Source organism: Pseudomonas sp. HMSC066A08 (assembly GCF_001813025.1).
Classification (GTDB): domain Bacteria; phylum Pseudomonadota; class Gammaproteobacteria; order Pseudomonadales; family Pseudomonadaceae; genus Pseudomonas; species Pseudomonas aeruginosa.
On record NZ_KV811261.1, the window covers coordinates 1 to 55529 of the forward strand.

Below are 55529 nucleotides of genomic sequence, written 5' to 3' on the forward strand. Positions count from 1 at the left end.
GGTAGCTGGCCAACCCGATGGTGATCGCCGGGAAGATGATGTGGAAGGACACGGTGAACGCGAACTGGATGCGGGCAAGGTCGATAGCCTCCAATCCGAACATGGCAACTCCTCTTCAGGTTCTCGGCCCTTCCGGCTTACGTGCGGATTCGGCCGTGCTTCCTCACGCGCAACGCTACGCAAGGTTTTGGAACACATCCTTCAGCTATCGTTCTTGTCATTGGAAAGCGACCGCAGCCCTGGATGGCAGGAATGCGGGAAGGGTCGCAAGCAGATTCCCGGACCACCCGCCTTGATGCAGAGCAATTCGGTACGAAAATCTTACCCGTTAGCCTAGACCGTCCTGCTGTGGTCGGTTGTCGCGAGACAAATTGCCTCAGCCCCTTATATTCTTTTATAGAATATAAAAATAAACAAATAATATTTTTATGGAATAACAAGAGTCGCTACTCTCCCCTTCAAGCCGCCCCTCGCGTGTTGGCGCCCCTCCTTCACCGCCCTGAACGCAGCGGCGGACATCGCCCTACAAGGATCGAAGAATGAAAAAACTGCTCCTGCTGACTGCCCTGGCCTCCGTCATCAGCGTTTCCGCCAGCGCCGCGGAAAAGCTCATCGTCGCCGCCACGCCGATCCCCCACGCGGAAATCCTCGAGCTGATCAAGCCGACCCTGGCGAAGGAAGGCGTCGACCTGCAGATCAAGGTGTTCACCGACTACGTACAGCCCAACGTGCAGGTCGCCGAGAAGCGCCTGGACGCCAACTACTTCCAGACCCTGCCGTACCTGGAGAACTTCAACAAAGGCAAGGGCACCAACCTGGTCACCGTGGTCGGCGTACACGTCGAGCCCTTCGGTGGCTATTCAAGGAAATACAAGTCGCTGGCCGAACTGCCCGACGGCGCCACCGTCGCCATCCCCAACGAAGGCAGCAACAGCGGGCGCGCCCTGCTGTTGTTGCAGAAGGCCGGCCTGCTCAAGTTGAAGGACCCGAACAACGCCCTGGCCACGCCCAAGGACATCGCCGAGAACCCGAAGAACCTGAAATTCAAGGAACTCGAATCGGCCCTGTTGCCGCGCGTGCTGGACCAGGTCGACCTGGACCTGATCAATACCAACTATGCGCTGGAGGCCAAGCTCAACCCGGCCAAGGACGCGCTGGTCCTGGAAGACCGCGACTCGCCCTATGTGAACTACCTGGTGGCGCGTCCGGACAACAAGGACAGCGACGCCCTGAAGAAGCTTTCCGCCGCGCTGACCAGCCCGGAAGTGAAAGCCTTCATCGAGAAGAAATATGCCGGCGCGGTGGTCCCGGCCTTCTGACCCCAGCCCGTCCCGACTCCCACGCTGGGCGCCGTTGCAGCGCCCCTTGTTCACGCCGGTGTCGCATGGCTTGCACCGGCGTTTCTTTTTCCGCAACGGCCCCGCCCGCAGCCGTCCCGGTCCGTCGTCGCGGCGCAGGCGCTGGAGGCGCCCCGTGCCGTCAAGGAGTTACCCATGAGCGAGAAACCACACCCCGCGCCGCTGACCTTTCCCGACGCCGACCGCAGTCCGCTGAGCATCCGCGCCAAGGCCCTGGTGTTCTTCGACCCACGCTCGCATCGGGTCCGCGAAGAACTCGAGCGCCTCGCGCCGCAGGGCCAGCCGGTGCTGATCGAAGGCGAGACCGGTACCGGCAAGGAGCTGCTCGCCCGGCAGATCCACCGCCACAGCGAACGCGCCGGTCTGTTCGTCGCGGTCAGTTGCAGCGCCCTCAGTCGCAACCACGCCGAAGCCGAGCTGTTCGGCTACGCCCCCGGCGCCCACAACGGCCCGGTCGGCAGCCGCGCCGGCTGGTTCGGTTCGGCCAATGGCGGCACCCTGTACCTGGACGAGATCGCCGACCTGCCGCTGACGCTGCAGGCCAGGCTGCTACAGACGCTGGAGGAACGCGAGGTACTGCGGGTCGGCGCGCAGCAGCCGATTCCCCATGACGTGCGCCTGGTCACCGCCACCAGCGTCGACCTGGACCAGGCGGTGCGCGCCGGCAAGTTCCTGGCCGGCCTGCAGCAGTACCTGCACGATGGCCGCCTGAGCCTGCCGCCATTGCGCGAACGTCCGGGAGACATCCTGCCGCTGGCGGAATACTTCGTCGGCGTCTATGCCCAGCGCCTGGACCTGCCAGTGCCGGCCATCGGCGTGGAAACCCAGCGGGTCCTCGAGAGCTATCCCTGGCCAGGCAACATCCGCGAGCTGGAAAACGTCGTCCACTTCGCCCTGCTGGTCAGCGACAAGGAAGAAATCCTGCCGCAGCATCTGAATTTTGGCGGGGCAACGCCAGACCCATCGCTGGCCGGTCTGCGGCGCCTGCTCGGCCAACCCGGAGCGCCGTCGCTGGAGCAGGTACAGGCCCTGCTCCTGCAACTGGCCACCGAGCAGGCAGGCGGCGACGAGGTGGCGGGAAGGCGGCGCCTGGGACTGGCGGCGAACTGAAGGAATCCTTCGGCGAACGTGCGGGAAAAGCGCGGCGCCGAAGGCTTCCATACGTCCGAAGGATTGGCTCCCGAGCCCTTGATCGTGTTTATATTGAACGCTTGATCAAATTAAGGACGAGGAGACCAGCCTGTTTTGACTGACGCACAATCGCCCTCCGCCACCCCCTCCACCCCCACGCCCATCCGCATGAATCCCCCGGTGTTCTACGGTGCGGCGATCCTGATCCTGCTGTTCGCCGCAGTGGTCATCGGCTTCCCCCAGCGCGCCGGCGAATGGCTGCTGGCCGCGCAGACCTGGGCCTCGCAGACCGTCGGCTGGTACTACCTGCTGGCGATGACGCTGTACCTGATCTTCGTGGTGGTCACCGCGCTTTCCGGCTACGGCAAGATCAAGCTCGGTGCCGACCACGACGAACCGGAATTCAGCTACCTGTCCTGGGCCGGCATGCTGTTCGCCGCCGGCATCAGCATCACCCTGTTCTTCTTCTGCGTATCCGAGCCGCTGACCCACTTCCTCCAGCCGCCGCAAGGCGAGGCCGGTACCCAGGAAGCCGCGCGACAGGCCATGGAACTGCTGTTCCTGCACTGGGGCCTGCACGGCTGGGGCGTATTCGCCCTGGTGGCGATGGCCCTGGCCTACTTCGCCTACCGCCACAACCTGCCGCTGGCCCTGCGCTCGGCGCTCTACCCGTTGATCGGCAAGCGCATCAACGGGCCGATCGGCTACACGGTGGACTGCTTCGGCATCATCGCCACGGTGTTCGGCCTCGGCGCCGACATGGGCTTCGGCGTGCTCCAGCTCAACTCCGGGCTGGACTACCTGTACGCCATCCCGCATACCCACCCGGTGCAGATGGCGCTCATCGTGCTGATGATGGGCGCGGCCATCTCGGTGGCGGTCTCCGGGGTCGACAAGGGCATCCGCATCCTCTCCGACATCAACATGCTGCTGGCTTGCAGCCTGTTGCTGTTCGTGCTGTTCGCCGGTCCGACCCAGCACCTGCTCAATACCCTGGTGCAAAACGTCGGCGACTACCTCGGCCACCTGCCGGGCAAGAGCTTCGACCTCTACGCCTACGGCGGCCCCAGCGACTGGCTGGGCTCGTGGACGGTGTTCTACTGGGCCTGGTGGATCGCCTGGGCACCCTTCGTCGGCCTGTTCATCGCGCGCATCTCGCGCGGCCGGACGATCCGCGAATTCGTCTTCGGCGTGCTGTTCATCCCGCTCGGCTTCACCCTGGCGTGGATGTCGATCTTCGGCAACAGCGCCCTGGAGCAGGCCCTCGGCGGCGCCAGCGAACTCGGCCGGGTGGCCATCGAGCAGCCGTCGATGGCCCTCTACCAGATGCTCCAGAACTACCCCTGGAGCCGCGCGGTGATCACCGTCACTGTGCTGGTCAGCTTCGTCTTCTTCGTCACCTCGGCAGACTCCGGCACCGTGGTCCTCTCCACCCTCTCCGCCCATGGCGGCAGCGCCGACGACGACGGGCCGAAGTGGCTGCGGGTGTTCTGGGGCTCGGTCACCGCGCTGGTCACCGGAGGGCTGCTGTTCGCCGGCAGCATCGACGCGCTGAAGTCGGCGGTGGTGCTGACCTCCCTGCCCTTCTCGCTGATCCTGCTATTGATGATGTGGGGCCTGCACAAGGCCTTCTACATGGAGTCGCAGCGCCAGAGGGCGCGGAGCCACTCCCTGGCGCCGCTGATGAGCGGCAACGGCAAGCGCTCCGGCGGCTGGAAGCGGCGCCTGTCGCAGGCCGTGCACTTCCCCTCGCGGGACGAGGTGTACCGCTTCATGAACGACGTGGTGCGCCCGGCGATCAGCGAGGTCTCCGAGGTGTTCCGCGAGAAGGGCCTGGCGGTGGACGCCCAGCTCGACCCGGGCAACGCCTCGCTGAGCCTGGAGATCGGTCATGGCGAGCAGCATCGGTTCCTCTACCAGGTGCTGATGCGCGGCTACTTCACGCCGTCCTTCGCGCGTGCCGGCATGGGCGGCCTGCACCTGAAGAACCGCCGCTACTTCCGTGCCGAGGTGCATCTCGCCGAAGGTAGCCAGGACTACGACCTGATGGGCTACACCAAGGAGCAGATCATCAACGACATGCTCGACCAGTACGAGCGGCACCTGCAGTTCCTGCACCTGGTGCGTTGAGCGCAGGAAAAGGGGGCGCGCAAGGCGCCCCTTCCCTCGTCCCCCTTCCCTGAACGCGGGGAGTGACGCTAGCGGCAACATCCCCTCCCCGTGCAGCCGCGAATCCCTCAGCGCGCCAGCACTCGCCGGTAGAACAGCACGCAGATCGCGACGAATACCACCAGTCCCAGCCACTGGGCGATGCCCGCGAAGCCGGCGCCGGCCAGCGCCAGCGGCGCGTCCTCGCCGGTGGCGCCGATCACCCCGGCGAGCAGGATGCCCATCAGGCTCTCGCCGACGATCAGCCCCGAAGCCAGCAGCACGCCGCGTCGCTTCGGCTCTTCGGCATAAGCCTCTTCGTCGCCCCCGGCCGCCGCCGCACGCTTCTTCAGGGCATTTTCCAGCAGCCAGGAAATCAGCGCACCGACCACCAGGGTCATGCCGATGGTCGGCGGCAGGTAGATCCCCAGGCCCACCGCCAGCACCGGCAGGCAGGCCTTGCCGGTACGGCGCAGGAGCAGGTCGACGAGGATCAGGGCGATGCCCAGGGCGACGCCGATGAGGATCATGTTCCAGTTCAGCGCGTCGTGGAAAATCCCGCTGGCGATCGCCGTCATCAGGGTCGCCTGCGGCGCGGCCAGGGCCTGGCCGGGGTCCATTCCCTCGCGCGGCAGGGCCCCGGTGAAGCCGTAGGCGCTGTAGAGCAGTTCCAGCACCGGCGGGATCACCAGCGCGCCGACGATGCAGCCGACGATCAGCGCGACCTGCTGGCGCCAGGGCGTGGCGCCGACCAGGTAGCCGGTCTTGAGGTCCTGCAGGTTGTCGTTGGAGATCGCCGCGATAGCCAGCACCACCGAAGTGGTGAACAGCGCCAGGGCGATCGCCAGCTTGCCGTTCTGGCGGTCCAGCAGGCCGCCCTCGATGCTGCCGAAGCCGAGTATCAGCAACGACACCAGGATGACCGCGATGATTCCGATCCCCGAGATCGGACTGCTCGACGAACCGACCAGGCCGGCCATGTAGCCACAGGCGGCGGCGATCAGGAAGCCGAAGAAGAAGGCGAACACCACGCATACCGCCACCAGGCTCCAGAACTGCGGGCCGGCCATGTCCGGCGCGGCGGCACCGAGGAAGTGGCTGAAGACCACGAACAGCGAGACCAGCAGTATCCCGGCGATCAGCAGGATCCACCTGGCCGGCATGTCCAGCTCGGTGCGCAGGCTGCTCGCCTGGCTGTTGCCGCGCACTGCCCCGAGGGAGGCCCAGACGCCCTGCACCATCGGCTTGAACAGGGTCGCCAGGGTCCACAGCGCGGCCACGCCGATGGTGCCGGCGCCGAGGAAGCGCACCTGCGAACTCCACAGTTGGGTGGCCAGGTCCGACAGGCTCTGGCCGTCGACCGGCACGCTGTTGACGGTCAGCAGCGGCACCGCGACGCCCCAGGAGATCACCACGCCGATGAGGATCGCGATGCCGGCGGTGATGCCCATCAGGTAGCCGGCACCGACCAGCGCCAGGGAAAAACCGGTGGACAGGCGGAACGCCGCCTGCCCGGCGCTGAGCCAGACGCTGAAGCCTTCGGCGAGAACCTTGAAGCCGCTGCTCCAGAGGCTGAACAGCGCCGCCACCAGGCCGCCGCCGAGGATGTCGTACAGGCCCGGCGCGTTACCGGCGGCACGCGGCGCGCGGGCATCCTCCTCGCCGTCGGCGCTGTCGCTGCCGACCCGGAGGATTTCCGCCGCCGCCACCCCTTCCGGATACGGCAGTTCGCTCTGCACCACCATCACCCGGCGCAGCGGAATGGTATAGAGCACCCCGAGAATGCCGCCGATGGAGCAGATCGCCGCGGTCTGCCAGAACGGGAAGCCAGCCCAGTAGCCGATCATCAGCAGGCCGGGAAGGATGAAGATGATCGAGGACAGAGTGCCGGCCGCCGAGGCCTGGGTCTGCACCATGTTGTTCTCGAGGATGTTGGCGCCGGAGAAGTAGCGCAGGACGGCCATCGAGATCACCGCCGCCGGGATCGACGAGGCGAAGGTCAGGCCGACCTTCAGACCGAGGTAGACGTTGGAGGCGGTGAAGACCACGGTGATCAGCGCACCGAGGATCAGGCCACGCAGGGTGAGCTCTGGCAGGGTCAGCTCATCCGGGATGCGTTCTTGCATGGATGAAAACTCTCGAAACAATTGGACCCGCCAAGCTTAGGCGAGAGCGGCACGCCGGGACACGACAGCGAATGTCGCAGAGGCGACCTTTTCGAGAGCAAAAGCTGGCGGAACGGACAGTTGCCGGCGCGGGCCGCAGGAGGAAGCCCGCGCGCGGCGTCGTCAGAAGGGCTTGTCGCCGAGGATGGTGGCGCGATGCATGACCCGCCGCTGTGGCCGGTAATCGTCCACCGCGTAGTGCTGCGTCACGCGGTTGTCCCAGAACGCCACGTCGTTTTCCTGCCAGCGCCAGCGCACGGTGAATTCGGGTCGCGTGGCATGGGCGAAGAGGAACTTCAGCAGCGCATCGCTCTCGGCCGGCTCCAGTTCGTTGATGCGGGTGGTGAAGCCGTCGCTGACGAACAGGCCCTTGCGCCCGGTGACCGGATGGGTGCGCACCACCGGATGCGAGCGCGGCGGATTCTTCAGGCGGGCCTCCTCCAGGCGCGCCAGGTCGGCCTCGGTGACGCCGAAGCGCTCGCGGGGGAAGGATTTGCCGATGTCGTGGGTCGCCGTGAGGCCGTCCAGCAGACGCCGCAGCGGCGCCGACAGCGCCTCGTAGGCCGCCGTGCTGCTCGCCCAGAGGGTGTCGCCGCCGAACGGCGGCAATTGCTTGGCGACGAGCACGGCCCCCAGCGCCGGGGTCTCGAGGAAGGTCACGTCAGTGTGCCAGATGGCATTGTCGCGCACATCGGTGACCGCGGTGTCGAGGACGATGACCTCCGGCTGCTCCGGCACGCTGGGGTAGATCGGATGGATGTGCAGGTCGCCGAAGCGGGCGGCGAAGCGCGCCTGGCTCCTGGGTTCCAGCGACTGGTCGCGGAAGAACAGCACCTGGTGTTCGAGCAGGGCCTGCTCGATGGCTCTCTGGCCGGTGTCGTCCAGCGGCGCGCCGAGGTCGATGCCGGAAACGATGGCGCCCAGGGCCGGGCTGATGGGTTGGATGGTCAGGCTCATGTCGTGCTACTCGTCGGGCAGGTTGCGGGCGCGCCCTGCGCGCCCTCGCTCCGGCCTTCGCCGCGAGGGTGAAGGCCGGTTCGGGAATGACTCGGGACTCTCGCGCTCAACCCCAGGCGGCGAAGCGCCGCTGGACCCAGCGCAGCCCCAGTTCGAAGGCCAGGGCGATGGCGGCGATCAGCAGGATGCCGACCACCACCACGTCGGTGGCGAGGAATTGCGCGGCGGACTGGACCATGAAGCCGAGGCCGCGGTTGGCCGCGATCAGCTCGGCGGCGACCAGGGTCGACCAGCCGACGCCGAGGGCGATGCGCAGGCCGGTGATGACCTCCGGCAAGGCGCTCGGCAGGATCACGTAGCGCACCACCTGCCAGCGGCTGGCCCCCAGGCAGCGCACCGCCTGCACCCGCGATCGGTCGACGCGACGCACGCCGGCAGCGGTAGCGATCAGCAGCGGCGCGAACAGCGCCAGGTAGATCAGCAGCACCTTGCTCAGCTCGCCGATGCCGAACCAGATGACGATCAGCGGCAGGTAGGCCAACGGCGGGATCGGCCGGTAGAACTCCACCAGCGGATCGAGGGCCGCTCCGGCCAGGGGGTTGAGGCCCATCAGCACGCCCAGCGGGATCGCCGTCAGCACCGCCGCGCCGAGCGCCAGGAGCACCCGCAGCAGGCTGGTGCCGACGTGTTGCAGCAGGCTGGCATCGAGGTAACCCTCCTGCCATAGCCGTTGCAGGGCTTCGAAGAGCTGTTCGGGCGCCGGCAGGAACAGCACGTCGACCCAGCCGAAACGGGTCGCCGCCCACCACAGCAGGGCCAGGGCCAGCACGCTGGCACCGGCCGCCCAGCGCCGGCGGTCGCCGGGCAGGCGCCGCTTGCGCGGGACAGGCTTGGCGACGGCGAGTCCGAGGGTATCAGTGGGCATGTTCGGCCTCCGCGACATCGAGGAATTCGTCCAGCAACGCCTGGCGCAAACGACCGAACTCGGGATCGGACTTGATCGAACGCACCGTTTCGCCGGCGGCGTAACGCCGCGCGAAGTCCACCGGCAGGCGCTTGACGATGCGCGCCGGCGGGCCGTCCATCACCACCAGGTCGGTAGCCAGGAACAGGGCTTCGTCGACGCTGTGGGTGATCAGGAAGAGGCCCTTGCCGGTCTGCTTCCACAGGTCCAGCAGGAGCACCTGCATGCGCTCGCGGGTCAGCGCGTCAAGCGCGCCGAACGGCTCGTCGAGCAGCAGGAAGTCCGGTTCGACCGCCAGCGCGCGTGCCAGCCCGAGGCGCTGGCGTTGGCCGCCGGAGAGCTGGGCGACGGACTGCTCGGCGTACTCCTGGAGGCCCACCAGTTGCAGGACCCGGCGCGCCCGCGCGGTGCGCTCGGCCTTGCCCAGGCCACGGATGCGAAGGCCCAGGGCGACGTTGTCGAGGGCGTTGAGCCAGGGCATCAGGGCGTCGTCCTGGAACACCACGCCGCGCTCGCCGCCGGGCCCTTCGAGTGTCCGGCCGTCGATCTGCACGCGTCCCTGGTCCGGCTTCTGGAAACCGGCGAGGATGTTCAGCAGTGTCGACTTGCCGCAGCCCGACGGGCCCAGCACCACCAGCGACTCGCCCTTGGCCAGGCCCAGGCTGAGATCGCGGAGGATGGCGCGGCGCTGGCCGCGCTGTTCGAATGAGAGGCTGATCGCCTCGGCCGTCAGACGGCTCATGTGTTCTGCCCTCCGTAGGGTAAGAAAGCCTCCGCTCCGACAGGCCGGGGCGGAGTCGCGGAATTCAGCGCTGGCCGACCTGGACCTGCTCCGCCTGGCGCACGAAGTCGGCGCTGACGTAGGGCGAGTAGTCGCCAAGGACGGCCGGTACGCGCTTCTGTTCCTTGAGGAATTCGGCAGTGCCGGCGATAGCCTTGGCGGTGCCGCCGCCGAGCAGGTCTGCGGACAGTTGCGCCTGGCTTTCCGGGAAGGTGGAGCCGGCCAGCAGTTCGGGGACATCCCTGGGATCGGCGCCGGTCAGCCGGGCGATCTTCTTCACCGGCTCGGAGTCGGCGGTCCATTCGGCCTTGTGCGCGTTGTAGTCGGCGAAGGAATCGAGGCTGACGCGGGCGAAGCGGGCGACGATTTCAGGATGCTTCTCGGCGAAGTCCTTGCGCGCCACCCACACCTCGAAGGTCGGCGCACCCCACTGGCCGACTTCGGCGGCGTCGGTGAGGACCTTGCCGCTTTTCTTGATCTCGCCCAGCGCCGGCGACCAGACGAAGGCCCCGTCGATGTCGCCGCGACGCCAGGCGGCGGCGATCTCGGCCGGGTTGAGGTTGACGATCTTCACCTTGGACGGATCGATCTGCCAGTGCTTGAGGGCGCCGAGCAGGCTGTAGTGGGAGGTTGAAACGAACGGGGTGGCGATGGTCTTGCCGGCCAGGTCCTCGGGTTTCTCGATCCCGCTTCCATTGCGCACCACCAGCGCCTCGGCGGCGTTGATCTGCGCGGAAACGATGAAGGCGACGATCGGCAGCTTGCGCGAGGTCGCCGCTGCCAGCGGGCTGGACCCGATGTTGCCGAGTTGCAGGTCGCCGGAGGCGAGCGCGGCGATCACTTCCGGACCGCTGTTGAAGCGGCGCCAGTCGATCTTCTCGCCGATGGCTTTCTCGTACAGGCCATCGGCCTGGGGCACCTTGGTCGGGTCGATGCCGGTCTGGTAGCCGACCGTGATGTCGGCGGCCTGGGTGGCGACGGAAAGGCTGGCAAGGGCCAGGGCTGCCACCAGGCGGCGCAGGGAATTCGGGCGTTTCATCGGGCGAACCTCGGAGGCAACGGTGCCGCGCTCCGGAGGAGAACGGACCAGGGACGGGCAATGGGTGGCGACAGCGAGTCCGGTGGTCCGGTGAGATGCAGATTACAGATATAAAAAAATCGATATAAATAATATTTTGGAATTAGTTTATGAGCGCGAATGCGCACCCGGCTGCCCTTCCGCCCTTGCTCCATGCGACCCCGTCCCTACAGGGCAGCGCCCAGCAGACGGGCCTCCAGGGCCTGTCGGCGCAGGCAGGCGAGCAGCCCGGCGCGGGCCACCGCCTCCGCCTCGCTCGCCAGCAGCGACGCCGCCGCGCTTTCGCGGAATGCCAGCGCGCCGCCGCGGGCGAATGCCGCCTGGAAGGACTCCGCCGCCAGTTCGACAAGACGCAGCGCGAGGGCGAGGAGACGCGGCGCCTCTCCCTGCCCCGCCACGTCGCCCGGCACCCGCGCAGCCTGGCCCAGGTCGAGGTTGGCCTGGGCCAATCGGGTCAAGCCTTCGCGCAGTTGCCCGTGGGGGGTCGGCGGCAGGCCGGGCGGCACCAGGATGTCCTCGGGATGCAGCCGCAGCCGCTGGCAATGCAGCCGCTGCCCGGCGGGCAGGAACAGCCCCGAGCCATCGGCGAGGCCGGAGATGTCGATGCCTGCCCGCTCCGTTTCGGCGACAGCGATCAGGTGAGCGCGGGAGGGCGCGTGCCAGGCTGAGATCAGCAAGCGATCCACGTCTTCCACGGCGAAGCAATCGCTACCCCGTCCACCCACCAGGAAACCGCCCCGCCAGTGCTCCTGCGCTTCGGGCTGGGCACGCCGCAGATCGACCGCCTCGCTCCACAGCCAGCGTCGCTCGACGCTGGCCGGCAACAGGCGGCGCTGCTGTTCAGGACTACCCAGCAGGCGAATGGAAGCGATCTGCAGATGATGCAGGACCAGGCGCCGTGCCAGTTCGAGTTCCTGCTCGGCCAGGTGGCGGACGCCAGCGAAGATTTCCCCCCAGTCCCGCTCCATGCCGGCGAACACGCGCGGCACTGCCTGCGCCAGCAGTCCGCTGTCGCGCAGGCTTGCCGCCCAACCGACCATGGGTCGCGGTGTCCTGGAGTCGGGCGAGTGGAACCGGGCTTCGCTCATGCGGCACCTCGAACGAGGAGCGAGGGCCAGGCGTTGGCGCGAGGAAAGCAGGCTCCGGTGATGGAAAGGGACGGGATGTCCTGCTTATAACCTTAATAGATGAAACCCTAACCCATAAATAACCAATATTCCTTAACTAAGAACCGGAGGCATGCGCCCCTGGCAGAACCATGAGGGTGCGTCGGACAACCGACGCCGGCATCATTCCCGACAGCCGCGAAAACCTCTGTAACGGCCCTGTCATGCGCGTCGTGCGAGGAAACAAATAAGCGGAGAAAAGGGAACCTTATTCGCGCCAAGCTGTTTAAAATCACGCCCGTTTCTGTGCGAGGCCCCTCGCGCAGTCTTTTACCAAGGAGCTACACCACCATGGCACTGACCAAAGACCAACTTATCCAGGACATCGCCGAAGCCATCGACGCGCAGAAGACCACCGTTCGCAGCGCGCTCGACCAACTCGCCGAGATCGTCAAGGACGCCCTGGAGAACGATGGCGAAATCACCCTGCCGGGTATCGGCAAGCTGAAGGTCTCCGAGCGTCCCGCGCGCACCGGCCGCAACCCGCAGACCGGCAAGGCGATCGAGATCGCTGCCAAGCGTGTAGCCAAGTTCGTTCCGGCCAAGGCGCTGACCGACGCGATCAACGGCTGATAACAGCCGCCGCATCCCGCACGGATGCGCAGGGAAAAAGCGCAGGAGCCTGGCCTCCTGCGCTTTTTTCGTTTTCGGGGAGCCGCTGGCGCTGCCGCCCTCGAGGTTTTCCGCCGGATACTCCTACAGCGTTTGCAATTGCTCGAGCAACGCATGGCAATCGGCAGCGTGCCAATCGGCCAGCTCCGGCCAGGGGTTTTCCGGCAGGTTGACCAGCACCGTGCGACTACCCGCGGCGCGTCCGCAGTCGAGGTCGAAACGGTAGTCGCCGACCATCACCAGCTCCGCCGGCGTCACGTTCCAGCGTCGGGCGATGCGCAGCAGGCCGTCAGGGTCCGGCTTGGGCCGCGCCTCGCCGCGCCCGAGGATGTGCTCGGTGGGGAAGCAGCCGCCCAGGCCGATCGCTTCGAGGGTGATCAGCGCCAACTGGTGGTCGTTGCGGGTCAGGATGCCCAGGCGCACGCCGCGCCGCTGCAACTCGCGCACCAGCTCCAGTGCGCCCGGCGCCGGCCGCGCGGCCTCGGCCAGGGCGCGCTCGTGTTCGAGCAGCCAGGCGTGCTTGGCCGCCGCCTCGGCCTCGGGCAGGGCGGCGAGGTGCAGCAGGATGTCGTCCTGCTCGGGGATGTCCAGCGCTCGGCGGATCGCCGGGAAGTCGTGCACGGCCCGGGTCAGGGTGCCGTCCATGTCGAACACCCAGTGGCGGATGTCGGCCAGCCTCACGCCCAGTCCTCACGCTTGCGGATCAGGCCTTCCTGGCTCGACGAGGCGACCAGCTGGCCGCTCTGGTTGAAGATACTGCCGCGCACGAAACCGCGTGCGTTGCCGGCCCAGGGGCTGTCGATGGCGTAGAGCAGCCACTCGTCCGCGCGCAGGTCGCGGTGGAACCACAGGGCGTGGTCGAGGCTGGCGACCTGCATGGTCTTCTGCCACACCGAAACGGCATGGGGCTGCATCGAGGTGGTAAGGAAACCGAAGTCCGAGGCGTAGGCCAACAGGTACTTGTGCAGCGCCGGGACGTCCGGCAGCTTGCCGTCGGCACGGAACCAGAGGTACTTCACCGGTTCGTCGGGCTGCGGGTCGTAGGGGTCGTGCTGGGTGACCGGACGAATCTCGATGGGCTTCGGATACAGCAGCTTGTCGCGGATGCGCTCGGGAATCCGCTCGGCGCGCTGGCGGGTCAGCTCCAGTTCCGAAGGCAGATTATCCGGGCCGACCACCTCGGGCATCTCGATCTGGTGGTGGAAGCCTTCCTCGTCGTACTGGAAGGAGCTGCTCAGGGTGAAGATCGGCTGGCCTTTCTGGATCGCGGTGACCCGGCGGGTGCTGAAGCTGCCGCCGTCGCGCACCCGGTCCACCTGGTACACCACCGGCATGCTGGCGTCGCCGGGACGCAGGAAGTAGCCGTGCATGGAGTGTACGTGGCGATCGTCTTCCACCGTCTGGCTGGCCGCCGACAGCGCCTGCCCCAGGACCTGGCCGCCATAGAGCTGGCGGAAGCCGAGATCCTGGCTCATGCCCCGGAACAGGTTCTCCTCGATGGGTTCCAGGCTCAGCAAAGCCACCAGGTTGTCCAGTATCTGGGTCATGGGGTGTTTCCTCGAATTCGGGCTGTCGACGGGCTAGTCGCGGCGCAAGGCCGGGTACGCGGGCATGTTGCAAAGACGAGTGTCCCACACCGCGCGGCCGAGGGTGAAATGGTAGAGACTGGCCATGGACTCATCCGTTAGTCCAAGCAGCTCATGCACCAGGGGATCGTAGTAGCAGCCGATACCCGTCCCAGACAGCCCGGCGGCCTCCGCCTCGAGGTAGAGCAACTGGCCGACCTGCCCGCATTCCCAGTACAGCCGCGGATAGCACCAGGGGCCTTCTTCGAGCGCCGCGCCGAGATGGGCGAGCATGGCGAGCGCGACGCAGCCGTCGCCGGCGATGTCCTGCTGGCAGGAGAGATACGCCGACAGCGCGCGCGCATCGCCTTCCTGCAACAGGTACAGCGGCAACTCCGGATCGACGCGCTGCCAGAGGAAATCCTCGCGCATCGGCGGCCACCGCAGGCCGCTGCGGTCCAGCCAGTACAACCCCGGCACCAGACCCTGTACACGATGGACGAACAGCAGCAGATCGACCCGCGCAGCCTCGCCGGTGACCGCGAAAGGCACCGGCGAGCGCTCCGGCAGCAGCCTGCGCAGCCAGGCTCGCAGCAGCTCGACATCGATGCCGGCGCGTCCGTCCATGCGCTGCGCGCTACGCCGCCGATGCAACAGCGGTCGCAGCGGCAGGCCGGGATTGTCGTTGCCGGGCTCGCCCGGCGCGACCCTCCACGGGCGTACCGGCAGGCGCGGCGCCCGGCATAGCCCATGTATCCGCTGCAACTCCGGCCAGTCCCGGTACTCCCGCGACAGCCGGTTCGGTGCGCCGGCCAACGGCAGGGCCGCCAGTCCTTCGCACAGGCGCGGCGAAAGGGAAGGCTCCTGCGTGAGCGCCGGCCCGATCCAGAACAGTGCGTCGACGCTCTCGCGCTCGGCGAAGCCGTCCCGGTCAAGGCCGAACAGGCCGTCCAGTGCGCTTTCGGCGATGCCGCGCATCAGGCGCATCTCCCAGCCCTGGATCGCCGCGGCGATCGAGAGGCAGGCCAGCGCGTGGCCGAGGTCATGCTGGCAGTAGCGATAGGCTCGCTCACCGTATTTCCAGGCCTCGCGCCAGGGCACGCTGGTCAATGCCAGGAGGCAGCCGCCGGGCGGCAAACAGTCATCCAGCAGCGAGGCCAGCGTTGCCGGCAGTTCGCCGCGCACCTCAAGGGCATGCTTGTCGGGCCGGTAGTGGGCGAGCAGCGGCGCCGGCTCCAGGGTACCGCCGGGAAGCAGCAGGTAGGCTTCGCTGGGATGCAGGTTACCGCTCGACGGATTGACCCGCAGCGCCCAGCGAGTGCCGCCGGCCTCCTTCCAGGCCGACAGCGCCAATCCGTCATAGAGCATCTGCGAGAGGCTGCGGCGATCGAGCCGGGAGGGCGCGGCCGCCGGCCCGGAAAACACCCCGTCGTAGGGTGGAGACTCCTCCAGCGGCCGATGCAGCAGTTCGATTTGCCGGCAGCCCCGGTACTGGCGGAACGGCGCCGGCTGGGTCGCCCAGTCCAGTCCGCCGGGACCGGGTGCGTAGCGCTCCGGGCGATGCATGCTGAGGCGATGGTAGGAGAGCACCTCGCCGCCGCCGTCGCCCATGTTCACCGCTCCGCCCAGCGGGCCGCGTCGACGCGATAGAGGATATGCCGGCGCATCGGGTGATCCGCTGCCAGGAGTGGGTGGTCGAAATCCTCGGCCGGATCGCGACGCATGCCCAGGCGCTCCATCAAGCCCCAGGAGCGACGGTTGGGCGGCGTGGTGAAGGCCACCACCTCGGGCAGGCGCAGCCGCTCGAAGGCGAAATCCAAGGCGGTTTCCGCCGCTTCGCGGGCGAGTCCACGGCCCCAGTAGGCGGGCGCCAGACGCCAGCCGATTTCCACGGTCGGGGCGAAGTGCACGTCCATGGTCACGTCGAACAGACCGGTGAATCCGATGAACGCCGCCTCGCCCGGTAGCTCCAGGGCCCAGGGCCCGTAGCCACGCTCGGCAAAATGCGCCTGGACGCGATCGACCAAGGCGTCGCTCTGCGCGCGGTCGAGCACACCGGGGAAGAATTCCATTACCTGCGGATCGGCGCACATCTCGGCGAACGCCTCGCGGTCGCTGTCGCGCCAGGCGCGCAGCAGCAGGCGCGGGCCATGCAGTTCGGAAATGGCGGAAGGAGGAAGGTTCGCGTCCATGGGAGGCCTTTTCGGAAACGGCCGACTCATCTGCGAAGCCAGTCCTCGCGCGTCAACCGATACAGCACATGATGCCGCAAGCGGTGGCCGGGAGGCAGGTCGGGATGCTCGAAGTCGTCGGTGGGATCGCGATGCATCCCCAGGCGCTCCATCAGCCCCAGGGAGTTCTCGTTGGCCGGTACGGTGAAAGCCACCACCTGGTCCAGGCCAAGGGTATCGAAGGCGTAGCTCAGCGCCGCCTCGGCCGCCTCGTGGGCGAAGCCCTCCGCCCAATACTCGGCGGCGAGACGCCAGCCGATGGCCACCGCGGGTACGAAGGGCGCATCGAAGTCCACGACCTCCAGCCCCACGTAGCCGATGAAAGGATCGCCGCCCTTGACCTGCAGCGCCCACCAGCCAAAACCGTGCTCGGCGAAGTGCGCGTCGATGCGGCGCAGCAACGCGTCGCTCTGGGCACGATCCAGGCAGGACGGAAAGAACTCCATCACCCGCGGGTCGGCATTCAGTTCGGCGAACCTGGCCCGGTCCTGCACCAGCCAGGGCCGCAGGATCAGACGGTGGGTATACAGCCGTGGCGAGCGCAAATGCTCGATGCTCAGGCTGGTCAGGTCGGCCATCGCTTGGTTCCTTTCGTTCAACGCACTCCAGAAGGACTATCTGACCGCAGGAATCGGCTTGGGTGCCCGCGAGGGCGGTATTCCGATCTTTGGTCAGGCTCCGCGGAAAAGGCCCCCAACCGGAGTGTAGTCTTTTCCGCGCCTGGATATGCCCGATCCTCGGGCAAAGCGATGACGATTGGTTTACCGCGCCGGCGGTTGCGGCACCCAGGCGACCGGCATGCAGGAAAAAGAGCCGCGGGTCATTCGGCCAGTTCCCTGAGCAGGCCCTCGTCCAAGGCGAGGAGCGCCAGCTTCACGCCGACGGCGCACTCCTCCACCCGGGAGAACGCGGCGTGGGGGTTGAGGCAGACCTCTTCCAGGCGCCGGCAGCTGTCCACCAGTTGCTCGCCGCGCACCACCCGCGCCGCGCCCTTGATCCGGTGCGCCAGTTCGGCCAATTCGCCGGTCTCCTGGCGTTGCACCAGAATTTCGAGGGCTTCCAGATCCTTGCGGTTGCTGGTGAGCAACTCGTCGAGCAGGCGACGAAGCATGCTCGGCTCGCCGCCCGTCAGCGCATGCAGCGACTCCAGGTCGTACAGAAGCGGCACCGGCGGCGCCGCGACGGGCTCGGCATCGAGGGACACCGGCGAGGTCTCCTCCTGCTCCTCGGCGAAGCCGAGGGCCAGCAGACGCTCCTCCAGCACGTCGAGACCGATCGGCTTGATCAGGCACTCGTTCATCCCGGCCTGGATGCACCGTTCGATCTCTTCCGGCTGGGCATCCGCGGTGAGGCCGAGGATGACCACCGGCTCCTCGTTGTTCTCGCGCTCCTCCTGGCGAATCGAGCGGGCCAGGTCGGAACCGTTCATCAACGGCATGTGGCAGTCGGTGATTACCATGTCGAACGGCTGCTCGTGCCACAGGTTGAGGGCAGCCAGGCCGTTTTCCGCCTCCTGCACGTCATGGCCGAGGAAGCTCAGTTGCTGGTGGAGGATCTGCCGGTTGACCGCATGGTCGTCCACCACCAGCACCTGCAGGCGCCGCGCCTGGCGGTTGCCGACCTGGACCGGGCGCTCGCTGACGCTGACCGGTTCGAGCACTTGCAGGCGCAGCTCGACGTCGACCCGCGTACCCTGTCCGAGCGCGCTGCTCATGACCAGGCGCCCGCCCATCATCTCGCACAGCGAACGGCAGATCACCAGGCCCAGTCCGGTTCCTTCGGTGTTCTGCACATTGCGCTCGACCTGGGCGAACGGGCGGAACAGTTGCTGCTGGTCGCCCAGGGAAATGCCGATGCCGGTATCCTCCACGCAGAGGTTGACCTGCAGCAGCGAGGGCTCCACCAGGTGGCCGTCGATGCGGATGCTGATCGAGCCTTCGTCGGTGAACTTGATCGCGTTGCTGACCAGGTTGGACAGGATCTGCTTGAAACGCATGGCGTCGAGCAGCACGTCGCCATTGATGCTCGCGTCGATGTCGAGGATCAGGCTCAGGCGCTTCTGCCGGGCCAGCCCTTCGAACACCCGCGCCACCGATTCCACCAGTTCGCGCAGGTTGGCCCGCTTCGGCGACAGGCCAAGACGTCCGGACTCGATGCGGGCGATGTCGAGGATATCGCCGATCAGTTCCAGCAGGCTCTTCGCCGAGGCATAGGCGATCTCGATGCTGGAGCGGTCCACCCGGCCGGTATCGGCGCGCTTGAGCGCCAACTCGAGAATGCCGATCACCGCGTTCATCGGCGTGCGGATCTCGTGGCTCATGGTCGCCAGGAAGGTGGTCTTGGCCCGGCTCGCCTCGTCCGCCAGGTTCTTCGCTTCCTTGAGTTCAGCGACCAGCTTGCGGTGTTCGGAAATGTCCAGCCAGCCGCAAATGACGCCCCGCACGGTACCGTTGGCGTCGCGGAACGGCTGGATCCAGTGGTCGATCCAGCATTTCCTGCCGCCCAGGATCACCTCATGCACCGATTCGATGGTCCGGCCGTCCCGCATGGCCTCGAGGTAATTGCGATGGAACTCGGGGCCGGTCTCGAAGTTTTCCGTGGGCAGTTCGAGCACCGTCCGGTTCAGGACCTGCTCGGCAGCGAGGCCAACGCTGCTCAGGTAGCTGCGGTTGCAGGAGAGCATCCGCCCATTGGCGTCACGCACATAGAGCGGGGGCGGCATGGAATCGGTGAGGGCCTCGACGAACTGCAACTGGTCGTTGAGCGCCTGCTCGACGCGCAGCCGGTCGCGAATCTGCCGGCGCTGGTAGGTGACCCAGCCCAGGCTCAGCAGCAGCAGGCCCGCCGCCGCCGCGACGATTTCCGCGATCAGCCGGGTATAATCGACCCAGGTCTGCCCACTCATGCCTGGCGGCGAGCGCCAGCGGTTGACGACATCGCTCAGGTCGCCGGGGGAAATACTCAACAAAGCCTTGTCGAGGATGGTCTGCAACTCCGTGTCGCCACGGCGCACGGCAAAGTTGGCGGTCGCCGGACCGATGGCAACCTGGTCGGCCACCGCCAGTCTCTCGTGGAACAGGCGGACGATGTAGTAGCGGGCGGAAACCAGCGGCACCACCGCCGCCTCGGCACGCCCTTCGTAGACCAGGTTCATCGCGTCGAGGCTGGTCTCGACCTCGACGACGGCAGCCTGCGGATACCGATCGCGCACTCCCTGGATTCCCACGTGACCCGAGGGAATCGCCAGGCGCTTGCCATCCAGGTTCCCTACCCTTTCCGCCCGGCCCTTCTCGTCGGCCCGGGCGATCAGCACGAAGGAGGTCGACAGGAAGGAGCGGGTGAAGCGCAGCGTCTCCTCGCGCCGGCGGCTGCGGCTCATGATCGCCAGGTCGGCCTGGCCTTTCTGCAATGCGGCGATCTGTTCCGGAAAGCCGCCACTGCGAGAGGAAACCTGGAAATGCAGGCCGGTGCGCCGGGAAATCATTTCCAGCAGGTCGGAGGTGACCCCGGAAAACACGTCGTTGGAGTTGAAGAAGGCCAGCGGCGCCAGGTCGTCGTTTATCACCAGGCGTACCACCGGATGCCGGGCGATCCAGCGTTGCTCCTCGGGTGTCAGCGCGATACGCTCGCCGGTCGGCAGGGAGCCGCCGCCGACCCAGCGCCGGGCGATGTACTCCAGGCGATCCTGGTCGATGGCGCCGATGGCGGCGTTGACCACCCGCAGCAGGCGCGTCTCGTCGCTGCGCAGGAGGTAGCCGTACCCCCCGTCGCTGCGGGTATCGGCGAAGCGCTCGAACTTCACGTAGCCGTAGAAGGAACGATTGATCCGCTGGTAGGCGCTGAGCACGTCGTCGATATAAAGGTCGGTGTGGCCGAAGGCTACCGCCGCGATCGCTTCGTCGTGATTGTCGAACACCACGAAGCGGGCCCGCGGGAAGCGCTGGCGCAGTTCCTCGTCGTGCTCCCTGGCCACGGCCACGCGCAGACCGGCGAGGTCCGCCGATGAATTGCGCGGCTCGCCGACCCGCTTGAATACCGCCAGCCGATCCCGGGCGTAGGGACGGCTGGAAACCAGCCCGGGTTGCTCCAGCGCGCTGTAGTGACTGCCCAGCAGGTCGATCTGCCCGGCGCCGAGCGCCTCGATCGCCGCCGCATGGGTGGCGTACGCCACCAGCTTGATGCGCATGCCCAGCAATTGCCCGACCAGCGCGGTGACATCGGCGGTGATGCCTTCGTAGTTCTCGTCGTCGAGGTGCACGTTGAACGGCGCCGTTTCGTCGAGGGCCACGCCGACCCGCAGGGTCCCCTTGTGGCGCACCCAGGCCCAGTCGTCCTCGCCGATCACCATGTCCTCGTGCTCGACGTGCATCTGGCTGAACAGGGTCATGGAGGCACCCGCCTGGGCGGCGACCAACGGTACCGCCGGCAGCAACAGGCAAATGAACAGCAGGAGTAGTTTCGATCGCATGGGAGTCGGGTCGTGAAGTGGAAGGCCGGCGTCTGAACGAGGCCAGGCGCGGCCAGGGAAAAGGGCTGACGCGATGCGTCGGGCGTTCGGCCGGCAGTCCGGTGCGAGGCGACCCGCTGCCGACGCCACGGCCTCAGGAACCGGAGCAGTAGTCGAGGAAATGCTGTTCCGGCATCGGTCGGGCGAACAGGTAGCCCTGGGCTATCGAGCAACCGAGCTCGATCAGGCGCACCCGCTGCTCGTCGCTCTCCACCCCCTCGACCACCAGGGAAATCCCCAGCGCCTGCGCCAGAGCCACCACGCTGCTGATGACGGCACAGCTTCTCGGCTGGCTTTTCATCTTGTGCACGAAGGTCCGGTCGAGCTTGATCTGGCTGAACGGAAACTCGCATAGCCGGTCGAGGGAGGAGTAGCCGGCGCCGAAGTCGTCCATCGCCAGGCCACAGCCCATGATCCGCAGGCGCACCAGGTTCTCCAGGCTGCTCGCCGGCGCGCTGATGAGGCCGGTTTCGGTGATCTCGAACATCACGGAACTGGGCGGAAGGTGGAACTCGGTCAGCAACGCCGAGATGTTTTCGGCCAGTGCCCGGGCCCCCAGTTGCGAAGGATGGATGTTGAACGCTAGATTGATCGGCTGCCCGAGTTGAGCCAGCTTCCTGCGCATCGACAGCCCCTGGCTGAACAGTTGCCAGAACAGTTTGTCGATCAGGTTGTAGCTCTCCATCACATACAGGAAATGCGAGGGCGGCAGCACGCCCAGGTGCGGATGGTTCCAGCGCGCCAGGACCTCCGCGCCGATCAGCCCGCCGCCGTCGAGGGCCACCTTCGGCTGGTAGTAGGCTTCGAATTCGCCGTTGTCCAGGCCGCGCACGACGTCCGCCACCGAGGGCAGCTCGGCCACCTCGACCTGCCGCGGCTGGTCCTGGCGATGGGCGTTATAGCGGGTCAGCAGGGCGGTGATACGCTCCAGGCTGAACGGTTTGCCGAGGTCGCCGAGAAAGTTCAGGCCCAGGCATTCGATCATGGAAATGGTGGCCTGGCGCAGGATAGGATCGACCTCGCTGCTGAGGATCACCGAATGGACCTTGCCGCTCAGGCTCGCATGGCGAAGAAAGGCCAGGCCGTCCATGCCGCTCATCTGCAGGTCGCAGATGGCGATGTCCACATGCCCGCAGGACTCCAGAATAGCAACGGCCTCCTTGCCATCCGCCGCTTCGAGGATCGATCCGGGCACAACCTTCTTCAGGGCGGTGACAGCCACCAGACGCTGGAATGGCTCATCTTCCAGCACCAGCACATTCAAATCATTCATCGCGGTTCACGCAGGGATTCCAGAAAATACCGGCGATATACTGCTGTTTTTCCCTTACTAGACCTATGGGACAAGTCCCCATGTTTTGTGGGAATTTTCCTACTGATTTGAAGGCCCCGTTGGATTAGCATGAGTACACATGAAAAAGCGGATCGCCCTGCCGTAACAGGCTATCCTGGGCAGCGATATCGGCTTAGCGCCCCAACATGGATGACCAGCAGTGGAAGCGCTCGGGAAGTCGAAGCCCGGGGCAACACTGGTCCCTCAAGGTAAATCGAACTTATGCATACCGTCCTGATCGTCGACGACCACCCCGTCATCCGTCTCGCCGTGCGCGTCCTGCTGGAAAAGCATGGGTTGCAGGTGGTCGCCGAGACGGACAATGGCGTGGATGCCGTCCAGTTGGTCCGGGAGCACGAACCGGACGTGGTGATTCTCGACATCGGCATTCCCAAACTCGATGGCCTGACCGTGATCTCGCGGATCAAGTCCCTGGGACTGCGCAGCCAGGTGCTGGTACTCACTTCGCAATCCGCAGAGGCGTTCTGCAAGCGCTGCATCCAGGTCGGTGCCCGTGGGTTCGTCAACAAGGAAGAAGACCTGAACAACCTGATCAACGCCCTGAACGCCGTGACCGCTGGCTACACGTTCTTTCCTTCGCTCACGTTCGATACCCTCGGCACCCCGCCGGAACGCATTTCCGAAAGCGAGCTTATCGGCCTGCTCTCCGACCGCGAGATGATCGTCCTCCAGCATCTCGCCATGGGCTATTCGAACAAGGCCATCGGCGAGAAGCTGTTCCTCAGCAACAAGACCGTCAGCACCTACAAGACCCGCCTGCTGCAGAAGCTCGGCCTGGGTTCACTGGTCGACCTCGCGGAGTTCGCCAAGCGCAATTCGCTGATCAACTGACCTGGCGCTTCGCTGTCGAAGCCCAGGCCCAGGGCACCTTCGAGCAAGCGCGGGCGGAAGCCGTTCCTGCCACGCGGCGAGCGTCGGCGGATTTCCACAAAGCATGTGGAACCGCCTGTGGATAAGGTGCGAAAAACGCTTCGCGCAGCGCATCGTGCCTGGCCTCCCGACGGTTGATCAGTTCCTGACCAGGCGCACGGCGAGCGGACCAGGTGGCATCGACAAGGCTCGGAGGCGGTCTTCGCCTCGGTTACACTGCACGCCGGTTTCCCCAGGTCTCGCTCGTCGTCCACATGCCCAGTCAAGCATCCTCCCCTTCCCCCCAGGTCGCCATCGTCGGCGGCGGTCCCGCAGGCCTGATGGCCGCGGAGGTCCTGAGCCAGGCGGGCGTACGCACGGAAGTGTTCGACGCCATGCCGTCGGTCGGCCGGAAATTCCTGCTCGCGGGCGTCGGCGGCATGAACATCACCCATGCCGAGGCCAGGGAACAATTCCTCGGCCGCTATGGCAGGCGCCAGAAGGAAATAGCCGCACTGCTCGGCGAATTCGACGCGGATGCATTGCGCGCCTGGATCCACGGCCTGGGTATCGACACCTTCGTCGGCAGTTCCGGCCGGGTGTTCCCCTCCGACATGAAGGCCGCGCCGTTGCTCCGTGCCTGGCTCAAGCGCCTGCGCGAGCAAGGCGTGCTCATCCACACCCGCTGCCGTTGGCTGGGCTGGAACGCGGACGGTACGCTGGACGTCCAGAGCGCTGCCGAGCGCCTGTCGATACGGGCCGAGGCCGTGGTCCTGGCGCTCGGTGGCGGCAGTTGGCAGCGCCTGGGCTCCGACGGCGCCTGGGTACCGCTGCTGCGCGCCCGTGGCATCGAGGTCGAGCCCCTGCGGCCAAGCAATTGCGGTTTCGAGATCGGTGGCTGGAGCGAGCTGTTTCGCGACAAATTCTCCGGCGCTCCGGTCAAACCGGTGGCCATGGGACTGGCGGGCGAAACGCCGCGCCAGGGCGAATTCGTCGTGACCCGCGACGGTATCGAGGGCAGCCTGGTCTATGCCCTCTCCGCCGCCATCCGCGAACGGATCGAGGCACGGGGCTCGGCCGAAGTATGGCTGGACCTGTTGCCGAACAGGCGTCGCGAGCAGATCGAGGCATCCCTGGCTCGCCCGCGCGGTTCCAGGTCGATGGCCAATCACCTGCGCAGCCAGTTGGGCATCGATGGGGTTCGGGCAGGCCTCCTGCGTGAACTCACCCCCGCCGCCACCTATGCCGAGCCGGCCCGCCTGGCGGCGGCGATCAAGCGCCTGCCGCTGACGCTGCTGCGCCCGCGTCCGCTGGACGAAGCGATCAGCAGCGCCGGCGGCGTGCGCTTCGAGGCGCTCGACCGCGACCTGATGCTCACCGGCCTGCCCGGCGTGTTCTGCGCCGGGGAAATGCTCGACTGGGAGGCGCCCACCGGCGGCTACCTGTTGACCGCCTGCTTCGCCAGCGGGCGCGTGGCCGGACTCGGCGCGCTGGCCTGGTTACGCGGCAGGGGCTAGAGGCCAGTACGCCAACGCCTCGCTATTTGCCGGAGGGCCGCTTCTTCGGCTTGCCCGCCGCGCCCGCGCCGAAGCCCGGCGCCTTGCGCACCGCCTTGACCGTCGGCGCGCTGCTGTCGAACCAACTGCCCAAGTGGATCTTGCCGGGCTTGCCGGCGCTCTCCGCGGCCTTGGGTTTCTTCGGCTTCTTCGGTTTCTTCAGCACCACGCCGCCCGGCGCGGTCTGCGGGACCCGGTGCTCCGGCTCGAAGTCGGGCTCCTCGCGGCGCTGCAGGGTCTGCCCGATCAGCGTCTCGATCGCCGCCAGCAGCTCCACTTCGTCAGCGCAGACCAGCGACACCGCCTGGCCGGAGGCACCGGCACGGCCGGTACGGCCGATGCGATGCACGTAGTCCTCGGCGACGATCGGCAGATCGAAGTTGACCACCAGCGGCATTTCCTCGATATCCAGGCCACGCGCGGCCACGTCGGTGGCTACCAGCAGGTCTACCTCGCCGGCCTTGAACCGCTGCAAGGCGCGCAGCCGCGCCGGCTGCGGCTTGTCGCCATGGATCGAGTCGGCGGCGATACCCTGCCGCTGCAACAGTCCAACCAGTTCCTCGACGCTCTTGCGGGTCTTGGCGAAGACCAGCGCCTGGCGCCAGCGATTGGCCTGCAACAGGTGGCAGAACAGCTCGGCCTTGCGCTTCTTGTCCACCGGCACCAGCCATTGCCTGACGCTCTTCGCCGCGATATTGCGCGGACTGACCTCGATGGACAGCGGATCGCGCAGCAGTTCGCGGGCCAGCGTGCGGATGGCGTCGGAGAAGGTCGCGGAAAACAGCAGGGTCTGGCGCTTGCGTGGCAGCGCGGCGAACAGCTCGTCCAGCTCGCGGGCGAAACCGAGGTCGAGCATGCGATCGGCCTCGTCCAGCACCAGCGCCTGGAGCTGGGCAAACTTCACCGCGTTCTGCCGATACAGGTCGAGCAGCCGCCCGGGAGTGGCGACGAGAATGTCTACCCCCTTGCGCAGCTTCATCATCTGCGGGTTGATGCTGACCCCACCGTAGGCCACCGCGGTACGCAGCGGCAGGTACTGGCCGTAGTCGCGAATACTGGCGTGGACCTGTTCGGCGAGTTCGCGGGTCGGAACCAGGACCAGTGCGCGCACCGAGTTGGCAGCGACCTGCGGCCCCTCCAGGGTCAGCCGCTGCAGCAAGGGTAGGGCGAAGCCGGCGGTCTTGCCGGTGCCGGTCTGCGCCGCGGCGAGCAGGTCGCGGCCCTTGAGCGCCGGGGGTATGGCCTGGGCCTGGATCGGCGTAGGCGTGCCGTGGCCGAGCCCTTCGAGGGCCTTGAGCAGGGGGTCGAGCAGACCGAGGGAAGCGAACGTCATGAGCGGCTCGGAAAAAAGGAAACGGACGGCATTCTAGCGGATTCGCCGTCTCCCATCGTCCTCTGGAGCGCGGCCGGTCAGCCCTTGAGCAGCAATCCGCCCTCGATCGGCACGTAGCGCGACGCCGCGCGGATCAGCGCGTTGGCGGTCAGGCCAGGTACCCCGTAGGCCGTAGCCACGACGCCGTGGGTGCGGATGACCTTCTCCAGCAGCAGATCGAAGTCGCCGTCACCGGACAGCAGCACCACTTCGTCCACCCGCGGCGCGGCATCCAGTACGTCGATGGTGATGCCGACATCCCAGTCCCCCTTGGCCGAACCGTCGGCACGCTGGATGTAGGGCTTCAGCTTCACCGTGAAACCGAGGTTGCGCAGAATCTGCTGGAACTGCTGCTGACGCGGGTCGCCGCGGTCGATGGCGTAGGCATAGGCCTCGACGATGCTCCCGCCGCGAGCGATGTCTGCCCACAGGGCGGCGTAGTTGAGATGGCAGCCGTAGGCCTGGCGCACGGTGTAGTAGAGGTTCTGCACATCGGCGAAGACAGCGATCTTCTTCGCCGCGGGCGACTCGGGACGACTCAAGGGGAACTCCGGAACGACGGCAGTGGGCCACCATTATCGCAGCCCACGGCCCGCAACCCTAACGGTCAGGTGAACAAATCGTCGTCGCCGAGGAAGCTGGAGTCGTCGTTGAAGTCGCTATCGCTGAAATCGCCATCGGCGAAACCGCCGTCGGCGGGATAGGCGCTATCGGCGAAACGTTCGGTCGCCGGCTCGGGATCGGCAAACTGGCTGGCGTCGAGATTATCCACCGGGACGTCCTGGATCACCTCGACGATTTCCTGCGGCTGGCTGTGGCGGAACATGCCGGTGAGCAGGTCGGCCACCAGCATCCCGCCAGCGACCCCGGCGGCCGTCTGCAGCGCGCCGCCGAGAAAGCCGCTGGACCGCGAAGGTGCGGCCGCCGCGGCGGGCGCCATGCCCGGACGCATGTCGCCGGCCCCCGCCGCCGCCGGATTGGAGAAACGCGTCTCGCCCCAGCCCGCCGGGCGCCCCGGTTGGTTCGGCGCCGTCTCGTCGCGCGCGCCGCCGCCGAACAGACCGGAGAGGAAGCCGCCGCTGCTCGGACGGCTCTGCTGCAACTGGGCGACCTGCGCCTCGAGTTCCTTCACCCGTTGGTCGAGGCGCTTCAGCGCGGCTTCCTGGATCAGCACCACCTGCGCCATGTAGTACGGCGCCGCCGGCTGCCGCACCAGGTGCTGGTTGATCTGCGCCTCGGCCTCGGCGTCACGCGGAGCGGACTGCCCCTCGGCCTCGCGCAGGCGGCTGAACAGACCGTCGATCAGGGTTTTCTCATCGGATTTCATCGCACGCCTCGACTGCATTTCGAGAAGGAAGGATGGATTGCACCACAGGGAAATATTGGAGCACCCTGCACGATCTCAAGTTCCTCCGGTGAATTCCCGATGAATGACGACGCCCAGCGCCCCACACGGTCCCAGGTCGCCCTGCTGATCGTCGACCTGCAACGCGGCATGCAACGCGATGACCTGCCGCCGCGCAACAATCCCGACGCCGAGGCGCGCGTCGTCGAACTGCTTGCCGCCTGGCGCGCCGCCGGCTGGCCGGTGGTGCATGTCCGGCACGTTTCCCGGCAGCCCGGCTCGCCCTTCGCGCCCGGCCAGCCCGGCGTGGAGTTCCAGCCAGCGCTGGCGCCGCGCGACGACGAGGCGGTGTTCGAGAAGAACGTTCCCGACGCTTTCATCAACAGCGGCCTGCAGCGCTGGCTCCATGTCCGCGACATCCGCCAGGTGGCGCTCGTCGGGGTAGCCACGGAGAACTCGGTGGAAGCCAGCGCACGCAGCGCCGGCAACCTCGGCTTCCAGACCTGGGTAGTGGCCGCCGCCTGCTTCACCTTCGCCAAGCCCGATTTCCACGGCACCCCGCGCAGCGCCGACGAGGTGCATGCGATGGCGTTGGCCAACCTGCACGGCGAGTACGCCGGTACTGCGCACCGCCGAACTGTTGCAGCGCTTGCCGGCCTGACTGTCTGCCGGGCAACAGCCGGACAACAGGGCTGTCCGGCAGAAGACAGGCCGGTTCCGCCATATCACCCATAAGCCATTGATTCGAAAACATGAATCCGGGATGGCACGGTTCCTTCATAGACACCGGACCACGCACCTACCCGGAGATAACCCCGATGAGCCAAGAGCAACAGCCGATCCGCTTCGCCTACTGGGTGCCCAACGTCAGCGGCGGCCTGGTGGTGAGCAAGGTCGAGCAACGCACCAGTTGGGATATCGACTACAACCGCAAGCTGGCCCAGTTGGCGGAACGCAACGGCTTCGACTATGCCCTCTCGCAGATCCGCTTCACCGCCGGCTACGGCGCCGAGTACCAGCACGAGTCGGTGGCCATCAGCCACGCCCTGCTGGCGGCCACCGAGAAGCTCAAGGTGATCGCGGCGATCCTGCCTGGCCCCTGGCATCCGGCGGTGGTGGCCAAGCAACTGGCGACGATCGACCAACTGACCAATGGCCGGGTCGCGGTGAACATCGTCAGCGGCTGGTTCAAGGGAGAGTTCACCGGCATCGGCGAACCCTGGCTGGAGCACGACGAACGCTATCGGCGCTCCGAGGAGTTCATCCGCGTGCTGAAAGGCATCTGGACCGAGGAAAACTTCACCTTCAAGGGCGATTTCTATCGTTTCCACGACTACACCCTGAAACCCAAGCCGATCCAGCAGCCGCACCCGGAAATCTTCCAGGGCGGTAGCTCGCGAGCGGCTCGGGACATGGCCTCGCGCGTGTCCGACTGGTACTTCACCAACGGCAACAGCATCGACGGCATCCGCGCCCAGGTCGAGGACATCCGCGCCAAGGCGGCGGCCAACGGCCATTCGGTCAAGATCGGAGTGAACGCCTTCATCATTGCCCGCGACACCGAGGAGGAAGCGCGGGCGGTGCTCGACGAGATCATCGCCAAGGCCGACTACGAGGCGGTGAACGCCTTCGGCGACGCGGTGAAACAGGCCGGCAAGGCCTCGCCGGAGGGCGATGGCAACTGGGCCAAATCCACCTTCGAAGACCTGGTGCAATACAACGACGGCTTCAAGACCAACCTGATCGGCACGCCACGGCAGATCGCCGAACGCATCGTCGCGCTGAAGGCGGCCGGGGTCGACCTGGTGCTGTCGGCCTTCCTGCACTTCCACGAAGAAGTGGAGTATTTCGGCAAGCACGTGTTGCCGCTGGTCCGCGAACTGGAGCAGGCCCAGGCCCGCGAAGCAGCCTGAACGGCAACGGCGGCCGCCAGGCGTTGGCCTCGGCGGCCGGCTGGGTTAGAGTCGCGGGCTCGTATCCGATCTGCCGACCCGCGATGAATCCTCTGCTGCCGCTGCGTGACGCCTGGTTCTTCTTCACCCGCCACCTGACCACCCTGGTGCCGCTCTGCCTGCCCTGGATATTCCTCGAAAGCCTGCTCCAGCAGCAGATCGACGAAGCCGTCGGCCCCCAGCAGATGGGCGCCTGGAGCCTGGTCGCCGGACTGCTCTTCTACCCGCTCTACACCGCAGCCCTGATCCTGTTCATGGACGCGCGCGGGCGCGACGAGCAGCCTCGCGTCGGCCAGCTGTGGAGCGCCGCGCTGCGCCTGTGGCCAGCCTTCGCGCTACTCGCGGCGCTGACTTCGCTGCTGATCGTGCTCGGCCTGTCGCTGCTGATCCTGCCGGGCATCTTCGTCATGGTGAAGCTGTCATTCGCCGAATTCTGCCTGGTGCTGCGCGGCCGTAGTCCGCTGCAGGCACTACGGGAAAGCTTCGAGTTCACCCGTGGGCGATTCTTCCTGATCCTCGCCTGTTCGCTGGTGATCCTGCTGCCGGTCTGGAGCCTGGAAGCCTGGCTCGCCGATTCGGCCGGCGACGCCGTCGTGCTGCGGGTCGCCCTGCATACGCTCAGCGGGTTCTTCCAGCTGCTGTTGACCATCGTCGCCTTCCGCATCTACAGCCTCGGTCCGGCGCCACGCAACGGGATGTGAACGGCGCCGCGCGCCGATTCGCCGCGCTGGCCTATGCTTGACGAGCCCAGCCTCGAGGAACGGACCATGAGCGACGAATCGGCCAACCCCAGTTGCATTTCCCATCTGTCCATCGGCACCAACGACTTTCCCCGTGCCCGAGCCTTCTACGACACGGTGATGGCCGCCCTAGGCTGCAAGGTAATCCTCGAATACCCCGGCGCCGTGGCCTACGGCAAGCTCTATCCGGAGTTCTGGGTGCAGGCGCCGATCGACGGCCGTCCCGCCAGCGTCGGCAACGGCAGCCACGTCGGCTTCTTCGCCGACAGCAAGGCCCAGGTCGACGCCTTTCACGCCGCCGCCCTGGCCGCCGGCGCACGCGACGAGGGCGCGCCGGGCCCGCGTCCGCTTTACGGCGAGCCCTACTACGGGTGTTTCATCCGCGACCTCGACGGGCACAAGGTCGAGGCCTCCTACTGGGACATGAGCCAGGGCTTCGACGCCCACGACCACGCCCACTGAGCGCCGTCAGGGTTGCGGCTTGAGTCCCGACAGGCGCGGCACCAGCAGCTTTTCGAAGAGACGCGGAAAGAAGCGCGCCAGCAGCCGCGCCCGCCAGTTGACGTTGGACAGCACCAGCAGGCGCCGGCGCCGCGCGGCGCCCTGGAAGATCGCCTCGGCGACCTCCACCGGCGATGCCACCTGGCTGCCCAGCACTTGCACCGGCTGGCGAGTCACCGAGCCATCGCCGACCAGCGCGTTCTTGCGCAGGTCGGTGGCGGTGAATCCCGGGCAGGCCAGGGTCACGCTGACGCCGGTGCCTTCCAGCTCCATCCGCAGGGTGTCGAACAGCCCGTGCAAGGCATGCTTGCTGGCGTTGTAGGCGCTGCGGTAGAGCAACGGGGCGAAACCGGTCAGCGAACCGAGCACGACGATCTGCCCGCGCCGTTCGAGCAGGCTCGGCAGCGCCGCGCGGGTGCAATGCACGGCGCCGAAGAAGTTCACCGCCATGACCTTGCGGAAAACCCCCAGGCCGGTTTCGGCGAAGGTACCGCGGTGGGTAATGCCGGCGTTGTTGACCAGCACGTCGATGCCGCCGAAGCGCTCCACCGCCAGCGCCACGGCACGCTCCACCGCATCGGCGTCGGCAACGTCGCAGCGCAGGCCGAGCGCCTCGCCGCCGAGGTGGTCGCGCAGGTGCTGGACCAGGCTGTCCAGCGCCGCCTGGTCGAGGTCGATGATCGCCAGTCGCGCACCGGCCCGGGCGAAACGCAGTGCCAGCGCGCGACCGATGCCGGAACAACCACCACTGACCAGCACTACCTTGTGGCGGTAGGCCTGGCTGCTGAATACCTTGCGCGGCATGCGGTACCCTCCCGCTCGAAAAAACGCGAACCCTTGCGTCAATTCGACCGGCAAGGGTGAAATGCGCGGCGGCAAGCTCTATGCTCTGGTCCTTTCCAGCATAGTCTCGATTGCGATGTCACTGCCCCGTCTACGCAACCTGCTGTTCGTCGGCCTGCTCCTGCTGGTCGGCGGCGCCCTGCTCGCCAGCTACCTGCTGAGCTGGCAACCCGCCGATCGCGAAGCCGCGCCCCTGCATTGCCAGGGCGCCGCGCCGGCGCTGAAGCCGGGTCAGGCCCTGAAGGTGATGACCTGGAACATCCAGTACCTGGCCGGCAAGCGCTACGTCTTCTGGGACGACCTGCCGGATGCCACCGGCCCGGACCAGCGTCCCACCGCCGAAGACCTGGCGTTCACCCTCGACGAGGTGGTCCGGGTGATCCGCGACGAGCAGCCGGACCTGGTCCTGCTCCAGGAAATCGACGATGGCTCCAGCGCCACCGACGATCAGGACCAACTGGCGCTGATCCAGGAGCGCATCAACGATCTCTACCATTGCAGCGCCCAGGCCTACGAGTGGAAGTCGGCCTTCGTGCCGACGCCGCACATCTTCGGCAGCGTCGGCCGCAAGCAGGCCACCCTGAGCCGCTATCGCATCGGTAGCGCCGAGCGGCGCCAGTTGCCGACACGCGATGGCGGGCTGTTCGACCGCCTGTTCGGGCCGCGCCCGGCGATCCTGGTCAGCCATCTGCCGATCGACGGCGGCGGCGAGCTGGCCGTGCTCAACGCCCGCTTCGACCGCCCGCAGGCGGACGACGACACCCTCGAGCGCCAGGTCGAGACCACCCGTACGCTGCTCGACGAACTGCAGGCCAGGCGCACGCCCTGGCTGCTCGGCGGCGACCTCAACCTGCTGCCGCCCGGCCAGTATCCCTACCTGCTGGCGCCGCTGCGCGCGCCCTACCGGGAAGACAGCGAACTGGCCGTCCTGAGCGGGCGCTTCCCGATGGTGCCGTCGCTGGAAGAGGCCAGTGGCGTCGACCAGGTCCGCTGGTACACGCACTTCCCCAACGACCCACGGGTCCAGGGGCCGGACCGGACCCTCGACTACCTGTTCCACAGCCCCTCGCTGACCCGTCTCGATGCCCGGGTCCGGCGCAGCGATACGCTGCAGATCTCCAACCACCTGCCGCTCGCCGCGCGCTTCCTGCTGCCCCATTGACCGGGCGCGCCGGGCTGGACAAGCGGCCCGGCGCGCCGCATGCTTCGCCACCATTCATAACAACAAAAAAACGGCAAGGCCGCACACCATGCCCCTACGCACCACAACGCCCCTGCTCGCGCTACTGGCGTTCGCCCTGCTGGCCGCCCCGCTCCATGCGCAGGATGCAAGGCCGTCATTGAACGTCGGCTACTACGAATTTCCCCCCTACATCTATACCGCCCGGGATGGCCACGCCGCCGGTTCCGGCGCACGCCTGGTCCGCCTGCTGCTGGAGCGGGCCGGCTATCGTCCGGCGTTCCGCGCCCTGCCCAGTGCCCGCCTGTACCTGGAGCTGCAGGACGGCAGCGTGGCGCTGTGGGCCGGCGCGGCCAAGCCGGAGCTGGCCGCCGATACCTTCCAGGCGCGGCGCGTGCTCGGCCACGTCAGCCTGAACCTGTACTACCCGGCGCACCAGCCGGCACCGCGGGTTCCCCAGGACCTGGCCGGACGCCGGCTGATCCTGATCAGCGGCTACAGCTACTGGAAACCGGTCACCGACTTCATCCAGGACCCCAACCTGCACCTGCGCCTGTACCGCACCGGCACCCACCACGCCGCCTTGCGCATGCTCGAACTCGGGCGCGGCGACTACCTGCTCGACTACCAGGCGCCGGTGGAAGCGGCCAGCCGCCAGGCGTTGGCAAGCCAGGAACTGTACCGCCTGCCGCTGCGGATGATGATCTCGCGCCACATTCCCGGCGCCGAAGCGCTGCGCGACCGCCTGGACCAGGCCTACGACCAGTTGCGGAGCGACGGCGCCGACCTGTCCCTGCTGTGAACCGACCCCGGAGGAGGAGCCCGATGCATACCGCCATCCCCTGCTGCACGATCAACGGCGAACAGCCCGCACTGCGCGGACAGGTCTGCCAGTCGCTGCTGATCCAGGAATGGTGGTGGGAAGGCCGTCCGGCCGATCCGGTGAACGTGGTCTACCTGCAGTTCGAGCAGCGCTGGTACCGCCTCTACTTCGAAGGCGAGACGGTGTTCTGGCGCAGCGGCGAAGCGCCGCGGCCCTGCGAGAACGACGAAGGCCCGGGCGAATACCGCCTGCACGACCTCGGCCGGCAGCGCGGCCTGGTCGGCGTGCGCCTGCTGGCCCTGGAATTCGTCCTCAACGGCCCGACCCTGGACAGCCACTTCGACTTCGCCGACGGCCAGCGCCTGAGTTTCCGGCACTTCCTCGACGACGACCTGACCCGGGTGCTCTGAGCGCCGTCGGCTACTTGCGTGGCTTGGCCCGGGCAGTGGCCTCGGCCACCAGCGGGTCGTCCGGCCAATAATGCTTCGGATAACGCCCCTTCAGGTCCTTCCTGACTTCCGCATAGGTGCTGCGCCAGAAGTTCGCCAGGTCCTGGGTCACCTGCACCGGGCGATGCGCGGGAGACAGCAGGTGCAACTTCACCGCCAGGCGGCCCTGGGCGATGCGCGGAGTGTCGCCGAGGCCGAACAGTTCCTGCAGGCGTACCGCGAGGATCGGCGGGGTTTCGCTGTAGTCCAGGCGAATGCGCGAGCCGGAGGGGACTTCCAGGGCTTTCGGCGCCCACTCGTCGAGACGCTGCGGCAACGGCCAGGGCAGCAGCCCGGCGAGGATCGAAGCCAGGTCGAGGTTGGCGAAGTGAGCCAGGCGGGTGACCTTGCCGAGATAGGCCGGCAACCATTCCTCCAACCGTTCCAGCAACGCGGCGTCGCTGACGTCCGGCCACTCGCTCTCGCCCTTGTCTTCCAGGTCCAGCCGGCGCAGCAAGCCGATGCGCGCCTGCCACTGGCGCAGTTCCGGGGTCCAGGGCAACAACTCCAGGCCCTTGCGCCGGACCAGGCCGAGCAGCGCCTGGCTGCGCGCCGCTTCGTCGAGGCCGGGCAGCGCCTCGCTGGACAGCACCAGTTCGCCGACCCGGCGCTGGCGCTCGGCGCGCAGCACGCCTTCGCGCTCGTCCCACTGCAGTTCGTCGCGCTGGCTGACCTGCTCCGCCAGGACCGTATCGAACAACCTCGGATCGAGTTCGGCGGCCAGGTAGATCCGCTCTTCGCGTTGGCCCTGGCGGCTGCCCAGATCGGCGATCACCAGCCAGGGCTGCTTCATCAGGCTGTCCGGTTCGCCAAACTGCGCAGCGCGTCCATTGGCCAGCCGGTAGTCGCCGCCACCGGCGCGGCGCTGGCGAGCGATGCGGTCGGGATAGGCGAAGGCCAGCAGGCAACCCAGCCAACGCGGATGACCGGGATCGACGACCGCCTCGCTGGCGGCGCCGCGCAGGTAACCGCGGAACTGCCGGGCCAGTTGCCGGGCGCGCTGTACCGCGCCGCGCGAGGCGCCAGCGCGGGCCTCGCCGGCGAGCAGGGCGAGACGGCTGTGCAGGTCGGCACCGCCGCCACGCTGTATGTCACGTTCGCCGAGCAGCGCCGCTACGTCGCAAGCCAGTTCGCCAAGGCCGAGGGCCTGGCCGCGCAGCAGCAGGTGGGCAATGCGCGGATGGGTCGGCAATTCGGCCATCGCCTGGCCATGGGCACTCAACGCGCCGCTGGCGTTCAGCGCCCCCAGCCGCCCGAGCAGCTCGCGGGCCTGGGCGTAGGCCGCCGCGGGCGGCGCGTCGAGCCAGGCCAGCTCCTCCGGCGCCACGCCCCAGCGCGCCAGTTGCAGGGCCAGCCCGGCCAGATCGGCCTGGAGGATTTCCGCCGTGCCGTAGGCAGGCAACTGCTCATGCTGGCTCTCCGACCACAAGCGGTAGCATACGCCCGGCTCCAGGCGCCCTGCGCGGCCGGCACGCTGGGTAGCGGAGGCGCGGGAGATGCGCTGGGTCTCCAGGCGGGTCATGCCGCTACCCGGATCGAAGCGCGGCACCCGCGCCAGGCCGGCGTCGATCACCACCCGCACGCCGTCGATGGTCAGGCTGGTCTCGGCGATGTTGGTCGCCAGCACCACCTTGCGCGTGCCCCGCGACGCCGGCTCGATGGCGGCGCGCTGGGCGGCGAGGTCGAGTTCGCCATGCAGCGGGCAGAGCAGCACCTCGGGACGCCCGCCAAGGGCTTCGCGCAAGCCTTCGTGAACGCGGCGGATCTCGGCCTGGCCGGGAAGAAAGACCAGCACGCTGCCGCTTTCCTCCGCCAGCGCCTGGAGCACCGCCTGCTGCACCCGCGGCTCGATGAACTCGCCGGGTTGCGCCGGCCGTCCCCAGCGGATATCCACCGGGAACATGCGGCCCTCGCTGCGCACCACCGGCGCCTCGCCGAGCAGCGCCGCAAGACGCTCGCCCTCCAGGGTCGCCGACATCACCAACACTTTCAGCGGCGGCTCGTCGCGCAACAGTTCGCGGCCATTGAGAGTCAGCGCCAGGGCCAGGTCGGCATCCAGGCTGCGCTCGTGGAATTCGTCGAAGATCACCAGGCCGACACCGTCCAGCGCCGGGTCGTCTTGCAGTCGACGGGCGAGGATACCCTCGGTGACCACTTCGATGCGGGTCTTCGGGCCGACCCTGCTCTCCAGGCGGATCCGGTAGCCGACGGTCTCGCCGACCTTTTCGCCCAGCTCGGCGGCCAGCCGCTCGGCCGCGGCCCGCGCCGCCAGGCGTCGCGGTTCGAGCATGAGGATGCGTTGGCCGGTGAGCCAGGGCTCGTCGAGCAGGGCCAGCGGCACCCGGGTGGTCTTGCCGGCGCCCGGCGGGGCTTCCAGAACGGCCTGGTGTTGTGCGCCAAGGGCCTGGCGCAGGGCGGGAACAACGGCGTCGATGGGTAGGGAAATCATGCTGGCTCCGGACTGACCGGCGAAGTATACCGGCGAACCGGCAGGCGCTTTCGGCGGTCTTATCGTCATCGTCGCGGCAGAAGATTGCCGAACGCTGGTCGATTGCTATAGTTCGCCGTCATGTTCACCCGGAGGTCATACATGCGCCTTGCCACCCGCGTTTCCTGTGCCGTTCTCAGTGCAGCCCTGCTGAGCCAGTTGTCGGCCTGCGGTACGCTGTTCTACCCCGAGCGACGCGGCCAGATCGACGGTCGCATCGATCCGGCCATCGTCGCCTTCGACGCCATCGGCCTGCTGTTCTATATCATTCCCGGCCTGATCGCCTTCGGCGTCGACTTCGCCACCGGCGCCATCTACCTGCCCGACGCCAAGTACTCGGTGGCCCCGGAAGTACTCAAGGATGCCGTCGGCGCGGACGGCAAGGTCGACAACCGCAAGCTCAAGGCCATTCTCGAACGCGAGATCGGCCGTGAACTGCCGCTCGACGACCCGCGCCTGATCCGCCACAGCGGCAGCGTCGAGCAACTGGCGGCCTATGGCCTGAAGCCGGCCGCCTGATCCACCCTCCGAGCGCGACCGTGCGTCAGTGCCCGGTCGCCGCCCGGTTGGTTTACAGTGGCGCCGTCCCTCCTGACAGAAGCGCCCCATGAGTCCCGATTCCCCCCACGCCCGCCTGCTGCGCCTGGCCACCCTGGCCTCGCTCGGTGTCGCCGTCACCCTGGTCATCGGCAAGGCCATCGCCTGGTGGCTGAGCGGTTCGGTGAGCCTGCTCGCCGGCCTCACCGACTCCCTGCTGGACAGTGCCGCCTCGCTGCTCAACCTGCTGGCGGTGCACTATTCGCTGCGCCCGGCCGACGACGACCACCGCTACGGCCACGGCAAGGCCGAGGCCCTGGCCGGCCTGGCCCAGGCCATGTTCATCGGTGCCAGCGCGGTGCTGGTGGCTATCCAGGCGGTCGAGCAATTGCGCGACCCGCAGCCCCTCGGCGCTGCCACCTGGGGCATCGCGGTGATGCTGCTGTCGCTGCTGCTCACGGCCCTTCTCCTGGCCTTCCAGACCCACGTCATCCGCCGCACCGGTTCCAACGCGATACGCGCCGACTCGCTGCACTACCGCTCGGACCTGCTGCTCAACGCCAGCATCCTCGTGGCACTGCTCCTGGCCCGCTACGGCTGGCCACAGAGCGACGGCCTGTTCGGCCTGGGCATCGCCCTGTACATCCTCTGGAGCGCCCTGCAGATCGCTCGCGAGTCGGTGTCGATCCTAATGGACCGGGAACTGCCCACCGACATCAGCGAGCGCATGCGCGAACTCGCCTGCAGCGTGCCGGGAGTGCTCGGCGCGCACGACGTGCGTACGCGGATCTCCGGCAACCACTGGTTCGTCCAGTTGCACCTCGAACTGCCCGGCGAGCTGAGCCTGTCGGTGGCCCACGCCCTGACCGACCGCGCAGTGCTGGCGATCAAGCGCGAATACCCGAAGGCCGAGGTACTGATACATGCCGACCCGCAGGAAGTGGTCGGCAAGGAAACCGTCAGTTGACGCTGTAGCCGCGCCCGTTCAGGCAGGCGGCCATGGCCCGGCGGTAGCCATTGGCGACCTCGGCGGCCGGCGCGTAGGTCGCCCCCGCCGGGTCGAAGCCGCTCTCGCCCACCGCCCAGCGGTGGCACTCGTAGCGGTCGCGGCCCTGCTGGTCGGGCCCCTGGCCGCGCGCGGGGTAGGCCACCACGTCGTAGCCGGTGGCCGGCACGCTGACCGGATAACCGGGCCCCGCTGCCTGCGGCGGCGGGCTGACCACTTCGTACTCGCGGGTGTCGGCATGCCACAGGTAGTAAGTGCCGCTGGCAAGAAAGTACAGCACGCTGCCCAGCCAGACCTGCTCCGCATAGGGCGGCAGGCTGCGGACGCGCACCCCGCGGGGCGGCACGACCAGCACATAGCGTGGACCGTCGGGTCGGTACCAGTAGCCGTCGTGGAAGAAATACTCGCCGCCGCGATAGGGCACCCGCAGGTGTCCGCGCGGCAAGGCCTCCACCACCCGGCCCGGACGCCAGTCGGGATGCGGTCCCCAACTGCCGCCGTGCGCTTCGCCGCGGCCAGGTCCCGGTTGTCCGTGGGCAACACCGCGCTCGCCGCCGGGTCCGCCGCGTCCCCCTCGGCCGTCGTCGGCCTGCGCCTGGACGCACAGGCTCAGCGAGAGAGCGCCCACCCCGAGCATTCGCCACCATCCACCGTTCATCGTCTGCCTCGCCCCGGGCCTGGTCGCCCGGCCACGTTCGAATGATCCCGGGAACGACTTTCCGCCGTTTTCCGCCAAGGGTGGGTAAACGCCGGGTAAAGAATGGGTAAAAGCGCGGCACGGGCCGGATCGCGGGCAAAGAAAAAGGGAGGCCCGTCGACCTCCCTTCTGGGGTAACTGTCCTGGCTCGGCGCTGTTGGCGACGGCTCACCTCACTCCACCTTCTGGGCGGTGTGCAACCCGGAGGCCGGCGCAACCCTGTAGGGTCGGCGGCCACGGCTGGCCTGATTGGGCGAGCCGTGATGGACGAGAGGTCCGGGCCGTGAATCTGGGTAAAAGAATACGTCGCCAGGCGCGACCAATGATTGCTAATATTGCTCACCAGAACCTTGATTGCGCAATAAATCACTCAAATTCATCTTGCCAATGGCAATCAACCTGAAAGAAATCCTCGCCATGAACAAACTCGACCGCTACGACCTGCGTATCCTCGAAGAACTCCAGCGCGACGCACGCATCTCCAACCAGGAACTGGCAGAACGGATAGGCCTGTCGCCATCGCCCTGTTCGCGACGGGTCAAGCAGCTCGAGGACGACGGCTACATCGTCCGCCAGGTAGCCTTGCTGGACCGCAAGAAGCTCGGCCTGAGCCTCACCGCCTTCGTCCTCATAGGCATGGATCGACACACACCGGAACGCTTCGAACATTTCCAGGAAGTCATCGGCAAATGCCCGGAAGTGCTGGAGTGCAGCCTGGTCACCGGGATGGACGCGGACTACCAGTTGAAGGTCGTGGTGCCGGACATGGACCACTACCAGAAGCTCCTGCTGGGTACCCTGACGCGCATCGAGGGGGTCTCCAGCGTGCGCTCCAGCTTCGTCCTCAACCAGGTGCTGGCGAGTACCGAACTGCCGCTGGAGCACCTGCGCGATTGATCGTAGCGAGACCTGGGACATGACACGGAACAGTCGGCATGCCGTATAATCGGCAGCCTGTTTCAGTTGTCATGCCCGCGTGGCCCCCGCATATAAAGAGCAGCCTGCTCGTAGAACGATAAACGCCTTGCCCGCCCCCCATGGCACGCTCCGTCCGACCGCGAGCCGGACTTCGTTTGCTTGAAAATCCGGAGGTTGCCAATGGATCCCGAACTGTTCGAAGAGTGGATGATGACCGGTCTGGTGACCGTGCTTATCCTGTTCATGGCTTTCATCGTGTGGGACCTGGCGAAGAAGTCGAAAGCCGGCAAGTTCGGAACCCTGATCCTGTTCTTCGCCCTCGGCCTGGGCGTACTGGGCTTCATCATCAAGGGCCTGGTCATCGGCAGCCTCGAAGGCGCGGGCATGTAACCCCGGCGCCACGCGCGTCATCCAACCACTCGTAATCATCCGCCGGCCCCGGCCAACGGGGCCGGCTCGCCTTGCCATTGCCTAGAACAAGGGAGTCGCCATGAACGCCGCCGACCGCGTCATGCAGAGTTATGGACGCTGCTGTGCCAGCACCGGATTCTTCGATGATTTCTACCGGCATTTCCTCGCCAGTTCCCCGCAGATTCGCGCCAAGTTCGCCACCACCGACATGACTGCGCAGAAACACCTGCTGCGTGCCGGGATCATGAACCTGGTGATGTACGCCCGCGGCATGTCCGACAGCAAGCTGCGCGCCCTCGGCGCCAGCCATTCGCGCGCCGCGCTGGATATCCGCCCGGAACTCTACGACCTGTGGCTGGACGCCCTGCTGATGGCGGTCGCCGAGCACGACCGCGACTGCGACGCCGAAACCCGCGACGCCTGGCGCGACGTGATGGGTCGCGGCATCGCCGTGATCAAGTCGTACTACTGATCGTTCCGCGCCCGCTGGACGACGCCACTCTCGTCAGTCCAGCCGCGCCGGCACTTCCCGCCATTCCCCGAGGCCCAGGCCGTCCAGGCTCCAGGGGCCGATCCGCACCCGCACCAGCCGCAGCGTCGGCAAGCCCACCGCCGCCGTCATCCGCCGTACCTGGCGATTGCGCCCCTCGCGGATCACCAGTTCCAGCCAGTGGGTCGGTACCGACTTGCGAAAACGCACCGGCGGCACCCGCTCCCACAACGTCGGCTCGTCCAGCAGACGCGCCTCGGCGGGCAGCGTCGGGCCGTCGTTGAGCGTCACTCCCTCGCGCAGGCGCCGCAATTGCTCCTCGTCAGGCGTGCCTTCGACCTGCACCCAGTAGGTCTTCGGCAGCTTGTGCCGGGGGTCGGCGATGCGCGCCTGCAGGCGACCGTCGTTGGTCAGCAGCAACAGGCCCTCGCTGTCGCGGTCCAGGCGCCCGGCCGGATACACGCCCGGCACCGGGATGAAGTCCTTGAGGGTCGAACGCCCTTGCTCGTCGTTGAACTGGGTCAGTACGTCGAACGGCTTGTTGAACAGCAGCAGCTTCGGCTCGCTCGGCGGCGCCTTGGCCACCCGGCGTGGCGCAGGACGGGCGGGATGACGCGGGGAAGGACGCGGGGGACGGGACATGACTGGAAACGAGTTGGCTTGATCGGGGTACCGGGCGGCATGCTAGGTTGTCCGCGAGCCTGACCGCAAGAGCATCCCCTCATGCCCTCCCTGCGTCCCACCTGGCTGATCAGCCTGCTGACCCTGGCCGGCTGCGCTGGCAGCGCCTATCAGGGTCCGCCTTCGGACCATTTCGACGGCGAACGTTTCCGCAATATCCAGCCGACCGCGCACAAGAGCCTGCGCGACCTGCTCAAGTGGCAGTGGAACCGCCCGCCGCAACGCCCGTGGGTCGCCCTGCCGCCGACGGCAACGCCGCCAAGGGTGAACGAGCGCGCCCGCGGCGAGGAACTGCGGGTCACCTACATCAACCACGCCACCCTGCTGATCCAGCACCGCGGCCTGAACATCCTCACCGACCCGGTCTGGTCGCAACGGGTCAGCCCACTCGCCTTCATCGGCCCGAAACGCCACCATCCGCCCGGGTTGACGCTCGACCAGTTGCCGCCGATCGACCTGGTGCTGGTGAGCCACAACCACTACGACCACCTCGACCTGGAAACCCTGCGCCAGCTCCACCGGCGCTGGCCGACAGCCAAGGTGGTCAGCGGCCTGGGCAACGCCGGGCTGATCCGCCAGACAGGTTTCGCCGACGTCGTGGAGATCGACTGGTGGCAGGCCGTGCCGTTGGGCGCTGGCCTGACGCTGCATGGCGTACCGGTGCAGCACTGGTCGTCGCGCACCCGCAGCGACACCAACCGCACGCTCTGGCTCGGCTTCGTCATCGACTCGCCGGACGGCCCGCTGCTGTTTCCCGGCGATACCGGGCTCGGCCCGGAGTTCGGGCTGATCCGCCAGCGCTTCGGGGCGATGCGTTTCGCCGCCCTGCCGATCGGCGCCTACGAACCGCGCTGGTTCATGCGCGACCACCACATGAATCCCGACGACGCGGTGCAGGCCCATCGCACGCTGCAGGCGCAGACCAGCATGGCCATCCACTTCAGCACCTTCAATCTCACCGACGAACAGCAGGACGACCCGCCCAAGGCGCTCCAGGCGGCGCTGCGCAGCCAAGGCGTGGACCCGGCGACCTTCGGCACGCCGAAACCCGGCGAGCAGTGGCGCGTCGCACCGCGCAACGTCGCTCAGGAGGCCGGGGCCACCAGGCGGGAGCAACAGTTGCGGTAGCGCTTGCCGCTGCCGCACGGGCAAGCCTGGTCGCCACGGCCGCCCAGGGCCAGCCAGCTTTCCAGGCGCGCGGCCATCCCGGCCAGGCGCTCGCGGGCCTCGTCGTCCAGGCCGGCGCGGGCCAGTTGGCGTCGCAGGCCGAGGTAGTCTTCCAGCAGGACATCGCGGCTGAGCGCCTGGTACTGGTCGGCCAGCGGCACGCCTTCGTAGCGCCGCTGCGGGTCGGCCAGGAAAGCGATGGCGCCCGCCTGCGGCAGGACATTCCACAGGTTGCCGCGCGGATCGCGCCAGCAAGCGCTGAAACGCGCGCGCAGGGCCAAGCCACGCCATTCTTCCAGGATCCAGCCGTCGACCCGCTCGCCGCCGAGGGCTTCGACCGCCCGCCCGACCGAGAACCACGGTTCGCCGGCCAGGCTTTCCGGCATCGGCAACGGCGCTGCCACTTCCGGTGCGGCATCGGGCACCAGGCGGCGGGCGAAGCGACGGAGCGGGTTGCTGAGATGAGTGGGGGCGCTGAACGGCATGGGGCTCACATCGATGGCAGGCGTGGTCGTTCCGACCGGCAGAAGGCAGCGCGGTTCCACGCAGGGCGAAGGGCCATCATTGTAGAGCCTCGGCCCCGCGAGGCGTAGAAGCGCGCCGCGGTTTCCGCGCGAAAACCGCGGCGCGGCCGATCAACGGAACGGCGGCTCGTCGAAACTCCGCAGCTTACGCGAGTGCAGCGAGTTGAGCTGGCTGCGCAGCAGGTCGAGGGCGGCGATTCCGATCCGCAGGTGCTGGTTCACTGCACGCTCGTAGAAGGCGTTGGCCGAACCGGGCAGCTTGATCTCGCTGTGCAGCGGCTTGTCCGAGACGCACAGCAGCGTGCCGTAGGGCACCCGCAGGCGGTAGCCCTGGGCGGCGATGGTGCCGCTCTCCATGTCCACCGCGATGGCCCGCGCCAGGTTGATCAGCGGCCGCTCCTGGGCCCAGCGCAGCTCCCAGTTGCGGTCGTCGTAGGTGAGCACGGTGCCGGTACGCAAGCGTCGCTTGAGCGACTCACCGCGCTCGCCGGTGACTTCGGCGGCGGCTTCCTGCAAGGCGACCTGGACCTCGGCCAGCGCCGGGATCGGGATGTGCGGCGGCAGCGCGCGGTCGAGGATGCCGTCGCGGCGCATGTAGGCATGTGCCAGCACGTAGTCGCCGATGGTCTGCGACTGCCGCAGGCCGCCGCAGTGGCCGATCATCAGCCAGCAGTGCGGACGCAGCACCGCCAGGTGGTCGGTGATGTTCTTCGCGTTGGACGGGCCGACCCCGATGTTGACCAGGGTGATGCCGTCGCCATCGGCGGCGATCAGGTGGTAGGCCGGCATCTGGTAGCGGTGCCAGACCACCCCGGCGACGATGGCGTTGGCCTCGCCTTCGTCCATCCCGCGCTCGATGATCACGTTGCCCGGCAGGACCATGCGCACGAAGCGCGGGTCCTCGCGCAGGCGAGTCAGGCCGAGGCGGATGAACTGGTCGACGTAGCGGTGGTAGTTGGTCAGCAGGATCCACGGCTGCACGTGGCGCCAGTCGCTGCCGGTGTAGTGCACCAGGCGGCGCAGGGAGAAGTCCACCCGCGCGGCGTCGAACAGCGCCAGCGGCAACTGGTCGGCGCGTTCCCATTCGTAGAGGCCGTCGGCGATGTCGTCGGAAGCGGCGGACAGGTCGGTGCTGGGGAACACCCGCGCCAGCTCGGCGGCGGTCACCCCGGAGCCGGCCAGTTCGTCGCCCTGCTCGACCACGTAGGGATAGGGGATGTCCTGCTGGCTCGGGCCGACCTGCACCTGCACGGTGAAATCGTCCATCAGCGGACGCAACTGTTCCAGCAGGTACTTGCGGAAGGCGTCGGGGTGGGTGACGGTGACGCTGTATTCGCCCGGCACCTGGACCTTGGCGTAGGCACGGGTGGTGGACGGCACCTCGCCCTGGCAGCGGTAGCCGATGCGCAGTTGCGGGTAGTGGAAGTTCTGCCGCTCGGCCTCGCTCGGCTCGATGCGCTCCTTGATGTAGCGCTTGAGCGCCTGGCTCAGCGCCGCGGTGGCCTGGCGGTGCAGCTCGGCAAGACGGTCGACGGCCTCCTCGGCCGTGCGGGCGACGACGAACCCGTCGTCGGAATCGATACTCATGGTGGGCTTCCTGTCGGTTCGCATGGAAAACATCTTGCCTGTACCGACAGGAAAACACAGCGCTTTTCTCCCGTTACCTCATTCGGCCAGCGCCACCACCGCCATGGTCACGGTGGCCTTGCTGAACAGGCGCCGCCGACCGTCCCGCTCGGCGAACACCTCGGCCTCGACCACCGTCACCTGGCGCCCGGCCTTGAGCACCTCGGCGCGACACAACAGGCGCGGGCAAAGCGCCGGGCGCAACAGGTTGAGCTTGAACTCCAGGGTCAGCACCGTCTGCCCCTCCTCCACCAGGGTCGCGGCGGCGGCCCCGGCGGCATGGTCGGCCATGGGTCGCCTGGACCCCGGCATGGATGAAGCCGTTCTGCTGGGCGTGGCGGGGCAGGATGTCCAGCCCCGCTTCGACCCAACCCGGCCCGCAGTCCAGCGGACGGATGCCGAGGTCGCCGACGAAACTGGCCGCGGCGAAGCCCTGCTCGACCAGCTCCCGGTAGCGCGGATGCGCCTGCATCGCGGCGCGCCTCAGGCCAGGTGCGGGGTGGCGCGAGCCAACAGCGCCTCGACCTCGACGCCGCGCGGCAGGGTGCCGTAGACCCGCCCGCCGTCCCCCAGGCGACTGCCGATGAAGGCGTCGGACACCGCGGAGTTGCCGGCTTCCAGCAACAGCTTGGCCTGCAGGGCGATCGCCACGTCCTCGGTGAGCTGGCGGGCGCGGTACTGGATGTCGGCGGTGTCGGCGAAAGCCGCCTTGAGATTGCCGATGTGTGCGGCGAGACGGGCGTCGCCATGGCCGTCGCCCAGTTCGGCGAACAGCGCGTCGAGCACCCCCGGCTCCTTCGACAGGGCACGCAGCACGTCCAGGCACTGCACGTTGCCGGAACCTTCCCAGATCGAGTTCACCGGGGCCTCGCGGTAAAGCCGCGGCAGGATGGTTTCCTCGACGTAGCCGGCACCGCCCATGCATTCGGAGGCTTCGTTGATCATCGCCGGGGCACGCTTGCAGATCCAGTACTTGCCCACCGCGGTGACCAGGCGGGCGAACTTCTCCTCCTGCTCGTCGTGGGCACGGTCCAGGGCATGCCCCATGCGCAGGGTCAGGGCCAGCGCCGCCTCGCTTTCCAGGGCCAGGTCGGCGAGCACGTTCTGCATCAGCGGTTGCTCGGCCAGCACCCGCCCGCCGACCTTGCGGTAGGCACAGTGGTGGGCGGCCTGGGTCAACGCCTGACGCATCAGTGCGCTGGAGCCGATCATGCAGTCGAAGCGGGTCATGGCGACCATCTCGATGATGGTCGGCACGCCACGGCCCTCCTCGCCGACCATCCAGGCCAGGGCGCCGCGATACTCGATTTCGCTGGAGGCGTTCGACCAGTTGCCCAGCTTGTCCTTCAGGCGCTGGATGTAGAACTGGTTGCGGCTGCCGTCCGGCCGGTGGCGCGGCAGCAGGAAGCAGGTCAGGCCCTTGTCGGTGTAGGCCAGGGTGAGAAAGGCGTCGCACATCGGCGCCGAGCAGAACCACTTGTGCCCGACCAGTTCGTAGGCCTGCCCCGGTCCGGGAATCCCCACCGGGTAGGCCCGCGTGGTATTGGCGCGGACGTCGGTGCCGCCCTGCTTCTCGGTCATGGCCATGCCGATGGTGACGCCCGCCTTCTGCGCCATCGGCACGTTGCGCGGGTCGTACTCGCGGGAGAGGATCTTCGGCAGCCATTTCTCGGCCAGGTCCGCCTGCAGGCGAATCGCCGGCACGCTGGCGTAGGTCATGGTCAACGGGCAACCGGTGCCGGCCTCCGCCTGGCTGTGCAGGTAGGACAGCCCGGCCCGCGCCACCTGGGCGCCGGGGCGCGGATCGGTCCAGGGCAGCGAGGGCAGTTCGTGTTCGATGGCGGCGCGCATCAGCTCGTGGTAGGCGGGATGGAACTCCACCAGGTCGACGCGGTTGCCGTAGCGGTCGTGGCTATGGAACTCCGGCTTGTGCTGGTTGGCCAGGAAGCCGGCCGCCATCAGCGGGCCGCCGGCCAGCTCGCCGTAGCGCTGCAGGCGCTCCTCGGCCCAGCCGCCCTGGTAGCGACGCACCCACTCCTGGAGAGGCAGGTCGAGGCGGTAGAGGTTGGCGCCATCCAGCGACGGTACCTGGTTGGTCACTTCGTGGGTTTCGGCGTACTGGTGCAGGTTCATGAGGGTTCCTCGCAGACAGGCGCGCCCACCGCGCGCAGGCAGAAGTTCACCAGAGCCGTACTCACCGGCTCCAGACTCGGTTCCGGCTGGCCGCTGTCGCGAGCGGCCCGCGCCGGGGGAGACAAGGGGCCGACCAGCGCCTCGGCAATGGCCCCGACCAGGCAGGCCGCGGCAAGCGGCACCAGGGAAAGCTGGAATGCGCCACTGCGCCGGCCCTCCTCGAGCAGTTCGACGAACAGCGCGGCGTAGGCCTCGCGATAGCGCAGGCGCTGCTCGTCGACTTCAGGATCCACCGGCTCGGCGATCAGGGCAAAGGCCAGCCGCTGGCTGCTCCAGGCGCGCGCGGCGAAGCGCCGCAAGCCCTCGGCCAGGCGCCAGGCGGGCGCGCCGGGACCGCGCAGAACGACGGCCAGGGCATCGACCTCACGCTGGCTGGCGCGGCGGAAGATTTCCGCCGCCAGCTCGCCCTTGCCCCGGAAGTGGCGGTACAGGCTGCCGGTGGCGATCCCCGCGTCGTCGGCCAGGGCCTGCATGGTCAGCGCGGCGAAACCGCCCTCCGCGACACGCCGCAGGCCTAGCTGGAGGATGCGCTCACGCAGCGCGGAATCGCGTTGCAGGCGGCGTTCGGTGACACGATAGACCATGACTGAATCCGGATTCACTTTTTCCCAGTGAATCACGCTTCAGGTTTTGCCTAAAGAGACATACAGGTCGCGCAGGCCGGCATTTCAGCCAGCCACGGAAAGGCTTCAGGCGGACTTGGTGATGATCGGCTGGCACAGCAGCCAATCGTGCAGCAGTGTCTGCAACTCTTCGAACTTGACCGGCTTGGCCATGTAGTCGCTCATGCCCGCCGCCAGGCAGCGCTCGCGATCGCCGCTGTGGCTGTGGGCGGTCAAGGCCAGCACCGGCAGTTCCGCGCAGCCGGGCAGCGCGCGGATCGCCCGGCAGGTGGCGAAACCGTCCATCACCGGCATCTGGCAGTCGAGCAGTACGCCGTCCGGCCGCTCGCGCGCCAGCAACTCCAGGGCCTCGCTGCCGTTGTCGGCGGTGCGCACCCGGTAGCCGAGCTTGAGCAGCATGCCGCGAGTCACCAACTGGTTGATGGCGTTGTCCTCCACCACCAGCACCGTGCACTCCTCGGGACGCCGCACCGCCTGCCCGCCGGCGCGCCGCGGCGGCGGCGCCAGGCCCTGGGCCGGCTGGGTCAGTTGCAGGCGCAGGAGGAAGCGGCTGCCCTGTCCTGGCCGGGACTCGTGGGTCAGCTCGCCGCCAAGCAGTTCCACCAGCTTGCGGCACAGCGCCAGGCCGATGCCGAGGCCTCCATAGCCACGGGTCAGCGAGCTGTCGGCCTGGACGAAACGCTGGTAGAGATCACTGCCGGCGGCCATGTCGAAACCGATGCCGGTGTCGATCACTTCCACCCGCAGCGCCACCCCGTCATGGGTACGCCCGGCGGCAACGCGCAGGGTCACGCTGCCCCTGGCGGTGAACTTGATCGCGTTGTCGACCAGGTAGCCCAGCGCCTGGGCCAGCTTGCCGGCATCGCCTTCGAGGGTGTCCGGCAGGCTGTCGTCCAGTTGCAGGGCGAAGCGCAGGCCCTTCTCCTCGGCGCGCGGCGCGTACTGCGCGCGCAGGCTGTCGAACAGGCCGCGCAGGCTGAACGGCTCGCGGCGCGGGTAGAGCTTGCCGGCCTGCAGTTCGATGAGGGCGAGGATGTCGTTGACCATCCGCATCATGTCCCGCGCCGAACCGGCGGCGGTACGCTGGTACTCGGCGAGTTCGACGTCCATCGGCACCGTCTGCATCAGCTCCAGCGAACCGATCACCCCGCTCATCGGGGTGCGCAGTTCGTGGGTGACGGTGGCGAGGAACTCGTCCTTCAGGCGGTTGCTGTTGGCCAGTTCCTGGTTCAGCGCCTCCAGTTTGCGGCTGGACTCCTGGAGGATTCGCGCGCGCTCCTCCTTCATCGCGTTGATCCGGTCCGCCAGTGCCAGCGACAGCAAGCCCACCTCCAGCGCCGAACCGATCTGGCTGGCATACATGGTGAGGAACATGTTCGGCAGGTAGCCGAGGACCATCAGGGTATTGACGATGCCGCCGAGAAGGAAGGCGGTCCAGGCGATGATGAAATAGCGCGCCACGCGCATGCCGCGCAGCCAGGCGAGGATGCCGGCGGCAAAGATCAGGCCGGTGAAGGCCAGCGCCAGGTAGGTGGCCAGGCGCAGGGCCACGGCGTAGCTCATGGTCAGCGCCATCAGCATGACCAGCGCGCCGACCGCCATCAGCGCCAGCAGGCCGCGATCGACCCACACGCTGTGGTCGCGGGTATGCAGGAAGCTGCGCGCGAACTGGCAACCGAACAGCGCCGCCGAACCGATCAGGAACGGCGTGGCGGCGTTCGCCCACCAGGGGTTGTCGGGCCAGAAGTACTCGATGCCGGCGCCGTTCACCGAGACCTGGTAGAGCCCGAACGAAGCGATATAGAGGATGTAGTAGAGATAGCTGGTATCGCGGACGCTGAGGAAGGTGAACAGGTTGTAGATCAGCATCACCAGCAGCACGCCATAGATGATGCCGAGCACATAGATGCGTTCGGGCTGCTCCTCCAGGTAGGCCTTGGGCGACCACAGCGTCAGCGGCGCCTGGATCGACCCCTGGCTTTCCAGCCGCAGGTAGACACGCTGCGGCTTGTTCGGCTCGAGGCCGAGTTCGAACAGGTAGTTGTTCTGCCGGATCGGCCGACTGGCGAACGGCAGGGTGTCGCCGGTGCGCTGGGCGAGACGGTAGCCGCCCTGACCATCGGGCAGGTAGAGGTCGAGCTTGTCCAGTGGCGGATAGGCCAGCTCCAGCAGCCAGGTGCGCGGGTCGTTGGAAGCGACCGGCCGGTAGTCCAGGTCCAGGCGCAACCAGAACACCGAGCGCGAGTAGCCGGCATTGAGCACGTCCTTGTCATGGCGGCGGAAGCTGCTGTCGATGGCCCGCGAGGTGATGTCGTTGATATCGGCGCTACCGCGCACGTCCTCGAACACGTCGATGGACTGCCCCAGCGGCAGGCGCTCGACCTGCTCGTTGAAGCTCACCGCACCCGCCAGGCACGGCAACGCAAGAAGAAAGAGAATCAGCCAGTGCCGCATGATGCCCCGCAGTGCTCCTCGAACGGACCGGGAGCCCCACCTCCCTCGTCATGGTCCGCCCTTGGCGAGCGTTGTATGAATATTCGCCGAACTTTAGCACACGCCACGCCACATCAGGCCCGGGGCGTGTCACACCCGGCCCGGGCGCGACGCCCGAAAGGTCGTCCGCGCAGCCGCCACGGAGCGCTTTTAGTGGTAAGCTCACGCGCCATGAAAACACCGACCTCCCGCCCCGTAGTGCTCTGCCTGTCCGGTCACGATCCCAGTGGTGGCGCCGGACTGCAGGCCGACATCGAGGCCCTGCTCGCCCAGGGCTGCCACGCCGCTCCGGCGGTCACCGCGCTGACCGTGCAGGACACCGTCAACGTCAGCGACTTCCGCGTCCTCGACCGCGAGTGGGTGCTGGCCCAGGCCAACGCCGTACTCGCCGACCTGCCCGTCGCGGCGGTCAAGCTGGGTATGCTCGGTTCGCTGGAAATGGTCGACACGGTGGCCGAGATCCTCGCCGCCCACCCGCACCTGCCGGTGGTCTGCGATCCGGTGCTGCGTGCCGGCGGCGGCGGTGCGCTGGGCAAGGGCGATGTCGGCTTCGCCATGCGCGAGCGGCTGCTGCCGCGCGCCACCATCGCCACGCCGAACCTGCCGGAAGCGCGCCTGCTCGCCGACCTGCCCGAGGGCAGCGCCGACCAGTGCGCCGAGCGCCTGCTGGAACACTGCGAGCACCTGTTGATCACCGGCGGACACGGCGACGAAAGCGAAGTGCACAATCGCCTGTACAGTCGCGACGGCAGCCGCCGCACCTTCACCTGCCAGCGCCTGCCCGGCAGCTACCATGGCTCCGGCTGCACCCTGGCCAGCGCCCTGGCCGGTCGCATCGCCCTCGGCGAAGCGCTGCACGGCGCCGTGCAGAGCGCCCTCGACTACACCTGGCGGACCCTGCGCGACGCCGAGAGTCCGGGCCACGGCCAATACGTGCCGCGCCGCCTGCCCACCGACTTCTGTCACTGAGAGCCAGCCGATGAAACTGCGCGGCCTGTACGCCATCACCGATAGCCAGCTACTGGACGACGGCCGCCTGCTGCCCTACGTCGAAGCCGCGCTACGCGGCGGCGCGCGCCTGCTGCAATACCGCGACAAATCCAGCGACCAGGCGCGGCGCCTGCGCGAGGCGGAAAGCCTGCGCGAACTCTGCGAACGCCACGGCGCGCAACTGATCGTCAACGACGACGCCGAACTCGCTGCGCGCCTGGGCGTCGGCCTGCACCTCGGCCAGACCGACGGTTCGCTGTCGGCGGCGCGCGCCCTGCTCGGCCGCCAGGCGATCATCGGCGCCACCTGCCACGCCCAACTGGAACTGGCCGAGCAGGCGGTGGCCGAGGGCGCCAGCTACGTCGCCTTCGGCCGCTTCTTCAATTCCAGCACCAAACCCGGCGCCCCCGCCGCCAGCGTCGAACTGCTCGACCAGGCCCGGCCGCGCCTGCACCTGCCGATCACCGCCATCGGCGGCATCAGCCTCGACACCGCGCCCGGCCTGATCGCCCGCGGCGTCGATCTGGTCGCCGTGATCCATGCGCTGTTCGCCGCCGCGTCCGCCGCCGAGGTGGAACGCCGCGCCCGCGCCTTCAGCGCCCTGTTCGAACCTGCCTGACGCCTCCGCGCCTCGCCCGAGAGATAGAGAGCTAGCCATGTCCCGTTCCGAAACGCTGTTCAACAACGCCCAGAAACACATTCCCGGCGGGGTCAACTCCCCGGTGCGCGCCTTCAAGAGCGTCGGCGGCACCCCGCTGTTCTTCAAGCACGCCGAAGGCGCCTATGTACTGGACGAGGACGACAAGCGCTACGTGGACTATGTCGGCTCCTGGGGCCCGATGATCCTCGGCCACAGCCATCCGGACGTGCTCGACGCGGTGCGCCGGCAACTCGACCACGGCCTGTCCTATGGCGCGCCGACCGCGCTGGAAGTGGAAATGGCCGACCTGGTCTGCTCCATGGTGCCGTCGATGGAGATGGTGCGCATGGTCAGCTCCGGCACCGAGGCGACCATGAGCGCCATCCGCCTGGCCCGCGGCTACACCGGGCGCGACAGCATCATCAAGTTCGAAGGCTGCTACCACGGCCACTCCGACAGCCTGTTGGTGAAGGCCGGCTCCGGCGCCCTGACCTTCGGCGTGCCGAACTCCCCGGGCGTTCCGGCGGCCTTCGCCAAGCACACCCTGACCCTGCCGTTCAACGACATCGAGGCGGTGCGCAAGACCCTGGGCGAAGTCGGCAAGGAGGTCGCCTGCATCATCGTCGAGCCGGTTGCCGGCAACATGAACTGCGTGCCGCCGGCGCCGGGCTTCCTCGAAGGCCTGCGCGAAGCCTGCGACGAACACGGCGTGGTGCTGATCTTCGACGAAGTGATGACCGGCTTCCGTGTCGCCCTCGGCGGCGCCCAGGCCTACTACGGGGTCACCCCGGACCTGTCGACCTTCGGCAAGATCATCGGCGGCGGCATGCCGGTGGGCGCCTTCGGCGGCAAGCGCAAGATCATGCAGCAGATTTCCCCGCTGGGCCCGGTCTACCAGGCCGGCACGCTCTCGGGCAACCCGCTGGCGATGGCCGCCGGCCTGACCACCCTGCGCCTGATCAGCCGCCCCGGTTTCCACGACGACCTGACCGCCTACACCACGCGCATGCTCGACGGCCTGCAACAGCGCGCGGACGCCGCCGGCATCCCCTTCGTCACCACCCAGGCGGGCGGCATGTTCGGCCTGTACTTCAGCGGCGCCGACGCCATCGTCACCTTCGAGGACGTAATGGCCAGCGACGTCGAACGCTTCAAGCGCTTCTTCCACCTGATGCTCGACGGTGGCGTGTACCTTGCGCCAAGCGCCTTCGAGGCCGGCTTCACCTCCATCGCCCATGGCGACAAGGAGCTGGAAATCACACTGAACGCCGCCGAAAAAGCCTTCGCCGCGCTGAAATGACCCTCTTCGCGGCGCCCTTCTCGGGCGCCGCCCTGCTCCCCGCCGGAACGCCTTCCTAGCCGAAATGCATAAACGCGCCGACAAAGTTCCCGAAAAGACAGTAAAGACTTTGTAAGGAGGCGTCGGCTTATTTCATAATGTGAGGGTCAGCGCATTTCGTTGGCCGGGCAGCCCTTGCCCGCCCCGATCCAGGAGGTGTCTTCCCCTCATGTTCCGTACCGGCCGCACCCTCGCCCTGGGTTGCCTGTTGATCCTCCAGCCGCTGCTCGCGCAGGCGGGAGGCAACTCGTTGCTGATTCCAGCGACCGGCCGCTGCGCGCTGAACACCGTTCCCGAGGAATTGCAACAGGCGCTCGCCGCCTGCCAGCAGGTCGCCAATGGCGGCGACGCCGAGGCGCAATACGAACTGGGCGAATTCTTCTACGACGGCGAGCGCATCCCGCGCGACCTCCAGGCCGCCCTCAACTGGTTCGAGAAAGCCTCGCTGCAGGGCCATGCCCAGGCCCAATACCACCTCGGCACCATGTTCTTCCGTGGCGAAGGGGTTCCGGCGAACAACGTACAGGCCTATATCGTGCTGAAGATGGCAGCGGTGAACGGCGCCGAGGACGCCCTGGACAGCGCCGACCTGGTAGCCGAGCAGATGAACCGCGACGAACTGGACATCGCCACCCGGGTGCTGGGGCAGATCTTCCGCAACTACCTGATCGAACTGCAGACTGCCGGCGGCGTCACGCCCTTCGCGCCGCTGCCCTGACGCCCCTTTCGCGAATCAGTCGCTCTTGCCGGGCATCGGCATGGGGAACGGCATGACATTGCCCGCGCCCTTGGCCTCGCTGATCTTCGGCGTACCCAGGCGCTCGACCTCGTCGATGCGGACGATCGCGTGCATCGGCACGAAGCTGCGCAGAACGCCTTCGAACTGCGCCTTGAGCTTCTCCTCGCTGGGGTCCACCACCACCTGGGTGCGCTCGCCGAAGACGAACTCCTCGATTTCCAGGAAGCCCCACAGATCGCTCTGGTAGATCTGCTTGGCATACATCTCGAAGACCTGGCCCTGGTTGAGGAAAATCACCTTGTAGATGGGGTTTTCGCGCTTGTTCATGGCGGGGAAAGCAATGCCGGAAAATGAAGGGCGCGAATCATAGCACAGCCTTTCGGCCAGCAACGCTAGGAACCGGCGGCCCCGCCCTCTATAATGCGCGGTCCTTTTCGAACTGTCCGACGAAGCGCATGGCCAAGAAGCTTTTCATCGAAACCCACGGCTGCCAGATGAACGAGTACGACTCGTCGCGAATGGCGGACCTGCTCGGTGAACACCAAGCCCTCGAGGTGACCGAAAACGCCGCCGAGGCCGACGTCATCCTGCTCAATACCTGCTCGATCCGCGAGAAGGCCCAGGAAAAGGTGTTTTCCAAGCTCGGCATGTGGCGCGAGCTGAAGCAGCAGAATCCCGACCTGGTGATCGGCGTCGGCGGCTGCGTGGCCAGCCAGGAAGGCGCCGCGATCCGTGAGCGCGCGCCCTATGTCGATGTGGTCTTCGGCCCGCAGACCCTGCACCGCCTGCCGGAAATGATCGACGCCGCGCGCAGCACGCGCAAGCCGCAGATCGACGTGTCCTTCCCGGAAATCGAGAAATTCGACCGCCTGCCGGAACCGCGGGTCGATGGCCCCACCGCCTTCGTCTCGGTGATGGAAGGCTGCAGCAAGTACTGCAGCTTCTGCGTGGTGCCCTACACCCGCGGCGAGGAAGTCAGCCGACCATTCGACGACGTGATCGCCGAAGTGATCCACCTGGCCGAGAACGGCGTCCGCGAAGTCACCCTGCTGGGACAGAACGTCAACGGCTTCCGCGGCCTGACCCACGATGGCCGTCTGGCCGACTTCGCCGAACTGCTGCGGGTGGTCGCCGCCGTCGACGGTATCGAACGCATCCGCTATACCACCTCGCACCCGCTGGAATTCTCCGACGCGCTGATCCAGGCCCACGCCGAGGTGCCGGAGCTGGTGAAATTCATCCACCTGCCGGTGCAGTCGGGCTCCGACCGCGTGCTGGCGGCGATGAAGCGCAACCATACCGTGCTGGAATACAAGTCGCGTATCCGCAAGCTGAAGGCCGCGGTACCGGACATCTGCATCAGCTCCGACTTCATCGTCGGCTTCCCCGGCGAAACCGAGAAGGACTTCGAGCAGACCATGAAGCTGGTGGAGGACGTCGGCTTCGACTTCTCCTTCTCCTTCATCTACAGCGCGCGGCCCGGCACGCCCGCCGCGGACCTCGCCGACGACCTGCCGGAAGAAGTGAAGAAACAGCGTCTGCAGATCCTCCAGAGCCGCATCCACCAGCAAGGCTACGAGATCAGTCGGCGCATGGTCGGCAGCACCCAGCGGATCCTGGTCACCGATTTCTCGAAGAAGGACCCGGGCATGCTCCAGGGGCGCACCGAGAACAACCGGATCGTCAACTTCCGCTGCGACAATCCACGCCTGATCGGCCAGTTCGCCCTGGTGCACATCGACGACGCGCTGCCGCACTCGCTGCGCGGCACCCTGATCGACAGCACCCTGCATTGAGGCCGACGACCGTACGGCGGGCTCGCTGAACCTTCCCGCCGCCACGGTGCACCAACGTTTCAGCGGGAACCGGGAAAGCGCCGCCGCGATACGGCAACTTTGCGCGACGATATCCAGCGGTTATTCTCTTTCCTATCAACCAGCCACTGGCGAGTACGACAGAACACCTTGAACGCCCCCCAGGAACTTCATCGCTTTATCCTCGAGCCGTTCGACGCCCGCAGCTTCGCGACACTTTGCGGGCAGTTCGACGAGCATCTCCACCAGATCGAGAAACGCCTCGACATCGAGATCCGCAACCGCGGCAACCAGTTCGAACTGGCCGGCGAACCGCGCCGGACCAAGGTTGCCGAACGCCTGCTGCAGCGTCTCTACCGCGAGGCGCAGAACGGCACCGATCTCACTCCCGGCACCGTGCACCTGTACCTGCAGGAGTCCGGCCTGGAAGACCTCGAGGAATTGCAGAGCGCGCCGCAGGTCACCCTGAAATCACGCAAGGCGCACA

51 protein-coding genes and 2 pseudogenes (1 of these 53 running past the window's edge) are annotated in these 55529 nt (G+C 67.4%); 25 read left to right on the top strand and 28 right to left on the bottom strand.

Translation table 11 applies throughout. The annotated features are described in order from the left end of the window. A partial coding sequence (locus tag HMPREF2886_RS34175) for a cytochrome ubiquinol oxidase subunit I (protein WP_139148389.1) occupies window positions 1-103 on the bottom strand: 103 nt, incomplete at its 3' end. Window positions 104-539: 436 nt separating this feature from the next. On the opposite strand from HMPREF2886_RS34175, the gene HMPREF2886_RS03765 reads away from it, so the two are divergent. The 3 genes from HMPREF2886_RS03765 (at window position 540) to betT (ending at window position 4619) form a co-directional block, all read left to right on the top strand. Continuing rightward, window positions 540-1319, top strand: coding sequence for a MetQ/NlpA family ABC transporter substrate-binding protein (locus tag HMPREF2886_RS03765; RefSeq protein WP_003093057.1), 780 nt, complete (start codon window positions 540-542; stop codon window positions 1317-1319). A gap of 174 nt (window positions 1320-1493) precedes the next feature. Further along, window positions 1494-2468 (top strand): sigma 54-interacting transcriptional regulator, encoded by a 975-nt coding sequence (locus tag HMPREF2886_RS03770; RefSeq protein WP_039026977.1) that lies wholly within the window; start codon window positions 1494-1496, stop codon window positions 2466-2468. Between the two features lie 189 nt (window positions 2469-2657). Further along, the gene (gene betT / locus HMPREF2886_RS03775) at window positions 2658-4619 is read left to right on the top strand and encodes a choline BCCT transporter BetT (protein ID WP_003119234.1); all 1962 of its coding nucleotides are present in this window, start codon (window positions 2658-2660) and stop codon (window positions 4617-4619) included. Window positions 4620-4726: 107 nt separating this feature from the next. Here the strand turns inward: betT and HMPREF2886_RS03780 are convergent, their stop codons facing one another. The 6 genes from HMPREF2886_RS03780 to HMPREF2886_RS03805 all read right to left on the bottom strand — a co-directional run bounded on the left by HMPREF2886_RS03780 (window position 4727) and on the right by HMPREF2886_RS03805 (window position 11670). Then, a complete protein-coding gene (locus HMPREF2886_RS03780; RefSeq protein WP_070746816.1) occupies window positions 4727-6763 on the bottom strand; it encodes an OPT family oligopeptide transporter in 2037 nt (678 codons plus the stop codon). Window positions 6764-6925: 162 nt separating this feature from the next. Further along, complete coding sequence (tauD, locus tag HMPREF2886_RS03785) at window positions 6926-7759, bottom strand: taurine dioxygenase (RefSeq protein ID WP_033972409.1); 834 nt, start codon at window positions 7757-7759, stop codon at window positions 6926-6928. 106 nt (window positions 7760-7865) lie between these two features. Continuing rightward, a complete protein-coding gene (locus HMPREF2886_RS03790) occupies window positions 7866-8684 on the bottom strand; it encodes an ABC transporter permease subunit (protein WP_033977530.1) in 819 nt (272 codons plus the stop codon). Then, complete coding sequence (locus tag HMPREF2886_RS03795) at window positions 8674-9465, bottom strand: taurine ABC transporter ATP-binding protein (protein ID WP_033972407.1); 792 nt, start codon at window positions 9463-9465, stop codon at window positions 8674-8676. The genes HMPREF2886_RS03790 and HMPREF2886_RS03795 overlap by 11 nt, the downstream gene beginning before the upstream one ends. A 64-nt stretch (window positions 9466-9529) precedes the next feature. Further along, on the bottom strand, window positions 9530-10543 hold the full coding sequence (tauA, locus tag HMPREF2886_RS03800) for a taurine ABC transporter substrate-binding protein (RefSeq protein WP_033977529.1): 1014 nt from the start codon (window positions 10541-10543) through the stop codon (window positions 9530-9532). Window positions 10544-10749: 206 nt separating this feature from the next. Further along, the gene (locus HMPREF2886_RS03805; protein ID WP_083318517.1) at window positions 10750-11670 is read right to left on the bottom strand and encodes an acyl-CoA dehydrogenase family protein; all 921 of its coding nucleotides are present in this window, start codon (window positions 11668-11670) and stop codon (window positions 10750-10752) included. A 324-nt stretch (window positions 11671-11994) separates the two neighbouring features. Between HMPREF2886_RS03805 and HMPREF2886_RS03810 the strand changes: the two genes are divergently transcribed. Further along, complete coding sequence (locus tag HMPREF2886_RS03810; protein ID WP_223198316.1) at window positions 11995-12321, top strand: HU family DNA-binding protein; 327 nt, start codon at window positions 11995-11997, stop codon at window positions 12319-12321. Window positions 12322-12444: 123 nt separating this feature from the next. On the opposite strand, the gene HMPREF2886_RS03815 is transcribed toward HMPREF2886_RS03810, so the two are convergent. The 7 genes from HMPREF2886_RS03815 to rocR all read right to left on the bottom strand — a co-directional run bounded on the left by HMPREF2886_RS03815 (window position 12445) and on the right by rocR (window position 21936). Continuing rightward, complete coding sequence (locus HMPREF2886_RS03815; RefSeq protein ID WP_033977527.1) at window positions 12445-13041, bottom strand: HAD family hydrolase; 597 nt, start codon at window positions 13039-13041, stop codon at window positions 12445-12447. Further along, window positions 13038-13907, bottom strand: coding sequence for an acyl-CoA thioesterase II (gene tesB, locus HMPREF2886_RS03820; RefSeq protein ID WP_003093084.1), 870 nt, complete (start codon window positions 13905-13907; stop codon window positions 13038-13040). The genes HMPREF2886_RS03815 and tesB overlap by 4 nt, the downstream gene beginning before the upstream one ends. Before the next feature lie 33 nt (window positions 13908-13940). Further along, window positions 13941-15536: a SagB/ThcOx family dehydrogenase gene (locus HMPREF2886_RS03825; protein ID WP_070746820.1), complete on the bottom strand. Its 1596-nt coding sequence runs from the start codon at window positions 15534-15536 to the stop codon at window positions 13941-13943. 2 nt (window positions 15537-15538) lie between these two features. Continuing rightward, window positions 15539-16117 carry a GNAT family N-acetyltransferase gene (locus HMPREF2886_RS03830; protein ID WP_033972402.1) on the bottom strand — a complete coding sequence of 193 codons (579 nt, stop codon included), beginning with the start codon at window positions 16115-16117 and terminating at the stop codon, window positions 15539-15541. Between the two features lie 26 nt (window positions 16118-16143). After that, on the bottom strand, window positions 16144-16734 hold the full coding sequence (locus tag HMPREF2886_RS03835; RefSeq protein ID WP_057389161.1) for a GNAT family N-acetyltransferase: 591 nt from the start codon (window positions 16732-16734) through the stop codon (window positions 16144-16146). A gap of 242 nt (window positions 16735-16976) precedes the next feature. Then, window positions 16977-20624, bottom strand: coding sequence for a transporter substrate-binding domain-containing protein (locus tag HMPREF2886_RS03840; RefSeq protein WP_070746823.1), 3648 nt, complete (start codon window positions 20622-20624; stop codon window positions 16977-16979). Window positions 20625-20757: 133 nt separating this feature from the next. After that, the gene (gene rocR / locus HMPREF2886_RS03845) at window positions 20758-21936 is read right to left on the bottom strand and encodes a two-component system response regulator cyclic di-GMP-specific phosphodiesterase RocR (RefSeq protein ID WP_033972399.1); all 1179 of its coding nucleotides are present in this window, start codon (window positions 21934-21936) and stop codon (window positions 20758-20760) included. Between the two features lie 282 nt (window positions 21937-22218). Between rocR and HMPREF2886_RS03850 the strand changes: the two genes are divergently transcribed. Further along, complete coding sequence (locus HMPREF2886_RS03850) at window positions 22219-22848, top strand: response regulator transcription factor (RefSeq protein WP_033972397.1); 630 nt, start codon at window positions 22219-22221, stop codon at window positions 22846-22848. A gap of 293 nt (window positions 22849-23141) precedes the next feature. Continuing rightward, window positions 23142-24383, top strand: a complete 1242-nt coding sequence (locus HMPREF2886_RS03855; RefSeq protein WP_083318518.1) for a TIGR03862 family flavoprotein — start codon at window positions 23142-23144, stop codon at window positions 24381-24383. A gap of 22 nt (window positions 24384-24405) precedes the next feature. Here the strand turns inward: HMPREF2886_RS03855 and HMPREF2886_RS03860 are convergent, their stop codons facing one another. The 3 genes from HMPREF2886_RS03860 to HMPREF2886_RS03870 form a co-directional block, all read right to left on the bottom strand. After that, window positions 24406-25755 (bottom strand): RNA helicase RhlE1, encoded by a 1350-nt coding sequence (locus HMPREF2886_RS03860; RefSeq protein WP_033972394.1) that lies wholly within the window; start codon window positions 25753-25755, stop codon window positions 24406-24408. A gap of 77 nt (window positions 25756-25832) precedes the next feature. Further along, on the bottom strand, window positions 25833-26336 hold the full coding sequence (locus HMPREF2886_RS03865) for a LabA-like NYN domain-containing protein (protein WP_033977521.1): 504 nt from the start codon (window positions 26334-26336) through the stop codon (window positions 25833-25835). A 65-nt stretch (window positions 26337-26401) separates the two neighbouring features. Beyond that, a complete protein-coding gene (locus HMPREF2886_RS03870; protein ID WP_070746827.1) occupies window positions 26402-27121 on the bottom strand; it encodes a DUF2076 domain-containing protein in 720 nt (239 codons plus the stop codon). Between the two features lie 99 nt (window positions 27122-27220). On the opposite strand from HMPREF2886_RS03870, the pseudogene HMPREF2886_RS03875 reads away from it, so the two are divergent. The 4 genes and pseudogenes from HMPREF2886_RS03875 to HMPREF2886_RS03890 all read left to right on the top strand — a co-directional run bounded on the left by HMPREF2886_RS03875 (window position 27221) and on the right by HMPREF2886_RS03890 (window position 30293). Then, window positions 27221-27800 (top strand): annotated as a pseudogene (locus HMPREF2886_RS03875) (cysteine hydrolase family protein). Between the two features lie 157 nt (window positions 27801-27957). Beyond that, window positions 27958-29052 carry a dimethylsulfone monooxygenase SfnG gene (gene sfnG / locus HMPREF2886_RS03880; RefSeq protein WP_033972391.1) on the top strand — a complete coding sequence of 365 codons (1095 nt, stop codon included), beginning with the start codon at window positions 27958-27960 and terminating at the stop codon, window positions 29050-29052. A gap of 83 nt (window positions 29053-29135) precedes the next feature. Then, window positions 29136-29792: a DUF7847 domain-containing protein gene (locus tag HMPREF2886_RS03885; RefSeq protein ID WP_039026984.1), complete on the top strand. Its 657-nt coding sequence runs from the start codon at window positions 29136-29138 to the stop codon at window positions 29790-29792. 66 nt (window positions 29793-29858) lie between these two features. Continuing rightward, entirely contained in the window at window positions 29859-30293 is a 435-nt protein-coding gene (locus HMPREF2886_RS03890) for a VOC family protein (protein WP_033938989.1), read from the top strand. 6 nt (window positions 30294-30299) lie between these two features. On the opposite strand, the gene HMPREF2886_RS03895 is transcribed toward HMPREF2886_RS03890, so the two are convergent. Next, window positions 30300-31136, bottom strand: a complete 837-nt coding sequence (locus tag HMPREF2886_RS03895) for an SDR family oxidoreductase (RefSeq protein ID WP_033972388.1) — start codon at window positions 31134-31136, stop codon at window positions 30300-30302. Between the two features lie 61 nt (window positions 31137-31197). Here HMPREF2886_RS03895 and HMPREF2886_RS03900 point away from each other — a divergent pair, with 61 nt between their 5' ends. From HMPREF2886_RS03900 to HMPREF2886_RS03910, 3 genes are all read left to right on the top strand, one after another. Continuing rightward, the gene (locus tag HMPREF2886_RS03900) at window positions 31198-32337 is read left to right on the top strand and encodes an endonuclease/exonuclease/phosphatase family protein (protein WP_033972387.1); all 1140 of its coding nucleotides are present in this window, start codon (window positions 31198-31200) and stop codon (window positions 32335-32337) included. Between the two features lie 88 nt (window positions 32338-32425). After that, window positions 32426-33157 (top strand): substrate-binding periplasmic protein, encoded by a 732-nt coding sequence (locus HMPREF2886_RS03905; protein ID WP_070746829.1) that lies wholly within the window; start codon window positions 32426-32428, stop codon window positions 33155-33157. Between the two features lie 23 nt (window positions 33158-33180). Further along, the gene (locus tag HMPREF2886_RS03910) at window positions 33181-33588 is read left to right on the top strand and encodes a hypothetical protein (RefSeq protein ID WP_003093113.1); all 408 of its coding nucleotides are present in this window, start codon (window positions 33181-33183) and stop codon (window positions 33586-33588) included. A gap of 10 nt (window positions 33589-33598) precedes the next feature. On the opposite strand, the gene hrpB is transcribed toward HMPREF2886_RS03910, so the two are convergent. Beyond that, window positions 33599-36115, bottom strand: coding sequence for an ATP-dependent helicase HrpB (gene hrpB, locus HMPREF2886_RS03915; RefSeq protein WP_070746831.1), 2517 nt, complete (start codon window positions 36113-36115; stop codon window positions 33599-33601). A gap of 141 nt (window positions 36116-36256) precedes the next feature. Here hrpB and HMPREF2886_RS03920 point away from each other — a divergent pair, with 141 nt between their 5' ends. Next, on the top strand, window positions 36257-36673 hold the full coding sequence (locus HMPREF2886_RS03920) for a hypothetical protein (RefSeq protein ID WP_003093116.1): 417 nt from the start codon (window positions 36257-36259) through the stop codon (window positions 36671-36673). 88 nt (window positions 36674-36761) lie between these two features. Further along, complete coding sequence (fieF, locus tag HMPREF2886_RS03925; protein WP_033972383.1) at window positions 36762-37658, top strand: CDF family cation-efflux transporter FieF; 897 nt, start codon at window positions 36762-36764, stop codon at window positions 37656-37658. On the opposite strand, the gene HMPREF2886_RS03930 is transcribed toward fieF, so the two are convergent. After that, window positions 37651-38334, bottom strand: a complete 684-nt coding sequence (locus tag HMPREF2886_RS03930) for a DUF6515 family protein (RefSeq protein ID WP_033977510.1) — start codon at window positions 38332-38334, stop codon at window positions 37651-37653. The two genes, fieF and HMPREF2886_RS03930, sit on opposite strands and share 8 nt — an antisense overlap. A gap of 447 nt (window positions 38335-38781) precedes the next feature. Between HMPREF2886_RS03930 and HMPREF2886_RS03935 the strand changes: the two genes are divergently transcribed. From HMPREF2886_RS03935 to HMPREF2886_RS03945, 3 genes are all read left to right on the top strand, one after another. Beyond that, window positions 38782-39291 carry an Lrp/AsnC family transcriptional regulator gene (locus HMPREF2886_RS03935; protein ID WP_003119210.1) on the top strand — a complete coding sequence of 170 codons (510 nt, stop codon included), beginning with the start codon at window positions 38782-38784 and terminating at the stop codon, window positions 39289-39291. 201 nt (window positions 39292-39492) lie between these two features. Further along, on the top strand, window positions 39493-39702 hold the full coding sequence (locus HMPREF2886_RS03940) for a DUF2788 domain-containing protein (protein ID WP_003093125.1): 210 nt from the start codon (window positions 39493-39495) through the stop codon (window positions 39700-39702). 100 nt (window positions 39703-39802) lie between these two features. Next, on the top strand, window positions 39803-40195 hold the full coding sequence (locus HMPREF2886_RS03945; protein ID WP_003093127.1) for a globin: 393 nt from the start codon (window positions 39803-39805) through the stop codon (window positions 40193-40195). A 33-nt stretch (window positions 40196-40228) separates the two neighbouring features. Here HMPREF2886_RS03945 and HMPREF2886_RS03950 read toward each other — a convergent pair whose 3' ends face one another. Then, the gene (locus HMPREF2886_RS03950; RefSeq protein WP_003114324.1) at window positions 40229-40798 is read right to left on the bottom strand and encodes a pseudouridine synthase; all 570 of its coding nucleotides are present in this window, start codon (window positions 40796-40798) and stop codon (window positions 40229-40231) included. A gap of 138 nt (window positions 40799-40936) precedes the next feature. Between HMPREF2886_RS03950 and HMPREF2886_RS03955 the strand changes: the two genes are divergently transcribed. Continuing rightward, window positions 40937-42022 (top strand): MBL fold metallo-hydrolase, encoded by a 1086-nt coding sequence (locus HMPREF2886_RS03955; RefSeq protein WP_070746833.1) that lies wholly within the window; start codon window positions 40937-40939, stop codon window positions 42020-42022. Here the strand turns inward: HMPREF2886_RS03955 and HMPREF2886_RS03960 are convergent. The 6 genes and pseudogenes from HMPREF2886_RS03960 to ladS form a co-directional block, all read right to left on the bottom strand. Further along, window positions 41980-42546 (bottom strand): SEC-C metal-binding domain-containing protein, encoded by a 567-nt coding sequence (locus HMPREF2886_RS03960; RefSeq protein ID WP_003161869.1) that lies wholly within the window; start codon window positions 42544-42546, stop codon window positions 41980-41982. The genes HMPREF2886_RS03955 and HMPREF2886_RS03960 overlap by 43 nt on opposite strands. Window positions 42547-42696: 150 nt before the next feature. Beyond that, window positions 42697-44196 (bottom strand): AMP nucleosidase, encoded by a 1500-nt coding sequence (gene amn, locus HMPREF2886_RS03965; RefSeq protein ID WP_003119204.1) that lies wholly within the window; start codon window positions 44194-44196, stop codon window positions 42697-42699. A gap of 54 nt (window positions 44197-44250) precedes the next feature. Next, window positions 44251-44683 (bottom strand): annotated as a pseudogene (locus HMPREF2886_RS03970) (PaaI family thioesterase). Between the two features lie 11 nt (window positions 44684-44694). Then, window positions 44695-46344 carry an acyl-CoA dehydrogenase family protein gene (locus HMPREF2886_RS03975; protein WP_033972376.1) on the bottom strand — a complete coding sequence of 550 codons (1650 nt, stop codon included), beginning with the start codon at window positions 46342-46344 and terminating at the stop codon, window positions 44695-44697. Then, window positions 46341-46988, bottom strand: coding sequence for a TetR/AcrR family transcriptional regulator (locus HMPREF2886_RS03980; protein ID WP_003093144.1), 648 nt, complete (start codon window positions 46986-46988; stop codon window positions 46341-46343). The genes HMPREF2886_RS03975 and HMPREF2886_RS03980 overlap by 4 nt, the downstream gene beginning before the upstream one ends. A 105-nt stretch (window positions 46989-47093) precedes the next feature. Beyond that, window positions 47094-49481 (bottom strand): hybrid sensor histidine kinase/response regulator LadS, encoded by a 2388-nt coding sequence (gene ladS, locus HMPREF2886_RS03985; protein ID WP_070746835.1) that lies wholly within the window; start codon window positions 49479-49481, stop codon window positions 47094-47096. A 210-nt stretch (window positions 49482-49691) separates the two neighbouring features. Between ladS and HMPREF2886_RS03990 the strand changes: the two genes are divergently transcribed. From HMPREF2886_RS03990 to HMPREF2886_RS04005, 4 genes are all read left to right on the top strand, one after another. Then, window positions 49692-50489: a hydroxymethylpyrimidine/phosphomethylpyrimidine kinase gene (locus tag HMPREF2886_RS03990; RefSeq protein WP_003100335.1), complete on the top strand. Its 798-nt coding sequence runs from the start codon at window positions 49692-49694 to the stop codon at window positions 50487-50489. Window positions 50490-50499: 10 nt separating this feature from the next. Continuing rightward, window positions 50500-51129: a thiamine phosphate synthase gene (thiE, locus tag HMPREF2886_RS03995; protein WP_003093148.1), complete on the top strand. Its 630-nt coding sequence runs from the start codon at window positions 50500-50502 to the stop codon at window positions 51127-51129. Between the two features lie 37 nt (window positions 51130-51166). Then, on the top strand, window positions 51167-52450 hold the full coding sequence (hemL, locus tag HMPREF2886_RS04000) for a glutamate-1-semialdehyde 2,1-aminomutase (protein ID WP_039026992.1): 1284 nt from the start codon (window positions 51167-51169) through the stop codon (window positions 52448-52450). A gap of 208 nt (window positions 52451-52658) precedes the next feature. Next, complete coding sequence (locus HMPREF2886_RS04005; protein ID WP_003093155.1) at window positions 52659-53207, top strand: tetratricopeptide repeat protein; 549 nt, start codon at window positions 52659-52661, stop codon at window positions 53205-53207. A 15-nt stretch (window positions 53208-53222) separates the two neighbouring features. Here the strand turns inward: HMPREF2886_RS04005 and HMPREF2886_RS04010 are convergent, their stop codons facing one another. Further along, window positions 53223-53555 (bottom strand): DUF1820 family protein, encoded by a 333-nt coding sequence (locus HMPREF2886_RS04010; protein ID WP_003093157.1) that lies wholly within the window; start codon window positions 53553-53555, stop codon window positions 53223-53225. Between the two features lie 128 nt (window positions 53556-53683). Here HMPREF2886_RS04010 and miaB point away from each other — a divergent pair, with 128 nt between their 5' ends. Together miaB and HMPREF2886_RS04020 are read left to right on the top strand one after the other, a co-directional pair. Beyond that, window positions 53684-55024 (top strand): tRNA (N6-isopentenyl adenosine(37)-C2)-methylthiotransferase MiaB, encoded by a 1341-nt coding sequence (miaB, locus tag HMPREF2886_RS04015; protein WP_039026993.1) that lies wholly within the window; start codon window positions 53684-53686, stop codon window positions 55022-55024. A gap of 168 nt (window positions 55025-55192) precedes the next feature. Next, on the top strand, window positions 55193-55529 hold the start of the coding sequence (locus HMPREF2886_RS04020; RefSeq protein WP_070746837.1) for a PhoH family protein. 686 nt of this gene lie beyond the right edge of the window; 337 of the gene's 1023 nt are visible here — the first part of the coding sequence; the start codon lies at window positions 55193-55195; its stop codon lies off the right edge, out of view.

Excerpts from the sequence above, each read along its gene's own strand:
- HMPREF2886_RS03975 (WP_033972376.1), bottom strand. The coding sequence starts at position 46,344 with ATGAACCTGCACCAGTACGCCGAAACCCACGAAGTGACCAACCAGGTA.
- tesB (WP_003093084.1), bottom strand. The coding sequence starts at position 13,907 with ATGACCCAGATACTGGACAACCTGGTGGCTTTGCTGAGCCTGGAACCC.
- HMPREF2886_RS03855 (WP_083318518.1), top strand. The coding sequence starts at position 23,142 with ATGCCCAGTCAAGCATCCTCCCCTTCCCCCCAGGTCGCCATCGTCGGC.
- HMPREF2886_RS03885 (WP_039026984.1), top strand. The coding sequence starts at position 29,136 with ATGAATCCTCTGCTGCCGCTGCGTGACGCCTGGTTCTTCTTCACCCGC.
- HMPREF2886_RS04010 (WP_003093157.1), bottom strand. The coding sequence starts at position 53,555 with ATGAACAAGCGCGAAAACCCCATCTACAAGGTGATTTTCCTCAACCAG.
- HMPREF2886_RS03910 (WP_003093113.1), top strand. The coding sequence starts at position 33,181 with ATGCATACCGCCATCCCCTGCTGCACGATCAACGGCGAACAGCCCGCA.
- fieF (WP_033972383.1), top strand. The coding sequence starts at position 36,762 with ATGAGTCCCGATTCCCCCCACGCCCGCCTGCTGCGCCTGGCCACCCTG.
- HMPREF2886_RS03765 (WP_003093057.1), top strand. The coding sequence starts at position 540 with ATGAAAAAACTGCTCCTGCTGACTGCCCTGGCCTCCGTCATCAGCGTT.
- HMPREF2886_RS03860 (WP_033972394.1), bottom strand. The coding sequence starts at position 25,755 with ATGACGTTCGCTTCCCTCGGTCTGCTCGACCCCCTGCTCAAGGCCCTC.
- HMPREF2886_RS03870 (WP_070746827.1), bottom strand. The coding sequence starts at position 27,121 with ATGAAATCCGATGAGAAAACCCTGATCGACGGTCTGTTCAGCCGCCTG.
- HMPREF2886_RS03825 (WP_070746820.1), bottom strand. The coding sequence starts at position 15,536 with ATGGGCGACGGCGGCGGCGAGGTGCTCTCCTACCATCGCCTCAGCATG.
- tauA (WP_033977529.1), bottom strand. The coding sequence starts at position 10,543 with ATGAAACGCCCGAATTCCCTGCGCCGCCTGGTGGCAGCCCTGGCCCTT.
- HMPREF2886_RS03895 (WP_033972388.1), bottom strand. The coding sequence starts at position 31,136 with ATGCCGCGCAAGGTATTCAGCAGCCAGGCCTACCGCCACAAGGTAGTG.
- HMPREF2886_RS03790 (WP_033977530.1), bottom strand. The coding sequence starts at position 8,684 with ATGCCCACTGATACCCTCGGACTCGCCGTCGCCAAGCCTGTCCCGCGC.
- sfnG (WP_033972391.1), top strand. The coding sequence starts at position 27,958 with ATGAGCCAAGAGCAACAGCCGATCCGCTTCGCCTACTGGGTGCCCAAC.
- HMPREF2886_RS03960 (WP_003161869.1), bottom strand. The coding sequence starts at position 42,546 with ATGCCGTTCAGCGCCCCCACTCATCTCAGCAACCCGCTCCGTCGCTTC.
- HMPREF2886_RS03930 (WP_033977510.1), bottom strand. The coding sequence starts at position 38,334 with ATGCTCGGGGTGGGCGCTCTCTCGCTGAGCCTGTGCGTCCAGGCGCAG.
- hemL (WP_039026992.1), top strand. The coding sequence starts at position 51,167 with ATGTCCCGTTCCGAAACGCTGTTCAACAACGCCCAGAAACACATTCCC.
- HMPREF2886_RS03920 (WP_003093116.1), top strand. The coding sequence starts at position 36,257 with ATGCGCCTTGCCACCCGCGTTTCCTGTGCCGTTCTCAGTGCAGCCCTG.
- amn (WP_003119204.1), bottom strand. The coding sequence starts at position 44,196 with ATGCGAACCGACAGGAAGCCCACCATGAGTATCGATTCCGACGACGGG.
- HMPREF2886_RS03955 (WP_070746833.1), top strand. The coding sequence starts at position 40,937 with ATGCCCTCCCTGCGTCCCACCTGGCTGATCAGCCTGCTGACCCTGGCC.
- HMPREF2886_RS03890 (WP_033938989.1), top strand. The coding sequence starts at position 29,859 with ATGAGCGACGAATCGGCCAACCCCAGTTGCATTTCCCATCTGTCCATC.
- HMPREF2886_RS03905 (WP_070746829.1), top strand. The coding sequence starts at position 32,426 with ATGCCCCTACGCACCACAACGCCCCTGCTCGCGCTACTGGCGTTCGCC.
- HMPREF2886_RS03780 (WP_070746816.1), bottom strand. The coding sequence starts at position 6,763 with ATGCAAGAACGCATCCCGGATGAGCTGACCCTGCCAGAGCTCACCCTG.
- rocR (WP_033972399.1), bottom strand. The coding sequence starts at position 21,936 with ATGAATGATTTGAATGTGCTGGTGCTGGAAGATGAGCCATTCCAGCGT.
- HMPREF2886_RS03805 (WP_083318517.1), bottom strand. The coding sequence starts at position 11,670 with ATGAGCGAAGCCCGGTTCCACTCGCCCGACTCCAGGACACCGCGACCC.
- HMPREF2886_RS03835 (WP_057389161.1), bottom strand. The coding sequence starts at position 16,734 with ATGGCCGACCTGACCAGCCTGAGCATCGAGCATTTGCGCTCGCCACGG.
- ladS (WP_070746835.1), bottom strand. The coding sequence starts at position 49,481 with ATGCGGCACTGGCTGATTCTCTTTCTTCTTGCGTTGCCGTGCCTGGCG.
- tauD (WP_033972409.1), bottom strand. The coding sequence starts at position 7,759 with ATGAGCCTGACCATCCAACCCATCAGCCCGGCCCTGGGCGCCATCGTT.
- HMPREF2886_RS03990 (WP_003100335.1), top strand. The coding sequence starts at position 49,692 with ATGAAAACACCGACCTCCCGCCCCGTAGTGCTCTGCCTGTCCGGTCAC.
- HMPREF2886_RS03795 (WP_033972407.1), bottom strand. The coding sequence starts at position 9,465 with ATGAGCCGTCTGACGGCCGAGGCGATCAGCCTCTCATTCGAACAGCGC.
- HMPREF2886_RS03900 (WP_033972387.1), top strand. The coding sequence starts at position 31,198 with ATGCGCGGCGGCAAGCTCTATGCTCTGGTCCTTTCCAGCATAGTCTCG.
- hrpB (WP_070746831.1), bottom strand. The coding sequence starts at position 36,115 with ATGATTTCCCTACCCATCGACGCCGTTGTTCCCGCCCTGCGCCAGGCC.
- HMPREF2886_RS03840 (WP_070746823.1), bottom strand. The coding sequence starts at position 20,624 with ATGCGATCGAAACTACTCCTGCTGTTCATTTGCCTGTTGCTGCCGGCG.
- HMPREF2886_RS03945 (WP_003093127.1), top strand. The coding sequence starts at position 39,803 with ATGAACGCCGCCGACCGCGTCATGCAGAGTTATGGACGCTGCTGTGCC.
- HMPREF2886_RS03980 (WP_003093144.1), bottom strand. The coding sequence starts at position 46,988 with ATGGTCTATCGTGTCACCGAACGCCGCCTGCAACGCGATTCCGCGCTG.
- HMPREF2886_RS03770 (WP_039026977.1), top strand. The coding sequence starts at position 1,494 with ATGAGCGAGAAACCACACCCCGCGCCGCTGACCTTTCCCGACGCCGAC.
- HMPREF2886_RS03940 (WP_003093125.1), top strand. The coding sequence starts at position 39,493 with ATGGATCCCGAACTGTTCGAAGAGTGGATGATGACCGGTCTGGTGACC.
- HMPREF2886_RS04005 (WP_003093155.1), top strand. The coding sequence starts at position 52,659 with ATGTTCCGTACCGGCCGCACCCTCGCCCTGGGTTGCCTGTTGATCCTC.
- HMPREF2886_RS03850 (WP_033972397.1), top strand. The coding sequence starts at position 22,219 with ATGCATACCGTCCTGATCGTCGACGACCACCCCGTCATCCGTCTCGCC.
- HMPREF2886_RS03830 (WP_033972402.1), bottom strand. The coding sequence starts at position 16,117 with ATGGACGCGAACCTTCCTCCTTCCGCCATTTCCGAACTGCATGGCCCG.
- betT (WP_003119234.1), top strand. The coding sequence starts at position 2,658 with ATGAATCCCCCGGTGTTCTACGGTGCGGCGATCCTGATCCTGCTGTTC.
- HMPREF2886_RS03935 (WP_003119210.1), top strand. The coding sequence starts at position 38,782 with ATGGCAATCAACCTGAAAGAAATCCTCGCCATGAACAAACTCGACCGC.
- thiE (WP_003093148.1), top strand. The coding sequence starts at position 50,500 with ATGAAACTGCGCGGCCTGTACGCCATCACCGATAGCCAGCTACTGGAC.
- miaB (WP_039026993.1), top strand. The coding sequence starts at position 53,684 with ATGGCCAAGAAGCTTTTCATCGAAACCCACGGCTGCCAGATGAACGAG.